The organism is Ruegeria sp. AM4 (assembly GCF_056540665.1).
Genome location: NZ_JBQFXD010000010.1, coordinates 115,344 through 169,253 on the forward strand (window position 1 = coordinate 115,344; position 53,910 = coordinate 169,253).

45 protein-coding genes (1 of these 45 cut by a window edge) are annotated in these 53,910 nt (G+C 56.8%); 26 read left to right on the forward strand and 19 right to left on the reverse strand.

All coding sequences use genetic code 11. The features are described 5' to 3' along the window. Positions 1-644: the 3' portion of a CHASE2 domain-containing protein gene (locus tag ACR0JA_RS17390; RefSeq protein WP_480577704.1), read on the forward strand. It extends 1,237 nt beyond the left edge of the window; 644 of the gene's 1,881 nt are visible here — the last part of the coding sequence; the start codon falls outside the window, past its left edge; the stop codon is at positions 642-644. A gap of 280 nt (positions 645-924) precedes the next feature. Here the strand turns inward: ACR0JA_RS17390 and ACR0JA_RS17395 are convergent, their stop codons facing one another. The 11 genes from ACR0JA_RS17395 to ACR0JA_RS17445 all read right to left on the reverse strand — a co-directional run bounded on the left by ACR0JA_RS17395 (position 925) and on the right by ACR0JA_RS17445 (position 14,531). Then, positions 925-1,932 (reverse strand): ABC transporter ATP-binding protein, encoded by a 1,008-nt coding sequence (locus tag ACR0JA_RS17395; RefSeq protein WP_480577707.1) that lies wholly within the window; start codon positions 1,930-1,932, stop codon positions 925-927. After that, complete coding sequence (locus tag ACR0JA_RS17400) at positions 1,929-2,924, reverse strand: ABC transporter ATP-binding protein (protein ID WP_480577710.1); 996 nt, start codon at positions 2,922-2,924, stop codon at positions 1,929-1,931. Before ACR0JA_RS17400 ends, ACR0JA_RS17395 begins: the two co-directional genes overlap by 4 nt. Beyond that, positions 2,921-4,063 (reverse strand): ABC transporter permease, encoded by a 1,143-nt coding sequence (locus ACR0JA_RS17405; RefSeq protein ID WP_480577713.1) that lies wholly within the window; start codon positions 4,061-4,063, stop codon positions 2,921-2,923. Before ACR0JA_RS17405 ends, ACR0JA_RS17400 begins: the two co-directional genes overlap by 4 nt. Positions 4,064-4,068: 5 nt before the next feature. Further along, on the reverse strand, positions 4,069-5,073 hold the full coding sequence (locus ACR0JA_RS17410) for an ABC transporter permease (RefSeq protein WP_480577716.1): 1,005 nt from the start codon (positions 5,071-5,073) through the stop codon (positions 4,069-4,071). 72 nt (positions 5,074-5,145) lie between these two features. Beyond that, the gene (locus ACR0JA_RS17415; protein ID WP_480577719.1) at positions 5,146-7,185 is read right to left on the reverse strand and encodes an ABC transporter substrate-binding protein; all 2,040 of its coding nucleotides are present in this window, start codon (positions 7,183-7,185) and stop codon (positions 5,146-5,148) included. 54 nt (positions 7,186-7,239) lie between these two features. Beyond that, complete coding sequence (locus ACR0JA_RS17420; RefSeq protein WP_480577722.1) at positions 7,240-8,067, reverse strand: DeoR/GlpR family DNA-binding transcription regulator; 828 nt, start codon at positions 8,065-8,067, stop codon at positions 7,240-7,242. A 176-nt stretch (positions 8,068-8,243) separates the two neighbouring features. Beyond that, complete coding sequence (locus tag ACR0JA_RS17425) at positions 8,244-9,083, reverse strand: EamA family transporter (protein WP_480577724.1); 840 nt, start codon at positions 9,081-9,083, stop codon at positions 8,244-8,246. Positions 9,084-9,085: 2 nt separating this feature from the next. Then, complete coding sequence (locus ACR0JA_RS17430) at positions 9,086-10,231, reverse strand: iron-containing alcohol dehydrogenase (protein ID WP_480577727.1); 1,146 nt, start codon at positions 10,229-10,231, stop codon at positions 9,086-9,088. Positions 10,232-10,571: 340 nt separating this feature from the next. Then, entirely contained in the window at positions 10,572-11,933 is a 1,362-nt protein-coding gene (locus ACR0JA_RS17435; protein WP_480577730.1) for a glutamine synthetase family protein, read from the reverse strand. A 95-nt stretch (positions 11,934-12,028) separates the two neighbouring features. Beyond that, entirely contained in the window at positions 12,029-13,729 is a 1,701-nt protein-coding gene (locus ACR0JA_RS17440; RefSeq protein ID WP_480577733.1) for a Na/Pi cotransporter family protein, read from the reverse strand. A 4-nt stretch (positions 13,730-13,733) separates the two neighbouring features. Continuing rightward, positions 13,734-14,531 (reverse strand): inositol monophosphatase family protein, encoded by a 798-nt coding sequence (locus tag ACR0JA_RS17445; protein WP_480577736.1) that lies wholly within the window; start codon positions 14,529-14,531, stop codon positions 13,734-13,736. A 304-nt stretch (positions 14,532-14,835) separates the two neighbouring features. On the opposite strand from ACR0JA_RS17445, the gene ACR0JA_RS17450 reads away from it, so the two are divergent. Continuing rightward, positions 14,836-16,374, forward strand: coding sequence for a sulfatase-like hydrolase/transferase (locus ACR0JA_RS17450; protein ID WP_480577739.1), 1,539 nt, complete (start codon positions 14,836-14,838; stop codon positions 16,372-16,374). Between the two features lie 169 nt (positions 16,375-16,543). Here the strand turns inward: ACR0JA_RS17450 and ACR0JA_RS17455 are convergent, their stop codons facing one another. Beyond that, complete coding sequence (locus ACR0JA_RS17455) at positions 16,544-17,419, reverse strand: LysR family transcriptional regulator (protein WP_480577742.1); 876 nt, start codon at positions 17,417-17,419, stop codon at positions 16,544-16,546. Positions 17,420-17,541: 122 nt separating this feature from the next. Between ACR0JA_RS17455 and cuyA the strand changes: the two genes are divergently transcribed. Both cuyA and cuyB read left to right on the forward strand, forming a co-directional pair. Continuing rightward, complete coding sequence (gene cuyA, locus ACR0JA_RS17460; RefSeq protein ID WP_480577745.1) at positions 17,542-18,555, forward strand: D-cysteate sulfo-lyase; 1,014 nt, start codon at positions 17,542-17,544, stop codon at positions 18,553-18,555. 3 nt (positions 18,556-18,558) lie between these two features. Then, complete coding sequence (cuyB, locus tag ACR0JA_RS17465; protein WP_480577748.1) at positions 18,559-19,254, forward strand: cysteate racemase; 696 nt, start codon at positions 18,559-18,561, stop codon at positions 19,252-19,254. 51 nt (positions 19,255-19,305) lie between these two features. On the opposite strand, the gene ACR0JA_RS17470 is transcribed toward cuyB, so the two are convergent. Beyond that, a complete protein-coding gene (locus tag ACR0JA_RS17470; RefSeq protein ID WP_480577751.1) occupies positions 19,306-20,190 on the reverse strand; it encodes a LysR family transcriptional regulator in 885 nt (294 codons plus the stop codon). 269 nt (positions 20,191-20,459) lie between these two features. Between ACR0JA_RS17470 and ACR0JA_RS17475 the strand changes: the two genes are divergently transcribed. From ACR0JA_RS17475 to ACR0JA_RS17490, 4 genes are all read left to right on the forward strand, one after another. Next, on the forward strand, positions 20,460-21,425 hold the full coding sequence (locus ACR0JA_RS17475) for an ABC transporter substrate-binding protein (RefSeq protein WP_480577754.1): 966 nt from the start codon (positions 20,460-20,462) through the stop codon (positions 21,423-21,425). Positions 21,426-21,491: 66 nt separating this feature from the next. Continuing rightward, positions 21,492-22,547, forward strand: a complete 1,056-nt coding sequence (locus tag ACR0JA_RS17480; protein ID WP_480577756.1) for a quaternary amine ABC transporter ATP-binding protein — start codon at positions 21,492-21,494, stop codon at positions 22,545-22,547. Further along, positions 22,544-24,085: an ABC transporter permease gene (locus ACR0JA_RS17485; protein ID WP_480577759.1), complete on the forward strand. Its 1,542-nt coding sequence runs from the start codon at positions 22,544-22,546 to the stop codon at positions 24,083-24,085. Before ACR0JA_RS17480 ends, ACR0JA_RS17485 begins: the two co-directional genes overlap by 4 nt. Beyond that, entirely contained in the window at positions 24,082-24,804 is a 723-nt protein-coding gene (locus ACR0JA_RS17490) for an alpha/beta fold hydrolase (protein ID WP_480577762.1), read from the forward strand. Before ACR0JA_RS17485 ends, ACR0JA_RS17490 begins: the two co-directional genes overlap by 4 nt. A gap of 57 nt (positions 24,805-24,861) precedes the next feature. On the opposite strand, the gene ACR0JA_RS17495 is transcribed toward ACR0JA_RS17490, so the two are convergent. Further along, positions 24,862-26,826 (reverse strand): CocE/NonD family hydrolase, encoded by a 1,965-nt coding sequence (locus tag ACR0JA_RS17495; protein ID WP_480577765.1) that lies wholly within the window; start codon positions 26,824-26,826, stop codon positions 24,862-24,864. Positions 26,827-26,990: 164 nt separating this feature from the next. On the opposite strand from ACR0JA_RS17495, the gene ACR0JA_RS17500 reads away from it, so the two are divergent. The 11 genes from ACR0JA_RS17500 (at position 26,991) to ACR0JA_RS17550 (ending at position 40,455) form a co-directional block, all read left to right on the forward strand. Beyond that, positions 26,991-27,653: a helix-turn-helix domain-containing protein gene (locus tag ACR0JA_RS17500; protein WP_480577768.1), complete on the forward strand. Its 663-nt coding sequence runs from the start codon at positions 26,991-26,993 to the stop codon at positions 27,651-27,653. Beyond that, positions 27,650-29,689, forward strand: a complete 2,040-nt coding sequence (locus ACR0JA_RS17505) for an oxidoreductase (protein ID WP_480577771.1) — start codon at positions 27,650-27,652, stop codon at positions 29,687-29,689. The genes ACR0JA_RS17500 and ACR0JA_RS17505 overlap by 4 nt, the downstream gene beginning before the upstream one ends. A 128-nt stretch (positions 29,690-29,817) precedes the next feature. Beyond that, the gene (locus ACR0JA_RS17510) at positions 29,818-30,510 is read left to right on the forward strand and encodes a helix-turn-helix domain-containing protein (protein ID WP_480577774.1); all 693 of its coding nucleotides are present in this window, start codon (positions 29,818-29,820) and stop codon (positions 30,508-30,510) included. A gap of 91 nt (positions 30,511-30,601) precedes the next feature. After that, positions 30,602-32,161 (forward strand): ABC transporter substrate-binding protein, encoded by a 1,560-nt coding sequence (locus ACR0JA_RS17515; protein WP_480577776.1) that lies wholly within the window; start codon positions 30,602-30,604, stop codon positions 32,159-32,161. 54 nt (positions 32,162-32,215) lie between these two features. Beyond that, the gene (locus tag ACR0JA_RS17520) at positions 32,216-33,160 is read left to right on the forward strand and encodes an ABC transporter permease (RefSeq protein WP_480577779.1); all 945 of its coding nucleotides are present in this window, start codon (positions 32,216-32,218) and stop codon (positions 33,158-33,160) included. Further along, positions 33,141-34,019 (forward strand): ABC transporter permease, encoded by an 879-nt coding sequence (locus ACR0JA_RS17525; protein WP_480577782.1) that lies wholly within the window; start codon positions 33,141-33,143, stop codon positions 34,017-34,019. The genes ACR0JA_RS17520 and ACR0JA_RS17525 overlap by 20 nt, the downstream gene beginning before the upstream one ends. Further along, complete coding sequence (locus ACR0JA_RS17530; protein WP_480577785.1) at positions 34,019-35,005, forward strand: ABC transporter ATP-binding protein; 987 nt, start codon at positions 34,019-34,021, stop codon at positions 35,003-35,005. The genes ACR0JA_RS17525 and ACR0JA_RS17530 overlap by 1 nt, the downstream gene beginning before the upstream one ends. After that, entirely contained in the window at positions 35,002-36,003 is a 1,002-nt protein-coding gene (locus tag ACR0JA_RS17535) for an ABC transporter ATP-binding protein (RefSeq protein ID WP_480577788.1), read from the forward strand. Before ACR0JA_RS17530 ends, ACR0JA_RS17535 begins: the two co-directional genes overlap by 4 nt. Beyond that, complete coding sequence (locus tag ACR0JA_RS17540; RefSeq protein ID WP_480577791.1) at positions 36,000-38,018, forward strand: CocE/NonD family hydrolase; 2,019 nt, start codon at positions 36,000-36,002, stop codon at positions 38,016-38,018. The genes ACR0JA_RS17535 and ACR0JA_RS17540 overlap by 4 nt, the downstream gene beginning before the upstream one ends. 69 nt (positions 38,019-38,087) lie before the next feature. Continuing rightward, on the forward strand, positions 38,088-38,942 hold the full coding sequence (locus tag ACR0JA_RS17545) for an alpha/beta fold hydrolase (RefSeq protein WP_480577794.1): 855 nt from the start codon (positions 38,088-38,090) through the stop codon (positions 38,940-38,942). A 16-nt stretch (positions 38,943-38,958) separates the two neighbouring features. Next, positions 38,959-40,455, forward strand: coding sequence for a M81 family metallopeptidase (locus ACR0JA_RS17550; protein WP_480577797.1), 1,497 nt, complete (start codon positions 38,959-38,961; stop codon positions 40,453-40,455). 18 nt (positions 40,456-40,473) lie between these two features. Here ACR0JA_RS17550 and ACR0JA_RS17555 read toward each other — a convergent pair whose 3' ends face one another. Next, on the reverse strand, positions 40,474-41,232 hold the full coding sequence (locus ACR0JA_RS17555) for a helix-turn-helix domain-containing protein (RefSeq protein WP_480577800.1): 759 nt from the start codon (positions 41,230-41,232) through the stop codon (positions 40,474-40,476). Positions 41,233-41,336: 104 nt separating this feature from the next. On the opposite strand from ACR0JA_RS17555, the gene ACR0JA_RS17560 reads away from it, so the two are divergent. The 7 genes from ACR0JA_RS17560 (at position 41,337) to ACR0JA_RS17590 (ending at position 49,304) form a co-directional block, all read left to right on the forward strand. Continuing rightward, a complete protein-coding gene (locus ACR0JA_RS17560) occupies positions 41,337-41,765 on the forward strand; it encodes a hypothetical protein (RefSeq protein ID WP_480577803.1) in 429 nt (142 codons plus the stop codon). A 223-nt stretch (positions 41,766-41,988) separates the two neighbouring features. Then, a complete protein-coding gene (locus ACR0JA_RS17565) occupies positions 41,989-43,149 on the forward strand; it encodes a LacI family DNA-binding transcriptional regulator (protein WP_480577806.1) in 1,161 nt (386 codons plus the stop codon). After that, positions 43,146-44,501: an ABC transporter substrate-binding protein gene (locus ACR0JA_RS17570; RefSeq protein WP_480577809.1), complete on the forward strand. Its 1,356-nt coding sequence runs from the start codon at positions 43,146-43,148 to the stop codon at positions 44,499-44,501. Before ACR0JA_RS17565 ends, ACR0JA_RS17570 begins: the two co-directional genes overlap by 4 nt. Before the next feature lie 57 nt (positions 44,502-44,558). Next, on the forward strand, positions 44,559-45,794 hold the full coding sequence (locus ACR0JA_RS17575; RefSeq protein WP_480577812.1) for a carbohydrate ABC transporter permease: 1,236 nt from the start codon (positions 44,559-44,561) through the stop codon (positions 45,792-45,794). Next, positions 45,794-47,002 carry a carbohydrate ABC transporter permease gene (locus ACR0JA_RS17580; RefSeq protein WP_480577815.1) on the forward strand — a complete coding sequence of 403 codons (1,209 nt, stop codon included), beginning with the start codon at positions 45,794-45,796 and terminating at the stop codon, positions 47,000-47,002. Before ACR0JA_RS17575 ends, ACR0JA_RS17580 begins: the two co-directional genes overlap by 1 nt. A gap of 5 nt (positions 47,003-47,007) precedes the next feature. Beyond that, entirely contained in the window at positions 47,008-48,255 is a 1,248-nt protein-coding gene (locus tag ACR0JA_RS17585) for an MGH1-like glycoside hydrolase domain-containing protein (protein WP_480577818.1), read from the forward strand. Continuing rightward, the gene (locus tag ACR0JA_RS17590) at positions 48,255-49,304 is read left to right on the forward strand and encodes an ABC transporter ATP-binding protein (protein ID WP_480577820.1); all 1,050 of its coding nucleotides are present in this window, start codon (positions 48,255-48,257) and stop codon (positions 49,302-49,304) included. Before ACR0JA_RS17585 ends, ACR0JA_RS17590 begins: the two co-directional genes overlap by 1 nt. Before the next feature lie 150 nt (positions 49,305-49,454). Here ACR0JA_RS17590 and ACR0JA_RS17595 read toward each other — a convergent pair whose 3' ends face one another. From ACR0JA_RS17595 to ACR0JA_RS17610, 4 genes are read right to left on the reverse strand one after another with little or no spacing between them, the layout of a single operon-like run. Further along, entirely contained in the window at positions 49,455-50,831 is a 1,377-nt protein-coding gene (locus ACR0JA_RS17595; RefSeq protein ID WP_480577823.1) for an SGNH/GDSL hydrolase family protein, read from the reverse strand. 49 nt (positions 50,832-50,880) lie between these two features. Then, the gene (locus ACR0JA_RS17600; protein ID WP_480577826.1) at positions 50,881-52,725 is read right to left on the reverse strand and encodes a carbamoyltransferase family protein; all 1,845 of its coding nucleotides are present in this window, start codon (positions 52,723-52,725) and stop codon (positions 50,881-50,883) included. 1 nt (position 52,726) lies between these two features. Then, positions 52,727-52,876 (reverse strand): DUF5989 family protein, encoded by a 150-nt coding sequence (locus tag ACR0JA_RS17605; protein WP_480577829.1) that lies wholly within the window; start codon positions 52,874-52,876, stop codon positions 52,727-52,729. A gap of 33 nt (positions 52,877-52,909) precedes the next feature. Next, on the reverse strand, positions 52,910-53,323 hold the full coding sequence (locus tag ACR0JA_RS17610; protein WP_480577831.1) for an SxtJ family membrane protein: 414 nt from the start codon (positions 53,321-53,323) through the stop codon (positions 52,910-52,912). Positions 53,324-53,910: the final 587 nt, after the last annotated feature.

Sequence of the window (53,910 nt, forward strand, 5' to 3'; positions counted from 1 at the left end):
GGAAGCAAAGAAAAAGCCTTTTGACCGGTGGCAAACCAAAATCCCACCGGTTGTTTGTTACAGCGCTTCTTGCTGACATCGAAGGTTCAACGCGGATTGGGAATTCAATGGACGCCGAAAGCTTTATGTCGTGGGTGTCGCGCATTCTGGACAGACTGGGTGAGATTGCCCGAAAGCATGGAGGTTTCCTCGAGAAATATACCGGTGACGGCATTCTTGTGATCTTCGGAGCGCCCATACCAAGTGATAGTCAAGAGCAGAGACAAGAAGATGCCATTGCTGCCCTGCGGTGCGCTCAGGACATGCGGGCTGCTGCGCTGGATCTGAATCGCGGGACCGATGGCGTGCAAGATTACCGATTGCGCATTGCTCTGAATAGCGGCGAAGCCTTGGGTGGAACTTTGGGGGTAAGCGGTTCGATGCGCTACAACGTCATCGGAGATACCATAAATGTCACTGCAAGGCTTGAACGTTGGATAAAATCGCTGGATGCGGAGGCTGACGGAATGCGCCCTGTTTGCATGTCAATGCAGACTGCATCGACCATAGATCCTCAGAAAGAGTGGCCCATCTTTTCCAGTTTTGTTCACGACGACGGTGTCACCAAGATTGAGGTTGTCAAAGCACACCAAGATCCAAGCTGATCGATTTGGCGCCGGATCGAAACGTTGCCGAATTGGCAATTAACGCCAATAAAGCTCAGACGGGCAGGTGGCGCAAAAAGGCGTGGAAACCTCACGTCTCCCTAGCTACGAAGAGAGGGGTTATGCACTGCATTGGGCGTGCGTAAGCCGCGTTGAGGTCGTGACATTTTCAAGATTGCGCGGGGGCCGCGCTGCCGTGCTGTACGAACCTGGCTTGGCGATAGCAGCAGTGCTACTGGCCTAGCTGAGACTGCCTCGAATTCGTCCGGCAGCTTGCCCGTTACCCAGACAATGCTTCTGGTTGCAATTCGCGCCATCGGTGGCAGGTCACGGCGTGATCGGCCTCGCAGGTTTCCATAGGCGGCTCTTCGCGTTTGCAAAGATCGATGGCAGAAGGGCAGCGTGTATGAAACGGGCAACCGCTGGGACGGTTCGTCGGTGACGGGATTTCGCCTTCAAGTTTCTGGGCTCTGCCGCGATCATCCGGGTCCAAGGACGGGATGGCTGAGAACAGCGCCTTGGTATAGGGGTGACGCGGTGACTTAAACAACTGGCGTGTTGGCGCGCTTTCGACGATCTGTCCCAAGTACATCACCGCCACATGGTCACAGGTATGCGCCACAACAGACAGGTCGTGGCTGATGAACAAATAGGTCAAACCCATTTCGTCCTGAAGTGACTTCAACAAGTTCAGAATATCGGCCTGAATTGACACATCCAGCGCGGCCACGCTCTCATCAGCCACTACGAACCGTGGTTTCGACACCAGCGCTCGGGCGATCGAGATACGCTGTCTTTGCCCCCCCGAAAAAGCGTGCGGAAAGCGACGCAAATGTTCCAGGTTCAAGCGGCACAACTCGGCGATTTCGCGAACGCGTTCATCGACCTCTTCGCGCGAGTTGCACAGCCCCATGACCTCAAGCGGTTCGGCGATGATGTCGCGCACCGTCATGCGCGGTGACAGGGCGGCATAAGGATCCTGAAAAATCAGTTGCGCGCGGCGGCGGTATTCCTTCAGCTCGGCACCGGCAAGATTGCCTAGATCGTAGCTGACTTCGCCGTCATCATAATGGGCGGTGCCATTGCTGATCGGCGCTGCATTCAAAAGGGCGCGTCCGAACGTTGTTTTGCCCGAACCGCTTTCGCCGACAACCCCAAAGAATGACCCTCGGGGGATCGATAGCGAAACTTCGTTAACGGCCATGAGGACCCGCTTGTTGAAGATCTTCCCGCCGACAGGGAACCCAACCGACAGGTTCTTGGTTTCGATCAGATTGTCACTATTCATGCCGGTTGTCCCTCATGGCAGAGATGGCAGGCCGTGCGGTGGTTTTCGCCGGTATCGGCCCAGCCTGGGACAACCGTGCGACAAACGTCGCCGATTATCTTTCCGCAGCGGGTATGAAAAACGCAGCCCTCGGGCCGTTCCAGCGGCGAGGGGATATCGCCCGGCACCGGCATCAGAGGCCTGTCCAGATCGTCAAGCTGGGGCAAAGCATCAATCAACCCTTGGGTATACGGGTGATAGGGGTTTCGGATCACCTCGCGCACCGGGCCTTGTTCGATCATTTTCCCCAGATACATCACCGCCACCTTGTCCGCCGTTTGGGCAACCACGCCAAGATCGTGGGTGATAAAGATGATCCCCATCCCAAATTCGCTCACCAGATCCTTCATCAGATCGATGACCTGCGCCTGGATGGTCACATCAAGTGCGGTGGTGGGTTCATCAGCGATCAACAGCTTTGGTTTGGTCGACAGGGCCATGGCGATCATTGCCCGCTGCCGCATGCCGCCCGACATCTCGAACGCGTATTGGCCGAACCGGGTGGACGCATCGGAAATTCCGACGCGATCCAGCATTTCGACCGACAGTTCGCGCGCCTGTTTCTTCGACATGTCCGTATGGATCAAAAGCTGTTCGACCATCTGGCTACCGATCGTCATCGCAGGCGCGAAACTTGCCATCGGTTCCTGAAAAATCATCGAAATGGCGCCGCCGCGCACGATCTCCATGTCGCGGGGGCGTTTCAGGCTTAAGACATCCACCGGACCGCTGTCGAGATGCAGTGTTATCTTACTGTCGGGCGCGTAGACCGCATTGCCGGGATTAAGCTTCATCAGGGATTTCGCCGTTACGGACTTGCCTGATCCGCTTTCGCCCACAAGACCCATGACTTCCCCCGGTGCCAGCGAAAACGACACGTTATCGACTGCGGTTATCAAGCCCTCATCGGTCTTGAATTGCAGCGTCAGGTTTTCGACGTCGATCAGACTCATTTCCGGGTCTCCGAATAGGGATCGGCGGCATCGCGCAACCCGTCTCCGACGAAGACAAAGGCCATGACCAACGCGATAAAGAAGAGGACCGGAATGAAGTACCAGTGATAGTTCAGCAGAACATCCGCCTTGGTCACATTCTGCAACATGACGCCCAGAGAATTCACCGGATCCTTGAGCCCCAGCCCGATAAAGCTGAGCGCGGTCTCTGACAGTACGACGTAGGGAAACGAAATGACCAGATCGACGATGATATAGCTGGTAAAGCTGGGAAGAAGATGCCGTCTGATGATGTGGCCTGCGGGCGCGCCGCAGAGCTGCGCAGCCAGCACGTATTCCTGATTGCGCTCGGTCAACAAATGGGTGCGCACCCTTCGTGCCAACGTTGGCCACCCAACCAGCCCCAGGATCAGCGTAATGACGAAAAATCGCGTCTCGGCGGACCATTCAGGCGGGATAAACGCGGCAATGGCCATAAAGAGGGGGATAGACGGCACCGTCCTGACCGCGTCTGTGATCATCTGGATCACGCTATCGATAGCCCCGCCGTAATAGCCCGCGATCCCGCCGATCATGAGGGCCAGAACAAACGAAATCACAACGCCCAGTGTCCCAACCTGAAGCGATGTCCAGACGGCGTGCAATGTACGCGAAAATATATCCTTGCCCGCGCTGTCGGTTCCAAACAGATGAACATATCCCTGATCCATGCCGAACAGATGGACATTGCTCGGAATGAAGCCGAACAGCTTGTAACTGTCACCGCGCACGAAGAACTCAACGTAGCGGCGCTCGTCCTCGTTTATCTTCTCGACCCAGCGGAAATTGGTCGCCAGAGACCTTTCGCGCGTCACGGTGTGCAGGAACGGCCGGATTGAGCAGCCGTTCTTGTCGCAGAATTTCGGAATTTGAGGGGCACCGTTCAGGTAATCCTTGTCCCGACCTGCCACCGTGGGGTCATAGGGTGACAGGAATGGCGCGAATAGGCCGGACAGGATCAGGACAACCAAGACCGTGGCTGCAATCATCGCGGCGCGTTGTTTTTTGAATCTGGCCCAGATCAGCTGTCTTTGAGAGGCCGTGAAATAAGCTTCTTTGGCCTTCTGATCGTCGACTTTGGTGGAGGCTTTTGCAGACATGGACCTTACCTCAGAATGCTCTTGCGTACACGTGGATCAATCACGGCCAGCAGGATGTCCGTGGCAAAATTCAGTGTGACGATTGCGGCTGTCAGCAGGAAGATGATGGCCCCCGCCAATTGCTGGTCGTTCGATCGCGCCAGAGCTTCAAGCAGCAGCGATCCCGCTTCGGTTAGGGTCAGGATCAGGGCGACGATGGGCAACTCATTGAAGATGCGATTCAGGTCAAATCCCAGTGAATTGACAATCGGACCCAGTGCATGACGCGCAGGATAGCGCCACAACAGGCGGCGGCCATAGATGCCGCGCGCAGCTGCGGCGGTGACGTATAGCTTGCCGATTTCGTCCGACATCAGGGCGCGTACGGTCTGCAGCGCAAAGGCGGTCGCGGACCAACCCAGAATGAATATGGGCAGCCAGGCATGTTTCAGCAAATCCACGAATTTGGCCCAGGACCACGGCGCCTCGCGGTATTCAGGGCTGAAAAGACCGGTCAGTGTTTCACCGAAATAGATTGTGGAAAACAGCATCACCATCAGCGCCAGCAGAAAGTTGGGCATCGCCAGGCCCAGATAGCTGATCAGGCGCAGCGAATTGTTGAGGAATGCGTTGTGCGATGCTGCCGAAACAATACCCACCGGGATTGCGATCATGTAGGCCAGCGTCAACGAACCGAGGCAAATCCACAGCGAGATCCAGAACTTGTCACCCAGCAGCTGTGCGATGTTCACACGCAGGATACAGCTTTCGCCAAAGTCGCCCCGAAACGCGCCGCTCAACCAACTGGCCCAACGGGTCAGGAACGGGCGATCAAGCCCCAAGCGCGCGCGCTCTGCCTCGATGTCAGCCAGAGTGATGGCCGAGCCTTGAGTGTTCTTGTAGGCAAGATAGCGTTCGGCACAATCGCCCGGCACAAGTTCCATCAGCGTGAAAACGATGAGGGATACCAATACGAGTGTTACCACGGCCATTACCGCACGGGTGGCGGCAAAGCGAGCGAATTGGAGCATTTCTATGTTCCCGGCTAGCACTTGGAACGGGACGCTGACGCCCCGTTCCATCGTCAAAGATCGAGGGTCAGATTACTCCGATAACCACCACTGTGCGGGGCGGTAGGGATAGGTCCGATAGAACTCATAGGACTGCGTCTTGAACTCGGTAAAGTTCTGCAGATTGTTCGAATGGTAGATCGGTGCCGGGGAATTGACCGTTCCGATGAACAGCAGTTCCGAGGTTATGATTTCGACCATCTTCTGCGCGGCAGCGACCGAGGCGTCCGATCCGGGTGCACTGGATTGATAGGTGTCCAGGGCGGCTTTCAGATCGGCAACCCAAGCGGGCGGCTCGACACCGTTTTCACCGTTCGAACTGATATATTCTGCCCACAGCATCCCGGTGCGGACATCAAAGTACCCGTCAAAGGGCGGCACCCAAATCTCGCCATCACCAAGCACCGAACCGGCAGGCTGGCTTTTGAGCCACATCCCCATGTCCAGAGTATTTGCCGATTGTGCGGCGCGGAATTCATCCGAGGTGACTTCCTTGATGGCGGTGTTGATGCCTACGTCCTTCCAGTTCTGGGCAATCAGTTCCACCAGTTGTGCCGATGCGGATTGAGTCGAGAACTGCCAGTCCAACACAAGCGGGTCACCGTTTGGCAGGTCGCGGAAACCGTCCCCGTTCTGATCCGTCAGCCCGGCCTCATCCAGCAGGGCATTCGCCCGGTCCTGATCAAAGGTGATCTCGTGGTTCGACCACTTCTCGTCGATGAAATCCGGGCGCGGTGAAAAGCCGATATACTGCGTCGGTTCCCCCAGTCCGAATGCGGTAACCTCGTTCAGCTGATCGCGGTCCATCGCAACCGACATGGCGGTTCTGAACCGGATGTCGTTGAAGATGGCTCTTTTTGCCTCATCCTCGGCGGTCACGTTGAAGGTCAGCACGGGATATCCAATCGCGGGCTTCACCTCTAAGGTGTAGTTTCCGCTTTCCTGTCCTTCCAGCAAAACCGGGGCAGACGTAATGTTCACGCCCTGAGATTTGTAGTCCACCTCGCCGTTCAGCAGCTTGAGGTTGCGCACCTCTTCATCCGGGACGTAGGTTTCATCCATTTCCGAGATATAAGGCAGCTGATTGCCCTGCGTATCGACCTGGAAGAAATAGGGGTTGGCCACATAGTGACGACCTTCGGTGCTTTCCTTCACCAGGATATGGCTTTCCAGAGTCGGCATGGTGTCCCTGGGCAATCCCGCCAGCTTGTCGCCCGCAGTCAACATTGGCGACGGAGTGTCCATCCAGTCCGAGTTGCCATAGTAGGCCTTGATCAGCTCATAGCCATTTTCATAGCCCAGTGCCTGCGCGTTTGCGTCGGCATTCTCATCCAGCGCCGGGTGGTATTTTTCAAAGAAGTGCTTTGGCTGGTATGGCTGTACATAGGTGAACGAGAATGTTTCGGTCAGCCCGGGCTTGGGTGCAGCCAGCGTAAAGCGAACCGTGGTATCATCCACAGCCTCGACCTTCATCGGCTCACCGCCTGCCAGTGCGTAATCCTTGGCTTCGGCGATGACATTGGTATCCATCATCAGATTGTCGTACCAGAACACGACATCTGCTGCGGTAAAGGGCGCGCCATCCGACCATTTGTGACCAGCACGCAGATGGACGGTCAGTTGAGTGAAGTCATCGTTCCACTCCCACGATTTGGCGACGTTGGGCACCAAAGTCTGAAGATCGTCGGAATAGCGGAACAGGTTGACATGGCGTACGGACAAAAAGTCCGAAGTGCCGCTTTCTGTGGCGTTGGACAGCGCATCCAGAACACCGCCGTATTGACCGATCGAGTCATATGGCACGATGACCAGCGGCTCGGACGGAAGACGGTCCGCCAGCCCTGGCAGGTCGCCGTTGCCACGGATCATACCGTTCAGGTCACCAATGGCCGGGTTCTCGGCGAAACTCAGCGTGCAGCCGGCCGCCGATTGAAATTCGGACAGGTCAAATTGCTGCGGGAACGCTCCATCGGATACTCCCTGCATATCTGCAACTGTCGCCGCTGGACAATTCGCCCATGCAGCGCCCCCAAGAGTGGCCAGCGCCACGCCTGACATCAGAAGCTTTTTCATGTTTCCTCCCTAAGGATAAGGCCAGTTTCGTTTTTTGTGTGTTTGTGAAACCGATTAGCTGACTGCGGCAACGTCGGTTTTCTTGTTCTTTTTGCCACCTCGGCGAGAGGCGACGTGAATTTTAACCCCTGCATCCTTCAATGCAGCGGCAAAGGGTTTGGGTGGCACCTTGTCGGTCACCAGATCGGTAACCTGATCGAACCGGCAAGCGACATTGGCGGCACGCTCTGCAAATTTTGTGTGATCCGCTGCGACGATCATGCGCCGGGTGTTGCCATGCAACGCGCGCGTCAGTTCAGCCTCCAGCGGATTTGAAGCCAAAACACCGCCCTTAAGCGAGACCGCATCCGCGCCGCAGATGACGGCGTCATAGCTGTATTGGCAGGCAAGTTGTTCGGCAGCGCGACCGAAACTGCCACGTTCGGATCGAATGACCTCGCCGCCAGCCAATATTGCGCGTGTTCCATTGTGATCGGCCAGTGAAGCGACAACCGACAGCGAGTTGCTGACCACAGTCAAGTTCTTTCGGTCGCGCAATTGTTCGGCAACATGTGTCATTGTCGACCCTACGGTGACGAACAGCACCATGCCGTCTTCGACAATATGTCGGACCTGTTTGGCGATAAGCGTCTTTTCCTCGGCATTGTGCTCCAACGCCCCGGAAAACATCGGTGTGTCTTGCGCGCGCGACAGGAACGTGCCGCCATGCACCCGTTCGACCATGTTCTTTTTTGCCAGTCCCTTGACCAGCCTGCGAACGGTTTCTTCGGACACGTCCATGACCTGCGCGATCTGGGTATTGCGCGCCGAGCCCCCGAGCCTTGCCAATACATCAAGAAGTTCACGGCCCCGATGAGGGATGTGATCGCTATCGTGATCCATTTCCGAACTCCACCACAGTCTCGCTTAAAACTCCACAAAAAATGTTTAACTTTTGTGACAATTTTTGTTTTTCTGCCTTTTCCGGTCAATTTTACATGCCGGGCACGCTCTTGCGCACAATGCGGCGCCGCGACTTGGGTCTGGTCACACACCCGACAATCCGGTCCTGCAGGTTTTCAGGACGACAGCGCAATCATGGTAACACCTGCTGCCATCAATACGGCCGCCAAAATCCGCCGCACCGGGTTGCCCTCGGACAAAAACAGGTACCCGATCAGGGCTGCGAATATCACTGAAGTTTCTCGCAGCGCCGAGACAACGCCGAGCGGCGCAAAGTTCTTGGCGTAAAGTACCAGCCCGTATGCGGTCATCGACACCACGCCCCCCATCAGACCTATGGCCCAGGTCCGAAGCGGCAGCGTCAGGATGCGGGATCCTCTGCGCAGGGCAACAAAGCCGACAAGGAATATGTGCAGCACCGAATGCCATGCCCAATAGCTCAGGATGTTCCCCGATACCCTCACGCCCAGACCATCCACAAGCGAGTAGACGGAAATACAGCAACCTGTCCCAACGGCGAATACAAGCGATGCCCGACCAACCCCTTGTCTCAGAACCGACCAGCTTGAGACCTGAATGCCGGTGGCAATCACGGCAATCCCAAGCCAAGCCTGCATCGGAAGATGCTCGCCCGCGAAAATCACCGCCCAAAGCGCAACCAGTGCTGGAACGATGCCGCGGGCAATAGGGTAAACCACGCTGAGATCACCGTGCCGATAGGCCTGGTTCAGCATGTAGAAATACCCAAAATGCACCACGGTACTGCCGGCCAGATAAGGAAGGCTTGCCAAATCCGGCAATGGCAGCACCGCCACCATCAACGCACCCGGAATGACGTGACCCAAGGCGACCAGCCCCAGCGTGACAGTTCGGTCCGTTGCCGTTTTGACAACCGTGTTCCACATCGCATGCAGCAAAGCGGCTGCAAGGATTATCAGAACGATGCCGAAGCTCACTGTTAGAGCGCCTTGGAAAACAACTCGGTGAGGTTTTGTTCCGTCAGCTCAATTGGGTTACCACCGCAAGACGGGTCAATCAGCGCACCTTGTACCAGATCCGGGATTGATGCTTCGGTGACGCCCAGATCAGACAGACCCCGGGGGATGCCCAGGCTGTCGTTGAAGTCCTGCACGAATGCGCAGAAACCGTCAAAACCGCCTTCGATCCCCAAAAATGCGGCCGCCGACTGGAACCGGTCGACAATGGCTGCTGCGTTGAAGTCCAGTACTGCAGGCATGCAGACCGCGTTGGTGGTGCCGTGATGCGTGTTGAATACCGCGCCGACAGGGTGACTCATCGCATGGATCGCACCCAAACCCTTCTGGAACGCGGTTGCGCCCATGGCGGCGGCACTCATCATCTGGGCGCGGGCCTCGATATCGCTGCCATCTGCGTAGGCGCGCGGCAGATACTCCTTGACCAGACGCATGCCCTCTAGCGCGATGCCCTGGCTCATCGGGTGATAATGCGGGCTGGAAAAAGCCTCAACGCAATGGGCAAAGGCATCCAGTCCGGTACCCGCGGTGATGGCTTTCGGCATGCCCACGGTCAATTCTGGGTCACAGATCACCACTGTCGGCAGGACTTTGGGGTGAAAGATGATCTTTTTGGCATGGGTTTCCGAGTTCGTGATGATACTGGCACGCCCAACTTCCGAGCCTGTCCCAGCCGTGGTTGGCACAGCGATAGTCGGCGCGATGGCGTCGGCATTTGCACGCGTCCACCAATCGCCCACATCCTCAAAATCCCAAACCGGACGAGTCTGGCCAGCGATGAAGGCGACCATCTTGCCCAGATCCAGCCCCGAACCACCGCCAAACGCAATGACACCGTCGTGACCGCCTGCATTGTAGGCAGCGACCCCTTTGGTCAGGTTTTTCTCGTTCGGGTTCGGGTCCACCTCGGCAAACAGGCCACGGCCCAACCCGGCGGCGTCTAGAATATCCAGTGTCGCCGCCGTAATCGGCAAATCGGCGAGTCCCTTATCGGTTACCAGCAGGGGGTTTTTCATCCCGGCAACCGCACAGGCCTCGGGCAGTTCCCTGATGCGCCCGGCACCGAATTTGATCGCGGTCGGATACGACCAGTTTCCAACAAGTGACATGTCAACTTCCCTTTGTTCTTTGGGCCTGCCCCGGCGAGGGGGTCTGTCCGGGGCAGGCGTTTCGTCCTTGGCCCGCACCCTTCGCGAGGGGATAGGATTGGGGACGTGTCTGGTTTCTACGTTCAATTCTTTTGCCACGACCGGGCTGGTGCAGACTGCGATCCCAGCGGGCGGCGTATTTCAAAAATACGGGCGGGTCCCTAACGCAACTCCCGTTGTTTCGCGGCCTCTGGGGAGAGGTTCAGCGTTCGCCACGTTCTCAACATCAACAAAATTCCCCGCTTCATCTGGCCACGAAAACCCCTGAGCGCGCGCGGGGCTTGCCACTTGCCCTGGCGGCCTAAGCACGCTCGAACCCACGGGCAATCTCCCAATCGGTTACCACACGCTCGAATTCTTCAATTTCGACTTCGGCAGCGCGGGCATAGTGATCGACAACGGCGTCGCCCATTGCCGCGCGCAACATCGCCGACCCATGCAGCGCATCCCGCGCCGCGTGCAGATTGCCGGGGATCATCCCCGTGTTACCCTGATAAACATCGCCTTGGGTCGGAGGCTGCAACTCCAAGCCTTCCTCGATACCCGCAATGCCCCCAGCCAGCATTCCTGCCATCGCCAGATAGGGGTTCATGTCCGAGCCCGGAATCCGGCACTCGACACGAACGGCTTTGGAGCCATCGCCGCACAGGCGGAAACCTGCGGTGCGGTTGTCTACCGACCAGATGATCCGCGTCGGCGCAAAGGTCCCCTTCATGAACCGCTTGTAGCTGTTGATGTAGGGGGCCATGAAGTAAGTGTAGTCGGCGGCGTATTTCAACAGCCCCGCCATATAGCTTTTCATCAGCTCCGACATGCCCAGCTCATCGTCCGCGTCATAAAACGCAGGCTTCCCGTCGGCCCAAAGCGACTGATGCACATGGCTGGAACTGCCAACCTTGTCGTGGTGCCATTTCGGCAGGAATGTCGCTGCATGGCCATGCTGCCAAGCGATCTCTTTCACCGCATTCTTGGCGATCGAGTGATATTCGGCCGTGTCCATCGCGGGTGCGTATTGGATGTTCAACTCTTCCTGCCCGGTCTCGGCCTCGCCCTTCGAGTTCTCGACCGGAATCCCCGCGTTCCACAGGTGATTGCGGATCGGCCGCATCACATGCTCTTCTTTGGTGGTTTGGAGAATGTGGTAATCTTCGTTGTAGCCCGAGATTGGCTGCAGATCGCGGAACCCGTCCTTGCGGATCGCATCAAAGCTCTTCTCGAACAAAAAGAACTCCAGCTCGGTTGCGCACATCGCGTCATAGCCCATCGCCATAAGGCGGTTCACCTGTGCTTTTAGAATGGACCGGGGTGCATGCGGGACCTCTTGATGGGTGTGGTGGTCCAGCACATCGCACATCACCATCGCCGTGCCCTCCAACCACGGCACGAGGCGCAAAGTGTCCAGATCCGGCTTCATCACATAGTCGCCATACCCCCGCTCCCAGCTGGATGCGGCGTAGCCGTCTGGTGTCGCCATCTCAAGGTCGGTGGCCAGAAGATAGTTGCAGCAATGGGTTTCTTCCCAGGCGCCCGCCACAAAATGGCCTGCGTGGAAGCGTTTGCCCATCAGACGGCCCTGCATATCGACCATACAGACCAGCACGGTGTCCACTTCACCAGCGCTCACCTTAGCTTTCAGGTCGTCGAAGTTGAGAGTCCCGCTCACGATGCTTCCTCCTTGATCGCGATGTCGTTGAGCGTCTGTCGCAGCGACGCCAGTATTTTCTTTTCCCTTGGGGAAGTCAGTCTATCCCGGTGTCGTCATCCTTTGACCTCGGTATCTGCGTCTTTTTCCATTTGCGGCATTTCTTCAATCAGGCGCGTTTCCAGCAATTGCCCGTTGCGATACAGGATCGGGTAGGCCACCGCCGCGATGTGGCTGTTGAACTCGCGGAACGCGCGCAGTGTTTCCAGGTGGATATCGCTGGTCTCAAAGCTTTCCGTACTGCCATGTTGCAACCGTCTGAGGTGGCGTTTGCGGCTGTCGCGCTCGGCCCGTTTGATCTCGGTCTTCTCAAGGCTCAGCAACCGAGCGCTTTCCAGATCGTCCGAGATCAGGACGTTGGAAGCTAGTTTCAGGTTGGCCAGTATGCCCTCGTGCATTTGAACCAGTTCGGACCATCCTTCTTTCGAGAACGAGGCACCTTTCTTGCGCATGTCACCGGCCAGGACGGTCAGGCGCTTGGCAACAACGTCGCCGGCGGTTTCAAGACGGATCGCGTATTCCATCAGATCCCGGGCCACTTTGGCGTTTTGTTTTCCGAATTCCTCGGCCGGTATGGCGGCCACGTATTGGCGGATGCCTGACAGGCATTCGTTCACATCATCGTCCATGTCCCGGACGGCGCGTATCTGCTCTTTGTCGCCGCTGCGATACAGTTCGAGCGTCGGCCGGAACATTGCACCGATCAGATCGCTCATCCGCAGCAGCTCGCGCTTTAGGCTTGAAAGCGCCTGGTTGGGGCTGCCGATATCGCGCATGTCCAGCGTACTTTCCGGGCGCCCGAGCGGCATCTTGGCCTGCTCGGTCCTGGGTTCGGGCAATAGCCGTTCGAACGGGGCGCTCAGGCGTCCGCAGAAGGGCAGCGCCAACACCAGCAACGAGGCGTTGAATGCCAGATGTGCAAGGACCAGCATCTGCCCGCCCTGAAGATCCCCCAAAATACCCGCGCGCAGCGCCGCCGTGGCGGCGAAAAGCGTGATCACCGCCCAACTGCCGCGCAGCGCGAGATTGGCGAATGGAATACGTCTGGCAGGCAGCGCCATTCCGCGAGTCAACCAGACCGGAATGAAGGCCGAGCCGAAGTTGGCCCCCAATACCAGCGACAAACCAGCCGCAAACGGAAGTGCGCCGATCTGAACCAGCGTAACGCACATCAGAATCGCCGCGACCGATGAATGCATGACAAAGGCCAGCGCACCTCCGACCAGAAACGCGGTGATGTAGTCGCGGGCCAGATAATCGGCGATGGCAGGAAGGAAGGCGCTGTCGCGGATCGGATCCATCGCCTCGCGCAGGAACCGCAGCGAGATCAGAATGAACGCCACCCCCAGCAGGATGCGCCCAAGTTGCCTGGGCTTTTTGGCGTCAGTCTTTACGAACAGGTATCCGCCGACTGCCAGCAAAAGCGGCACCAGCCAGTCCAGCTTGAACGACAGGATCTGAACAATCAGCGCCGATCCCAGATCGCCGCCCAGAACCATGGCAAGACCAGCTGGAAAACTCAGCAAACCACCCGCAGCAAACCCCGAGGTCAGCAATGCAACCGCTGCCGAGCTTTGCAGCACGATCGCCATCGCAACACCTGCCATCGACGCCTGTACATGGCTGCGCTGGCCTGTCATCACCCGCTGGAAAGACGCCCCGTAGCTGCGTTCAATGCCCGTGCGCACCATGCGCACCGCATAAAGCAGCAACATTGTCGCTCCGGCCAGGCTTATGAGGAAACTGACGATCGCCATGATCCTACCCGTTTACCATATCCAGCATCTCGGCGTGCAATTCGGCCGTCGCGGCAGAGATTACCCGACCGTCCGACTTTAGGTCGAGCGGCTTGCCATCCCAGTCGGTCATCACTCCGCCTGCGGCTTCGACAACGGGAAGAACCGGAAGAAAATCATAGGGTTGCAGGTCATAGTCAATCACCGCATCCACATGCCCCGCCGCTAGCAGAGCGTGTGGGTAGCAATCATAAGCGAAACGTCTGGTCTGTCCGGATTGCATGAGCTTTGCGAACAAATCTGGATTATCGCGGTAAATCTTGTCCCCTTCGTTCACGAACAGAATGGACTGATCCAGCCTTGTCTGGTTTGACGCAGTGATCGCTTCGCCATTCAGCGTCGCGCCCTGACCAGATACGCCGATGAAGACTTCGTTTATCGCCGGCATACCGATTACTCCGATATCCGGTTTTCCATCGAGCAGGTGCCCAAGCAGAAAGCCAAAAAGCGGATGACCCGAAAGAAAAGACCGGGTGCCATCGATCGGATCGATGATCCAGACTTCGCGGTTGTTCAGCCCTTCAAAGCCGTGCTCTTCTCCAAAGATGCCGTGATCGGGGAAATGACGCCCAAGATAGGCGCGAACCTGCGCTTCAACACCCTTGTCAGCCTGCGTAACTGGGCTTTCATCCAGTTTGAACTCGACCCCCAGCCTGCCACGAAAATAAGCGCGGGCCGCGGTGTTGGCCAAATCAGCGATCTTCATCGCATGAGACACCAGATCCGCCGTCTCGGCTGTTTGTGAGTTCTTAGGAGTCTGCATCCGGTTCCGTCCTGTCTAAATCTGGATTGCGCGCCCCAATTGGCCAGCGCGCCATCCCCGAAAATCCGGACTTTCGATTACTTGCGGCATCAGAATCCCACATCTCGGCTCCAATACACGCAATAATCCCACAAAATCTCTCCAACACAACTGGCAAAATCTGTTTTTATTTGTTTACTTCATTTTTGTGTGGATTTTTGAGGGATCATACCGTTCCCTCACGACGCAGATTGCGGTGGCACGATTTTGACAAGAGTCTGATTGGGCTGCCAACCAAAACCTTGGGGTACAGGAACGGGACTCGATGAGCGACAAGCAGAACGTTCTATTTGTGATAATCGATCAAATGCGTGCAGATTGTCTGTTCGGAGGTTTGGCCGAACATGTTGATCTGCCCAATCTGCGGGCGCTGATGGACGAAAGCGTAACGTTCTCCAGACACTTCTCGGTCACCAACCCCTGTGGACCGTCGCGCGCGTCAATATTGACTGGCCAATATTCCATGAACCACCGTTCGGTGCGCAATGGGACGCCACTGCGCCACGACATTCCAACGATCGCCAGCGAGATGCGCAAGGCAGGATATCTGCCGATGCTGTTCGGATATACCGATACCTCGCAAGACCCCCGTACATTTGACGCCAATGACCCGGCACTCAGATCCTACGAATTTCACATGCCCGGGTTTCAGGAAATGCTCGAAATGCGCATGGAGATGTCATTTCCCTGGCGTTCGCACCTGAAAAACCGTGGCTACAAGTTCGACACCTATTCCGAGGTCTACAAACCGGTCTCGGCGGATGGCACAACGCCAGCGCTGAACGACCCGGCGCTTTACAAGGCCGAGGACAGCGATACGGCGTTCCTGACAGATCGCTTTCTGGAATCAATGCCCGCCTACGCGGACGGGGAGCAAGGCTGGTTTGCGCATCTGACTTACCTGCGCCCGCATCCACCGCTGGTAGCGCCCGCGCCCTACAACCGGATGTATGACCCGGACACATTGCCGATGCCGACGCGGCTGGACGCACCCGAAGCCGAAGACGCCATACATGGCTTTCTTGCAGCCACCCGCGCCAACAGCACGGTTTCCGGATTTGTCGAAGGTTTCAACGAACTCGAGCCGACAGATGAAACGGTGGGCATCCTGCGCTCGATCTATCTGGGGCTCGCCACCGAAGTTGACCACCATATCGGACGTGTCGTGCAGTTTTTGAAAGACAGTGGGCAGTACGACAACACTCTGCTGGTTGTGACCGCAGACCACGGAGAGATGCTGGGTGATCGTCACAGTTGGGGCAAGATGTCGGTCTATGACGCAGCCTATTACACGCCCCTGATCATACGAATGCCCGAAGGTGGCAGAGGGGTGCGCGTTTCCGAGCCTACGGAATCCATCGACGTAACACCCACGATCTTGGAATGGGTCGGGCAACCTGTACCGGATGCGATGAACGGGCGGTCTCTGCTGCCGTTTCTTCGAGGCGAGGGGCCTTCGAACTGGCGCAAGTACTCGTTCTCCGAGCTCGATTTTGCGGATCCGCTGGAGCCAACACGCTGGCAGCGCGACTTGGGAACCGAATTGGCCGACTCTTGTCTTAGCATATTGCGGGATGATCGTTTCACACTGGTCATGTTCGCAGCGGATCTGCCGCCGCTGTTGTTCGACGGGTCCGGCCAAGGCGAATTGAAGAATGTCGCGGATCGCGCAGAGTATGCGGAAACGCTGGCACGCATGACCCGGGAAATGCTGCGCCATCGAATGAGGCACATGGACAAGACGCTATCCAATTGGATGATCACATCCGAGGGCCCGCGCCATCCAAGTGCTTCAAAGGCTTAAACACCGTCAGCTGTTGGGCGTTGCCCAAACAGGGCCGATAGCACTGTGCTCGATTGTGGGCCGAACGAACACCCTACGGTGCTTCATCTAAGAAAGTAGATCCGACCGGCCTCAAGCAGCGGGTCTATTCGTTTACCAGCCAGCTCGGTCGCGAAGAAAAGCCCGGGGTTCACTGACCAAAGCGTTGCCAGACTTGGTCGCAATACGCGGACTGGGCCGACGCCAAGCGCACCACCTCGATCGTCAGCGCTTGTGAGGGCAACACGTCGTCAACACGCACAAGCTGACCCCCTGCCAAAGGCTCAGAGACCAAAATATTTGGCAGCCAGGCCACGCCGATACTTTCCCTGGCGTATTGCAGCATGGCCAGCGTCAGCGCCGTCTCGGCGCGGATCACGGGCGCGGTACCTTTTGGCAATTGGGGCGCGATTTTTCGGGCGAAGACCTGACCAAGAAAAACCTCAGGCGGGTAGCCGATTATTGGCGGCGTCGTACCAGCCACGTCGTCGCGCATCTCTGGTGCGCAGACCGGCACCAGAATATCCGTTCCCAGCGTCTTGGCTTCAAAGGCGTTTCCAAGGTCGCGCGTGTCATCCCCTGGAATGGCGTACATGATCGCAAAATCGACGTCCTTTGAAATCAGATTCAGCAGGCATTCGTCCTGATTGCCTGACCGTACATGAACCGAGATATCGTCCTCTTCCGTCAGATTGCGAACGATCATTGGCGAAATCGTTGCGGTAAGCGCATGTTGGCACACAAACGATAAGGACATTCCGGCCTTGTCGTTCGCTATCTTAAGCGTGTGCCGCAACTTGTGCAGCCGCGTGCTGAGCTCGCGCAGTTCGGGTTCCAATTCCTGAATGCCCGGCATTAGGGACACCGGTTTGCGGCGGCGGTCGAACAGGGTTGCGCCAACGCTTTGCTCAATGAGCCGAACCCGACGCGTGAAGGCAGATTGTGTCAATAACCGCTTTTCTGCGGCCCGCGTCAAAGACCCGCTGTCCAGCACCGCCAAAATGTCGTCAATCCACTCAAGTCGCATGCATTCTAGATACTGCGAGGGCGCACAATATGCAATTCATGCAATATACCCGCAAGATTTCGAATTAGATGTGCAGAGGGTCAGGCGATAAAATGACAGAAATTGATATTAGGAGTCGCCAAATGCATCTCGCCCGCTTTCCTCGTCTTCACCTCGCCCATCTTCCGACACCGCTTGAGCCTATGAAACGGCTGTCCAAGGAACTGGGCGCCGAAATCTGGATCAAGCGCGACGATTGCACCGGCATGTCCACCGGGGGAAACAAGACCCGCAAGCTGGAATTCCTGATGGCCGAGGCCGAAGCGCAGGGCGCGGATATGGTAATGACGCAAGGGGCCACCCAAACCAACCATGGCCGCCAGACCGCCGCCTTTGCCGCCAAACTGGGGCTTGATTGCCATATCCTTCTGGAAGATCGCACCGGCTATCAGGACGGGAATTACAACACCAACGGCAACGTTCTGCTGGACCATCTGCACGGTGCAACGACCGAGAAGTTTCCCGGTGGTCACGATATGCCGGGAGAAATGGAAAAGGCTGCCGAGAAGAAACGTGCAGAGGGCCGCAATGTCTATGTCATTCCCGGCGGCGGCTCGAACCCAACAGGCGCGCTTGGCTATGTAAATGCTGCCTTTGAGCTGCTGGGGCAGGCCAATGACAGCGGGTTGCGGATAGATCGGCTGGTGCATGCGACCGGCTCTTCGGGAACGCAGGCTGGGTTGGTAACCGGCATGTGCGCGATGAATGCGCAGGTGCCGGTACTGGGAATCGGGACGCGGGCGCCGCAGCCAAAGCAGGAGCAGATGGTTTACGACCTTGCCTGCAAGACCGCCGAAAAGCTGGGTTGTGCAGGCGTCGTAAGGCGCGAAGACGTGGTGGCCAATACTGACTATGTGGGCGAAGGCTATGGCCTGCCGACAGAAAGTGGCATCGAGGCGATCCAGATGTTTGCCGAGTTGGAAGGTATTCTGCTGGACCCTTGTTACTCGGCCAAAGGCGCTGCGGGTCTGATCGATCTGGCACGCAAGGGTGAATTCAAAGACCAGCGCGTCGTTTTCCTGCATACTGGCGGTGCGGCAGCTTTGGGAGGCTATGACTTTGCGTTCGACCACAAAAACCGCTGGGTGAATATCTAGGCAATGACGCAGCGACCGATCGGCATCCTTGGTGGCATGGGCCCCGAAGCCACCATCCTCCTCCAGTGTAAGCTGCTGGAGGCGGTGCCGGTGAGCGATGATCGAGACCACATCCCGCTGCTGATCGACATGAACCCGCAAGTGCCATCGCGGATTTCTCATCTGGTTGACGGTGTAGGTGAAGATCCGGGGCCAACGCTTGCGGTGATGGCGCGCCGCCTTCAGGATGCCGGGGCTTTGGCTTTGGCGATGCCGTGCAACACCGCGCATCATTATTCCGGGGCGATCACCGATGCAGCGACCATCCCGCTTTTGAACATGGTTGAGCTGGCGGCAGATCACGCCGCAAATGCGATTGGGGCAGGGCGGTGTATCGGCATGCTCGCCTCGCCTGCGGTGCGCCACACGCGTCTTTTCGAAACGGCCTTGCAAGCGCGCGGGTTATCGACCGTCTGGCCGACAAATGACGACGCAATGCTGATGGCGATCCGTAGGATCAAGATTGACGGCCCGTGCAAAGAGGCTCGAGCGACTCTGCAAGCGGCGTCCGAAACGTTGATCAACTCAGGGGCGGATCTGCTATTTGTCGCTTGCTCCGAGTTCTCTCTCATTGCCGACAGCATCTCCAAAGAGAGCAACTCAGTTGACACCATCGATCTTCTGGTCGAAGCGATTATCGATTTTTCACGGAACGGCTAACCTATCGGGGCAGCGCACAGGACCATGCGACGCTTGAATGGTCGTATTGGTTCACAAACGTTCCCAAATCTGCTGTGCAGTCTGATCGAAGTTTGCAGGATTGGAAAACGCCGAAATGGTCATGGTCGCACACCACGCATCATCACCGATTGGCACCAGCAATCCTTGATCGAGTTCCGACGAAATCGCGGTTTCTGGCATCCAGGCGAATCCGCTGCCGGTCATCAGTCGGCGCTTGATGGTTTCGACCAGACTGTCGACATAAATCGTCTCGGTATTCTGGGGTTTCCGATCGACGGTGTTTTCGACGACCATGCCCAAAAACGAAGACCGATCGTAGGCCAAATAAGGGATAGGCGGGCCGTCCTGCCTGCCCAGATCCCACCCCAGTCGACGGACCGGTTCGACCGCCGCCACCGGCACCAAACGATCCTTCAGCAAATCCTTACGCTCGAACGCGGCTTCATCGATCATGGGCGAGACCGAGTGGTGATAGTAGCACAGCAGGAAATCCACCGCGCCTTCAACAAGAAGATCACAGCAGGTGCTCAAAGAATCGGAAAGAACGCGCGTGCGCAAATCAGGGATTTGTTTCTGCAATTCTTCTACGCGAGATGCCAAAAAATTCACCGCTATGGTGTGTAGCACAGAAAATCGGATGAACCGACTGTCGCCACGGTCAGCGTCCCGCAAGGATTGACGAGACTCCGACAGCTGTGAAATTGCCGTCAGCGCAACGGGCAAGAACTGTTTTCCGGCCTCGGTTAGTTGCACAGGATAGGTGGCGCGATTGACCAAAGGCAACCCCACCCAGCTTTCTAATGCTTTGATTCTGCGGCTGAATGCGGATTGCGTGATATTGCGTTCATCAGACGCGCGGGTGAAGTTCAAGGTTCGGGCAAGGCATTCGAAGTCGCGTAACCAATTCAGATCCATTGGATGTTTCCACCTGCCGGTAAGTGCATTCTCTGAACATACGTCAATCTATGCAAAATCAGAATAGTTTAATGAAATGTTCGAATTGGCTCTGAGAATTGCTCTTGATCTAGACTTCCAAGCAGGGTCAGGCGGTTGGTCTTCCTTTCAGACTTCCGTCCAGAGTTGCGGCCGATGACATGCTGGCACGACCCTATTGCGCGATAGGAAAGTCCAACCACGGAAAAAACGACGCCGAAACACGGCGCAATTCAACAGAGGAGAAGACCATGAGAACCAAGCTGAAAACATTTGGCCTTGCGGCTGCGGTCGGCATATATGCCCTGCCCGCATTCGCGGCTGAAGAGGTCAAGATCGGTGTGCCATCCTGGACCGGTGCCCAGGCCATCGCCCATGTGTTGGGCGCGGTTGTTGAAATGCGCATCGGGGGCAAGGTGGAGTTCGTGCCCGGCAACAATGCCACGATCTTTCAGGCGATGGACCAGGGTAAGGGTGATATCGACGTGCATCCCGACGTGTGGCTGCCCAACCAGGAAAGCTTTACCAAGAAATACGTCGATGAGGCTGGCACGGTGACCTTGTCGTCGAACCCTTATGAGGGCAATCAGGGTTTCTGCGTCAGTAAAGATTTTGGTGAGGCCAACAACATTACCGACATTGCTGACTTGGGACGCCCAGACGTAGCCGCGCTCATGGACAGCGACGGCAATGGCAAAGGCGAGATGTGGATTGGTGCACCGGGCTGGGCCTCGGCGAATGTGAACGAGGTGAAGACGCGTGACTACGGATTGCTCGATTTCATCGAGCCGATCCGCGCCGAAGAAAGTGTCAAGACAGCGCGGATCAAGGACAGCATCGCCAAGGGCGAGGGTTATGCGTTCTATTGCTATAAGCCACACGCAGTCTGGTACATGTTCGACGTCCAGATGCTGACCGAACCGACATTCGACCCGGCAAAATACGTGATGATACAGCCCTCGGACGATCCGGATTGGTACAGCAAATCCAATGTGGCCACCAAGGATGCGCTCAAGAACGTGCAGATCGCCTGGTCCAATACACTGGGTGATCGCTCTCCGGTGATTGCTGAGTTCTTCGCGAATTTCGCTCTGACTGCGGACGATGTCAGCGGGTTTGCCTACGAAATCAGCGGCAAAGGTCGCGATCCGGCAGAGGTCGCTCGGGAATGGGTCGAAGCGAACCCTGATCGCGTCGACGCCTGGCTGGGTCTTTAATCTCACGCCCGAAACAGGGTGGCGGCACTACCTGGCGCCACCCAATAAAAGACCTTTGGGGGACCCATGAGCGACGATACCGTTATCGAAATTTCGAATGTTTGGAAGATCTTCGGCGCCAAACCTGAGGTGGCGCTTGAAGCCATTCGCGAACGAGGGCTGAACAAGGCGCAGGTGCTTGCGGAATATAACTGTGTTGTCGGTGTTGCGGATGTCAGCCTTTCGGTCAATCGCGGTGAGATCTTCTGCATCATGGGCCTGTCCGGCAGTGGGAAATCCACTCTGGTCCGGCATTTCAACCGCCTCCTGGAACCCACGGCGGGCAAGATCGAAATCGAAGGCACAGATGTGATGGCTCTGGGACCGAAAGAGCTTCAGCAGTTTCGCAACAATAAGATCGGAATGGTGTTTCAGAACTTCGCGCTGATGCCGCACAGATCGGTTCTGGACAATGTGGCGATGCCATTGGAAATCCGACAGGTCAGCAAGAACGAGCGTATGCGTCAGGCCGCCGCCATTCTTGATATTGTCGAGCTAGGTGCATGGGGGTCGAAATTTGCGCACGAGCTGTCCGGCGGGATGCAGCAGCGTGTGGGATTGGCGCGGGCGCTGGCGGCAAACCCGGACGTGCTTTTGATGGACGAGCCGTTCTCGGCTCTGGATCCTTTGATCCGGCGCCAATTGCAGGATGAATTCATCCGGCTCAGCAAGATCCTCAAAAAGACCACGATATTCATCACCCACGATTTGGATGAGGCCGTTCGCATCGGTAATCGGATCGCCATCATGCGCGATGGCAAGGTCGTCCAGATCGGAACCGCCGAAGACATCGTCATGAACCCCGCCGACGACTATGTCGCCGATTTTGTCGCCGGTATTTCAAGGCTGAAAGTGGTGCGCGCCCATGCGGTTATGCGCCCGATACCCGAGCATGTTGCCGCCCATGGGCCATTGTCAGCTGACGCGCCACGCGTGAATGAAGGCGAAAACCTGAGCACGCTGATCAATCTGGCGATCGACAACAGCAACGCCATTCTTGTCGAAGATGGCGGCGTCGACGTCGGCGTCATTACTCGCGCGGACCTTCTGCGCACCGTGATTGAAGGGACCGAAGTGTCATGAGCACCTCAGACGTGAACCCCCTGGAAGATACCGAAAGCGAAGCGGCGCTGGCCTATGCCGAAGAGCGGCGCGAGAACATTCGCACCTTTGTCCGAACCAACCCGGACTATTACATTCGAAATTTTGACAAGATCGGTGCCTCGTCACGCTTTACGCCGACCTTCAACTTTATGGCGGGGCTGTTTGGTCCGGTCTGGTTCGGTGCGCGCGGATTGTGGTCATGGGCGCTGCCGTTTCTGATCATCGAAACAATTGCTTATGTGCAGATCGCGCGCGGAATGTTTGGTGACCTTGCCGCCGATGCCATGGCGCGTATCGCGTCTATTGAGGGCACGCTGGAACTGCGCCGCCAACAGCTTGCGGCTGCTATCGAGAACAACACAGACAAGGTTGATGTCTATCAGCGCACGGTGGATTCGCTGGAGGCAAATATCGACGGGATCCGCGCCGAGGCCGAAGCGCTTGCTGCCGAAGGACCATATATCGTCCTGACAGGTCTTGTCCTTCTTGTCATCGTCAAGGCCGTACAGTCTCAGGTCGCCAACTGGGCACTTGAGGCGCGGTTTTCTGATTGGCTTTCGGATCGGTCGATCCGTTCGGCGATGCCGGTTTCCCAGATCGTGTTCAGCGCGATTTTCATGCTGCTGATCGTTTCGGCGGCGATGATGCATTACAGCTTTCCGGGCCGGTTCTCGCTTCTCAGTCATTTTCCCACTGACCCGAACATCCGCCTGACCAGTATCACTTGGGTCGAGGAATTTATCGCATGGTGCGTGCGTAACAGCGTGGCTTTCTTTGATGGTCTGACCTTTGGAATCCGTGCCCTGCTTGATGCGCTTGAGGTCATTCTGGTGCAGACGCCCTGGGTCGTGATTGCCAGCCTGATCATTCTGCTGACCTGGCTGACTGCGGGCATAAGTACGGCAATCTATTCGGGGGCGTTTCTGGCCTATATGGGCCTTCTGGGGTTCTGGGAAGGTGCAATGACTACGCTGGCTTTGCTGGGGACAGCGGCCTGCCTTTCGATTGTCATTGGTATCCCGCTTGGCATGTTTGCAGCGCGACGTCCCAGGTTTTACGCCTTTATCCAGCCGATCATGGATTTCATGCAAACCATGCCCGCTTTTGTCTTTATGGTCCCGGTGATCGCGTTTTTCGGCGTCGGCAAGCCAGCCGCTGTTGTTGTGACGATGATCTTCGGCGGAACACCCGTGGTGCGTCTGACCGTACTTGGTTTGCGCGGGGTGCCCGAAAGCGTGCGCGAAGCGGCGATCAGTTTTGGGGCCAACAAGTGGTACCTGCTCACCAAGGTTGATCTGCCACTGGCAAGCCCATCCATTCGCGCCGGGATCAATCAGACAATCATGCTGTCGCTGGCGATGGTTGTTGTGGCTTCGCTGATCGGCGCAAAGGGGCTGGGCGAAGACGTGCTTGAGGCGTTGCAATATGCAAACGTGGGGCAGGGTATCCTTGCCGGGTTCTCGATCCTGTTTTGCGCCATGATCCTTGACCGAATTGTGCAGGGCGGGCGCAAATGACACCGATTGTTTTTGTCCATGGGTTTATGGGCGGCAGTCGACAATGGGATGCACAGGTCGAAGCCCTGACAGATCATAATGTCGTTGCACTCGATTTGCCGGGATTTGGCGACAACGCCCAGCTCGAGGTCATCAGCAGTATCGCTGGCTTTGCCGACTGGGCGTTGGGCGAGTTGAAATCGCGCGGCATCCGCAGATGTCACCTGGTCGGCCATTCGATGGGCGGAATGGTTGTGCAAGAGATGATTGCCCGCGCACCAGAGCTTGTTGACCGGTTGGTTCTATATGGTACCGGGACAGTTGGCGTCCTGCCGGGGCGGTTTGAAACGATCGGCACGTCGAAACAGCGTGCTTGCGCAGACGGCGCAAAATCGACAGCGCGTCGCATCTCGGCGACTTGGTTTCTGGCGAGGGAAAAGGCCGAGGCATACGAGGAATGCGCCACAATTGCCGAACAGTGCGGCCTGCGCGCCATCCTCGCAGGGCTTGATGCGATGCAATGCTGGATCGGAGCTGACCACCTGTCAAAGATCGACGCCAAAACACTGGTCGTATGGGGAGATAAGGATCGCACCTATCCCTGGGGCCAAACCGAAAAGCTGTGGCAGTCAATTTCCGATGCCAATCTGGCTGTAATCCCGCAATGCGCGCACGCGACCCATCTGGAAAAGCCCGCTCTCTTTAACTCGATTCTGTCAGATTTCATTTCAGCCAGATGAGCTGTGCGTATAGAAGCGTTTGGTTTTGGACATCGGTTTAGACAGGACTGAAAGCTGTCAGTAAATACGCCACCGCCGGTTCGCGAAGGGAAGGTTATTCCAAGCCGCGTTCAATTCGGCATCGACCGTGATACGCCCCCCGGAACAATGCGCCGTCAACGCGATTGTGACATCGGCGGTTCCGTCAGATCTCTCAAATATCATTTTTTGTTCTATTTCAGTCTCTTGCGCTGCGGTGTTCGAGTCATGCAAGGTATGCACAATTCGGGTTTCGTAGCTAAAGGCTGTATCTGTCTGGGGGTAGACTGTTTTCGACGGCGGTTGATACCAGCCTATTTCGACCACATCTTCGCGGGTTTCTCGCCAACGCCGCAAATCACCGGACGCATGGGTCGAGTGGGTTTTCCGCGGGGGCAAATCTTGCGCAGGCGGAAAGGGCTGTTCCAGTGCGAGGGGCTTATGGTCCAAGACCGGGATAAACAGCGTTCCTGTATCCAGTCGGATGCCCTCTGCTTGCGCCTGCGAGAAAATCAGAGGCCAGTAAGACGATGACAAGGCGAGGCGGAGCCGATGCCCTTTGCGCACACGATAGGCTGTCGAGTGGAGTTTGACATCTGCGGCGAAACCGCCTGACCCGACTGTCGCCAGCGCGTGGTCCAAGTTTTCGTCAAGCAACAGGTTTCGGACGCCATAGCTTATGCGTGCTGCGGCACCGTTTCTATTTACATCGACAAGACGGGCTACAATCTGACCGGGTTGGTCGCCGGTATCTCCGCTCAGCCGAAGCGTTACCGCGCCGTAAATGACCAAATCTTCGTTCAATGGTGCCGTTTCGAAGGTCAAAGACCGGAAATCATCCGAGTACTGATCCAGCGGCAGGCCACCCACGCGGCCGAAATACCCGGTGTCTCCGGCAGTTTGTCCCACAGTCGGGTCCGCTGGTACGCTCCAAGGCGCGCATTCCTTGTGTGTTCTCAGTACGGACAGGGGTAGCGTCTGCACCAGCGTTTCCTCGGATGCCGGGCCGCCCTGCGTCCATGTCCCGGACCTTGTCGCCAAAGTGTTGCCCGGAGGATCGAACTCGCGCATCCAGACGCGCAGGCGCGGCCAATCAGGCGTTTCAGTAATTTCCGATTTGAGCCAATGGTCCCACCACTCCAGCGCCAATTGCTGAAATCCGATTGCGGGGCCGGGGCTTGCGTGATCGGGGTAGTGATGGCCCCATGGCCCGACCACCCCCCAGACCAGATCTGGTCGCCTATCGACCAGAGACATCACGGAATTCGAATAGCGATCGCTCCAACCGCCTATGGCTAGGATTGGTACAGAAAGGGCATCTGCCTTGTGAATGACAGATCCGTGCCGCCAGTACGCGCCTCGGCCGTCTTCGCGCAGCCAGTTTTCAAGCGGGAATGTGAGGTTCTCAATTCTCTCTTTCCAAAGGGCTTGCCAATCCGGTCCAACATGCGGCGAGGGAGGTGAGGCAAGGATTGACGGAAGCGTCGCGCCCCATTCGAAAGTGTCCGACAGGACGCATCCACCCATATAGTGAATGTCGTCCTCAAACCGGTCATGAGTGGCGCACACAGCGATGGTCGCCTTCATTGGCTCCGGCGCATCGACACTTGCTTGAAGCGAGGCGGTGCCGCCCCATGACGTGCCGAACATCCCGACACGGCCATTGCACCAGATTTGCGCGGCCAGCCATTCGATGACATGTCGCGCATCATCAAGCTCGGCCGGGGCATACATATCCGGCATGTGCCCCTCGCTGTCGCCGGAACCGCGCATATCGACGCGGATACAAGCGTAGCCATGGGCCGCAAAGTAGGGATGGTTCCGTTCGTCCCGCGCGCGCACCATGTCGGTTTTTCGATAGGGTATGTATTCCAGTATGGCCGGAACCGGCGTTTGCGTCACGGGGCGCCATAGCCGGGCGGCCAACCGCAAACCATCCGGCATTTCGATCCACAGATGATCAGTTTCTGACACCTCAAAGGGAGCGTCGGTTTGATCGGTCATAGTGATCCGCTGCTTGCATTTTCATGTGTCCCAACTTCTGCAAATCTCTCGCGAACTTGCAAGATGTCTTATGATTTCTAATGAAAATAGAATTTGACATAAAAATTCTAGTCTGTTTTCAATTTGATTAGAAAACATCTGCTACCCGAGCATGAGAGATTCGCATGCCAACTGACAACGTCGTCGCCTTACCCTCTGCAATATCCTCGCTTGGCAGCGAGGTTCGGCAATTGCGCAAAGCGCGTCAGTTGACGCTCAAACAACTCAGCGAAGATGCGGGGATCTCACTGAGCCACGTATCAGCGATCGAGCGGGGGGTATCGAAGCCTTCGGTTGATGTCTTGCAAGCCATCGCGAGTGCGCTGAGCGTAACGCCCGATTGGTTCTTCGCGCGTCGCGCCGGGACAGGACCGATGGAGCAATCCTTTGTCGTGCGCGCCCAGAACCGCCGTGCGCTCAACACCCTGTATGGTCAGGACGCGGCAGAATTGGGCTATACCGACCAACTTCTTTCCAGCTCGATCGGGGGGCAATTCTATATGGGCATGGCGGTTTATGCGCCCCATTCGGAACGCCCTGAAGACCACCTGCAAAAGCACGAAGGCGAAGAACACGGGCTGGTCTTGGAGGGCGAGCTGGAAATGCAAATCGGTGACGAGTTCATCACTCTGCGCGCCGGTGACAGCTATAGCTTCGATGCGCGTATTCCGCATCACGCGCGCAATAGGACAGATCGGGCATGTCGATTGATCTGGGCCGTATCACCCGTGGTCATTCCAAAGGATGTTGCGGAGCCAGAATTCGCAGACCGGGAAACGTCGTCATGAGCCGCGATGCTCTGTTGCAGCCCTATCAACTGAAGCACCTGACACTGAAGAACAGGATCATGACCACCAGTCATGAACCTGCCTATCCCGAAGACGGAATGCCAAAGGAACGCTATCGCGCCTATCACGAAATGCGCGCCAAAGCGGGGGTGGCGATGACCATGACGGCAGGTTCCGCCACTGTCAGCCGCGACAGTCCACCGGTTTTCAATAACATCCTTGCTTACAAAGATGAGGTCGTGCGCTGGATGGGAGAGCTGACGGATGCCTGTCACGCCCACGGGTGCGCGGTGATGATCCAGTTGACCCATCTGGGGCGACGCACAGGCTGGAACAAAGGCGACTGGCTGCCGTCAGTTTCGCCATCGCATTACCGGGAACCCGCGCACAGGGCCTTCCCCAAGAAGATCGAAGATTTTGATATCGAGCGGATCGTCAACGATTACGCGGATGCCGCAGAAAGGATGCAGGCTGCAGGGCTCGATGGCATCGAATTGCAGGCTTATGGTCACCTGCTCGATCAGTTCTGGTCGCCGCTGACCAATGCGATGGACGCGCCATTTGGCGGTGACCTCGATAATCGCCTTCGTTTTGGTTTCATGGTGCTGGATGCAATCCGTGACCGCGTGGGCCCCGACTTTATCGTCGGGGTTCGCTATACCGCTGACGAAGTCGAGCGGGGTGGGATAACCGAAGAAGAAGGGCTTGAGATCGCGCGCAGGTTGCGAGACGGCGGTCAGGTGGATTTCCTCAATGTCATTCGCGGGCGCATTCATACCGACCCGGCGATGACCGATGTGATCCCGGTGCAAGGCATGAAAAGCGCACCGCACCTGGATTTCGCCGGACGAGTACGCGCCGAAATCGGTATGCCGACATTCCATGCCTCGCGCATTCCCGATGTTGCTACGGCTCGACATGCGGTGTCGTCCGGTCTGCTGGATATGGTCGGAATGACCCGCGCACATATGGCCGACCCGCTGATCGTGTCCAAGATACAGGCCGGGCGGGAAGATGACATCCGCCCTTGTGTTGGCGCGACCTACTGTCTGGATCGGATTTACCAGGCGGGAGAAGCGCTGTGCATCCATAACCCGGCCACCGGGCGTGAACTGTCCATGCCGCATGTCATACCCGCTGCGGACACGCGCCGTCGCGCAGTCATCGTGGGTGCCGGTCCCGGCGGGTTGGAGGCCGCGCGGGTTGCTGCAGAGCGCGGGCACGATGTCACCGTTCTTGAGGCCGCCTCAGAACCCGGTGGACAAGTGCGTCTAACAGCGCAGTCAAAGCGCCGCGCCGAGATGATCGGGATCATCGATTGGCGCATGGCACAATGCGCAGCGCGTGACGTGCAGTTTCACTTCAACACCTTCGCGGATGCTGGGGACGTAGCGGCATTGTCGCCGGACATGGTGGTGATCGCTACGGGGGGCTTGCCCGAGACGACAATCCTCGATTCGGGCAATGAACTGGCCGTTTCTGCCTGGGATATCCTGTCCGGCGACGTGCAGCCGGGTGAAAACGTGCTGATCTACGACGATGCCGGCGATCACCCTGCGCTCATGGCCGCCGAAGTCATCGCCGCCACTGGCGCGCGCGTTGAAATCATGACCCGAGATCGCAGCTTCGCACCCGAGGTGATGGCAATGAACCTGGTGCCCTACATGCGTTCTCTGCAAAAGACAGTGGCCCAGTTCACCGTAACCAGAACCCTGCAAGCAATCGAGAAATCCGGCAATCAACTACAGGTTCAAATCGGCACCGACTACTCGGATCTGGTTGAAAAACAGATTTATGATCAGGTGGTTGTCAATCAAGGGACAGTGCCGCTGGACGATCTTTACTTTGATCTCAAGCCTTTGTCGCGCAACCAGGGCGCGGTGGATCACAACGCACTTGTTACAGGCTCGGGAACCCTGTTTCCGCAGGCAAATCCCGAGGGTGTGTTCAACCTTTATCGCATCGGAGACGCCGTGTCCTCGCGCAACATTCATGCCGCTGTCTATGACGCGCTTCGGTTCGGCATTCGTTGGTAACAGGCATAAAAAACTGAGTTTGGATAAGGAAAGATTTCGTCAATACGGGAAAAACTAACGAAATTTCTTGCGAAAAAGAAAAACTGTCGTAGCATTCCCAAAATACCCAGCGACCGAAGGGAGGATTCGTGAGCCAGGGCGCATCGAAAAAGCAAACCCGCACTGCCAGCGAAGAGGGCCTTGCAACCTTCGGTGCCGAAGTGCGTGAGCTCCGCAAAGCACGTCAGATGACTCTGGCTGAACTTGCGACCAGCAGCGGTGTTTCGATAAGTCATCTCAGCGCCATCGAGCGCGGAACGGTCAGCGCCTCGCTCAACAAAGTTTCGCGCATCGCCGGTGCCCTTGGGGTGCCCGGGGAATGGTTCTTCAACCACCGCCCGGGCTCGGGCCCGCTGGAACGTGCCTATGTTGTGCGCGAGTCCAACCGTCGAAACCTGAATTTGTTGTACGACGAGTCGATCGAACAATCGGGATACACCGATCACTTGCTGTCCAGTTCCATCGGCAGCGGGTTCTGTTTGGGCATCTCGGACTATCGCCCTTATTCCGAACAGGTCGTCGACCAGTACTTTTCGCGAGACGGCGAGATGCACGGGGTCATCGTCGAGGGTGAGCTCGAATTGGTGCTTGAGGACGAAACGATCACTCTGCGCACTGGTGACAGCTTTAGCTTTCCCGGCGAAATCCTGCACCTTCTTCGCAACGTGACCGACCAAACCACCCGCATGATTTGGGTCAATTCACCCGTGATCATTCCAAAGTTCTCAGCCCTCGGCGCTGCCGAGGCACTGCCACAGTCAAAAAAGAAAAAGAACGGATAACGCCTGCTGGCACCTGAAGTCGCGGGTACATGCCCGCAAGCAACCCAACCGGACAGACGCCCGGACATGAAGACAAACAGGGAGTAAGCAAATGAGTTCAATTTTCAAAGGCGATGTTTCTCGGCGGTCCGTGCTGGCGGGTGCGGGTGCATTGGGCGCAGCAAGCCTTGCGTTTCCGCACATGGCGGTTAGCGCCGATGGCTCGGTCCTGACCGTCCGGTCTTACAGTGACCTGCAAATTCTGGACCCGGCCTTTTGGTTGTCTCTGCCAGAATCTGACATCATGCGATCGATCTTTGCCCCTCTGGTCTCAAACCAGCAGGGTGACGAGTGGAACTGGCGCCCAGTTGCTGTTGAAAGTATCGAACAGCTGGACGATCTGACCATCGCCTTCAAACTGCGTGACAAGATCGGGTTCACGGATGGTTTTGGTCAGATGACGGCTGACGACGTGAAATTCTCGATCGAGCGCATAGCCGATCCGGCAAATGAGAGCCCCTATGCTGGCGACTGGAGCGCGTTGAAAGAGGTTGAGGTCAAGGACACCCTCTCGGGCCTGATCCACCTGAAGGACAAGTTCGTTCCTCTGTGGACAACCACGCTGCCTACGCCCTCATCCTGTATCATTTCGCGCAAGGCGGTCGAGGAACTCGGCGGCAAGATCGGGTCTGAACCTGTGGCGCAATCCGGTCAATACCTTCTGACCGAATGGGTGCCTAAGCAGAAAACCGTTCTGAAGCGCAATCCGGATTGGGCTTACGAGCCGGGCGGATATGAAGAAATCCACATTCTCCCTATCGAGGACCCCTCGACCGCCGAACTGGGTTTTGAGGCTGGTGATCTGGACTACACCTGGACCTCAGTCTCTTCACTGCCGCGGCTCAAGGAAAATCCACCAGCGGGTGCCGTTGTCGAAGAGAAACCTTCGCTGGCCTATGTCTGGCTGGGCATGAACCAGGATAACGAAGCGCTGAAAGACGTTCGCATCCGCCGTGCGATCCAGCACGCGATCGACCGGCAGACGGTCGTTGATGCGGCTTATTTCGGCGCGGCAGCAGTTGGAAACGGTATCATCGCACCGGGCCTGCCGGGCAGCCGGGACAGCGTGACCTACGACTATGATCCCGATAAGGCACGCGAACTGCTGGCCGAAGCGGGCGCAGAAGGGATGACCGTTACCCTGGACATCCTGAACCAGTCCGAACGTCTGACGGCCGCTCAGGTCATTCAGGCCAATCTGGCCGAGGTCGGCATCACCTGCGAGATCAAGCAGAATGACAGTGGTACGTTCTGGACGCTGGGGTCAAAGGATGGCGACTATTTCATGAACCTTCAGCTGGTGCTCAGCCGGTTCTCGATGAACCCAGACCCAAGCTGGGCAACAGTCTGGTTTACGCCGGAACAGGTTGGCGTTTGGAACTGGGAACGGTTCAACAACGAGGAGTACAAGGCACTGCACGACGAAGGTCTTGTTGAAAGCGATCCGGCCAAACGCGATGAGATCTACAAGAAGATGCAAGGTCTCATGGATGAAAGCGGATGCTATGTGTTCCTGACGCATGAAGTGGTCGGTCTGATCCACAAGGATACGGTTACTCCGGGGCTCAAGCCGAACGGCGAGCCCTTGTTGCCGCTGTTCAAACCCGCCTGATCCACGCAATCGGGCGGCGTATGCTCGCCGTCCGCACGCCGATAGGGGGCGCGTATGCTGAGCTATTTTTTCAAACGGCTTGGGCTGGCTGCGGCGATTGTGTCGGTCGCCATGTTCCTGCTGTTTTGTATGATCTATCTGATCCCCGGCGACCCGGCTTCGGTCGCGCTGGGACCTCGGGCAACCGAGGAAATGCGCGCCGCCCTGCGCAAAAAGATGGGGCTGAACCAGCCGGTTCTGGTTCAGTTCTGGAATTTCTATATCGGGGCCTGGACCGGCGATCTGGGGGACGAGGTTCTCTCGGGCCGTCCCGTCACAACGGTTGTGTTCGAACAACTGCCCTATACGCTGGCCCTGATCGTTGGCGGCATTACCTGGTCGGTTGCTTTGGGCATTCCGCTTGGCTGCTGGGCTGCGGTCAGCCGGGGCAGCTGGGCTGACCGGATCGTTGGCATTCTGTCCGTGGCCGTGATCGCTGTGCCATCCTTCGTGATCGCGATCTATGCATTGCTGATCTTTGCCGTCGAGCTGCGCTGGCTGCCCGCTATCGGTGCCGGCGAACCCGGCGATCTTGGCGATCAACTGACCCACCTGATTCTGCCTTCGCTGGCGGTTGGTCTGGGCTGGGTCGGCTACATTGCCCGTATGGTCCGCGCCTCGATGCTCGAAGTGCTTGAGGCCAGCCATATCCGTACCGCACGCGCCTTTGGCCTGCCGGATCGAACGATCACCTATCGCTATGCCCTGTCGATCGCGATCCTGCCGACGGTCACCTTGCTGGGCGTTGGTATCGGTCAGATGTTGTCCTCGGCTGTCTTTGCCGAGATTGTCTTTGCCCGCCCCGGCGTTGGCAAGCTGGTCTATGACGCCATCCTGACCCGCAACTTCCCCATCGTGACGGGCACCGTGCTGATCACAACCGTCCTCTTCGTTCTGCTCAACCTGTTGGCAGACCTCATCATCGGAGCTTTGGATCCCCGTGTCAGAAGCAGTTTCTAACCCCGCCCCCGGGCGCATGGCCGAGCTTTGGCGTCCGATCCGCAAAATCCTGCGCGAACCTTTGGGTGCGCTGGGGTTGTTCCTTGTTGTGTTCGTGATCTTTGGTGCGGTGTTTGCTGATCTGTTGACCAGCTGGGACCCGACCAAAATCAATCCGCGAGACCGGTTTCAGGGCCCGAGCGGCGACCACTTGATGGGCACTGACCAACTGGGACGCGATCTGTTTGCGCGCGTGCTTTACGGTGGGCGCATCGCGCTGTTCGTCGCACTCGTCTCGACCGCTGTGTCGCTGGTCATTGGCATCATTCTGGGTTTGATCGCTGGTTACGGTCCGCGTTGGCTGGACAACCTGATGATCCTGCTGTTCGACGCGATGAAGAGTTTCCCTACCGTAATGCTGGCCCTTGCGCTGGTCACGCTGATGGGGCCGTCGCTGACCGCCGTCATGGTTGTTGTCGTTCTGGTCACCGTGCCCGGATACGCGCGGATCATTCGTACACAGACCATCGCGCTGAAGAGCTCGGAATACGTCACGGCGGCGCAAAGCATGGGCGCGTCTTCTGCGCGTATCTTGCGGGTTCATATCCTACCGAACGTAATCGGGCCGTTGGTCATCCTAGCGTCGATGGACATTCCGGTCGTGATCGGCATCGAAGCGGGGATGAGCTTTCTGGGCCTCGGTGTTCGTCCGCCCACCCCAAGCTGGGGGTCTATCCTGAATGACGGGTTCACCAATATCCGCGATACCGCCTGGATCGCGATTGCAGGCGGCGTGCCGATCATCATCACAACACTGGGCTTTACATTCCTGGGCGAGACGCTGCGGGACGTATTCGATCCCCGGCTGAAAGGACGCTGATGACCACGCTGCGCATAGACAATCTGAACGTCAGCTTCTCGACCGAGGCTGGACCGCTGCACGCGCTGAAGAATGTCAGCTTCGACGTGCCCGAAAACCGCATCGTCGGCATCGTGGGCGAATCCGGTTGCGGCAAGTCCACGCTGATCAACGCGATTCTGGGTTTGCTGGCTGACAATGGCAGCATCGACAGTGGCTCGATCCTGTTTGAGGGGCAGGATGAACTGACCGCGTTGCCTCCATCGCGCATGCGCGATCTGCGCGGCCCGCGTATCGCCACGGTTTTTCAGGACCCGATGGGCGCACTGAACCCGGTGATCTCGGTTGGCAAGCAAATGCTGAACATCCAGTATCGCTCGCCCTTGTCGAAGGACGAAAAGTTGAAGCGCGCGGTCGAGATGCTGGAGTTGGTTCGCATTCCTGATGCACGCGCGGCGCTGGCACGCTATCCGCACCAGTTCTCGGGCGGGATGAAGCAGAGGATTGCCATTGCCATGGCACTGATGATGGAACCCGCTTTGCTGATCGCCGATGAGCCGACAACGGCGCTGGACGCGACGCTTGAGGTGACAACGATCGAACTGCTCAAAGACCTGCAGCAAAAGATCGGCTGTTCGGTCATGTTCATCTCGCACCATCTTGGTGTCATTGCCGAGCTGTGCGACGACGTGGTGGTCATGTATGCCGGTGAAGTGGTCGAACGTGGCACTGTCCGGCAGATTTTCCAGGACCCGCGGCACCCATATACGGCGCGGCTGTTGGAGTGTGACCCGGCGCGACAAAGCGAACGCACCCGGCATCTGCCGACAATTCCGGGCGAAATTCCCGATCTTAGGGCGCGGCCAGCCGGTTGCATCTTTGCCAATCGCTGCGACCGCGTCAGCGACGCCTGCGCTGCCCCTCCGCCTGACAAGGACATCGGAGACGGTCATATCGCCCGCTGCGTCGTCGCTGAAACCCCCGCAGAAACCGGAGTATCGGCATGAGCAGCGATCCAATTCTCAAGGTCGAAGATGTGCAGGTTGCGTTCCCGGTCGGCGGGTTGGGGCGTCGAGGCGCCATCCTCGGCGTTGCCGGAGTGAGCTTTGAGGTCAACCGGGGCGAGACCTTTGCACTGGTCGGAGAAAGCGGGTCGGGCAAAACAACGCTCGCGCGGGCTGTGAATGGGCTGCAAGAGATCAGCGCTGGGACTATCACCTTTGAAGACCAGCGGATTGATGAACTTGACCGCAAGGCAATGAAACCGGTCAGGCGGCGCATGTCGATGATGTTTCAGGATCCGGTTGGATCGCTCTCTCCCAGAATGACTGTTGGCGATCTGGTGACCGAACCATTCCGTATTCACGGTATCGAAGGTCGCAATCTGCGGGAAGAGGCCGAACGCCTGCTGACACTGGTGGGTTTACCAACCAGCTTCGCCTCGCGCTTTCCGCATCAGTTGTCCGGGGGCCAAGCGCGCCGGGTCGGCGTCGCGCGCGCGATCGCTCTGGATCCTGCGTTGATCATCGCGGACGAACCTACCGCTGGTTTGGATGTGTCCGTTCAGGGCGAAGTTCTGAACCTGCTGAACGATCTGCGCGAACGGCTGGGGCTGGCGATGGTGATCATCACCCACAACTTGCATGTGGTTCATCATGTCGCGGACAGAACCGCCGTCATGTATCTGGGCCGCTTCGTCGAAGCCGGAGATACCGAAGAGGTTTTCAGTGCGCCGCAGCATCCCTATACCGCCGCGCTTTTGTCGGCCAATCCTGAACCGGATCCCGACAAAACCCATGACCGGATCACTTTGCCCGCAGAGGTGCCCTCGTTGTTGGCGCGTCCAAGCGGATGCGAATTCCACACGCGTTGCCCCTGGGCGCAAGCCCGGTGCAGCAGTGATGCACCGGAACGGCGGTTGACGGACGGGCGCGCGGTCGCGTGTCACTATCCGCTAGAGCCCGGAGCCCGCCCACCTGCACAAGCCGAAAGGGCCGCGTCATGAGCAGAATTGAGGTCATCGAAACCGTCTGGATACCCATGCCCGACCGAACGCGGCTTGCTGGTCGCCTGTGGTTGCCGGAAGAGGCCAAAACCTCTCCCATGCCCTGCATTCTCGAATATATTCCATATCGGCGCCGGGACCGGACGAGGATGCGCGATGAAAGCATGCATCCACATTTTGCGGCTGCCGGATACGCGTCGATACGCGTCGACATCCGGGGCTATGGCGACAGCGAAGGTGTTGCCGAGGATGAATACTCGCATCAGGAAATCCAGGATGGCCACGACATCATACAGTGGATCGCGGATCAGGATTGGTGCGACGGAAATGTCGGGATGTTTGGAAAAAGCTGGGGGGCATATAACGCGTTTCAGGTGGCTGCTACGCAACCTCCTGCGCTCAAGGCGATTGCGCCCGTAATGGGAACAGACGACCGCTGGCGCGAGGATATTCATTTTTATGGCGGTTGTCTGGCCAACGACAATTTCTGGTGGGGCTCGATCATGCAGCTCTACAATGCAATGCCGCCCGATCCCGAAATCGTCGGCGCGGATCGCTGGATCGACATGTGGCGCGAGCGGTTGGAGGGGGCCAGTTTTTGGCCCGCCATGTGGCTGGAGCACCAAACCCATGACGAAATGTGGCGACGCGGCTCGATCTGCGAGAACTACGCTGATGTAGAGGTGCCGGTATATTTCTTCGGCGGATGGATGGACCTGTTTCGCGACACCCCGTTTCGGATTGCGGAACATCTCAGCGGTCCGGTGAAAGTGCTGATGGGACCCTGGGCGCATCTTTACCCCCACGAAGGTGTGCCGGGCCCCAAAGCCGATTTCGTCGGAGAGGTCCTGCGGTTTTGGGACCACTGGCTGAAAGGTGTAGACACTGGCTTGATGGAGGAACCGCCATTGCGGTTTTTCATGCAAGACAGTGCCGCACCCAACGGAACCCATCTTCACCGCGAGGGGCGGTGGGTCGAAGAGGCGTGCTGGCCGTCGCAGAATGTGGCGGAGCACTCGCTTTGGCTGAATGACAGGACTCTGGAGGCTGAACCCGGCAATGGTCCGGCGTTGTCCATCTGTTCGCCACAGACTTTTGGATCTGCGGCGGGTGACATGTGTTCATTCGCCATTCCCGGCGACATGGCAGAAGACTGCCGGATCGACGCAGGAGGAGCGTTGCAATTCAAGGGAGAACCACTTGAGGCGGCTGTTGAGATTTTGGGCCAACCCTCTGTGAATCTGATGGTTTCTGCAGATCGTGAGCAGGGATTTGTTGCTGCGTTGTTGGTCGACGAAGCACCTGACGGTGCGCAAGCGCTGATCTCACGAGGGTTCTGCAATCTGAACCACCGGACCAGCGACACCCAACCGACCGCGATTGTGCCCGGCGAAGAAATGAGCGTAACCGTACCGCTATACGGCAGCGGATACCGCGTTGCGCCCGGCCATCGTATCGTGTTGCAGATCGCCTCTGCCTACTGGCCCGTGCTGTGGCCATCGCCAGAGCCTGTGACGCTGACCATTCGCCCCGGATCATCGCGGCTGGATCTGCCTGTCCGCAACAAGACCGATCAATCTGCAGAACCCCGCGCGCTGCCCGAACCATCAGAACCTCAGGTGGCCCCAAGAAAAACGAAAGTTCGATCAGGTTCGATGGAACGATCGGTCCATACAGATCTGACTAACGGTGAAATGACGCACAGGTTTTTCCTTGATGGCGGTGTTTTCGGACCTGTGGGCGATTTCCGTCTCGATGACACCGGAACAGTGCTGAGCGATGTTTCGGATCGGCTCTATACGATCCATCCGGGTGATCCGCTTTCGGCTATTGCCACGATGGAACAGACCGCCGGGTTTGATCGCGACGACTGGTCAGCCAAAATCTGGACCTATTCGGAACAGAGGGCAACGCCAACCGAGTTTCACCTCACGTCGCGTTTGAAAGCGTGGTCAGGGAGCGAACTGATTTTTGAGGAAGAGAAAACGCATGTCATCCCGCGCAACGGGATGTAGCAGCGAAGAACCAAAAAAGCGCCAAGCCTGAGCATCAGGTTTCAAACTTGTCATCAAGAAAGAGGAAAGATGTCTGTCTTCTTACAGTTCGGACCCAGGGCCGAGACACATCAAATTACGACAGGCGGTGTGACCATGCGAGTTGTCGCCGAGGGTGAAGGGCCAGCCGTCGTATTTGTACCCGGAGGTGATCAAACCGCCGAGGCCTATTCGGAGCAGTTTGCCCGCCTGTCCGACACTTATCGTTGCATCACCTATGATCCCCGGGGGGCAGGTGAGACCCAATCCCCGCCGCCGCCCTGGACGATGAGCGATTATTCTGCCGATTGTGCCGCGGTGATCGATGCTTTTGCCGGTGGGCAAGCGGCCGTGTGTGGCCTGTCGCTTGGGGGGTTAGTGACGCAGCAAACCGCAATCGACTTTCCAGACAAGGTTCGGCTTGCCATTCCGATGGGGACTGCGGCTTATATCGACGGCTTTACGCGCGACTGGATGCAGGCCGAGATTGATCTGCGTAAAGAGGGTGTGACCCTTCCTGATTACTTTCTGGCCCCGCACTACGCGGTCTACGCTTATCCGGCAAAGGCCTTGCACGAACCCAAGCTGTGGGAGCAACTCAAAGCATCATACACCGAACGCTTCGCTGACCGCGACCCGCAGGCCACGGTCGATCAATGGGAAGCCTGTCTTGAGTTCGATTGCCGCGAAGACCTGAAAACCTGCCCGGTTCCAATACATGTTGTTGCATTCTCGGAGGATGTTCAGACAGCCCCCGCCATGTGCAAAGTGGTTTCCGATCTGGCACTGAATGGCACCTTTCACGAGGTCCCAGGGCTTGGGCATGTTTCGATGACGCGCCACAAGCCCGAGGTTGTCGCAGCAAAGCTGCGTGAAATTCTTAAATCCGAATTGGTACAATCTTGAAAATCGACAGCACACCATGAGAATTGCAATTGCCGGATTTCAGCATGAAACCAATACCTTCGTCGCCACGCCAACAACCCTAGGCGATTTCATACAAGCCGACAGCTGGCCTGCGATGCTGACCGGTCACGAGGTGTTGGAAACGACGCGGGGCATGAACCTTCCTGCGGCGGGGTTTGCGTCGGCCGCCGCAGAGCATGAGCTGGCTCCCATTCTGTGGTGCGCCGCCGAACCCAATGGCAAGGTGACCGACGACGCCTTCGAAACGATCTCCGGGCGGATTGTCAGAGGTCTGGAGAACCAGACCTCATTGGATGCGGTTTATCTGGATCTGCACGGTGCGATGGTCACGGAATCCTTTGATGATGGCGAAGGCGAGTTGTTAACCCGCGTGAGGGATGTGATCGGGCCCGATATTCCTCTTGTCGCCAGCCTTGACATGCATGCCAACGTTACGAGGGAGATGGTCGAACAATCAGACGCGCTGACCATTTTTCGGACCTATCCGCATCTGGATATGGCGGAAACGGGTATGCGCGCCTATCACATGCTCGACGCCATTCGTCGTTTCGGGCGCCCCGAAAAAGCGTGGCGGCAAGGCGGGTACCTGATCCCGCTTCACGCGCAGTCTACAAACTCAGGCCCGGCGCGAACCCTGTATGCCGGCCTGGAAAAATTCGACGGGCCGGAAACGCGGTTGGTTGAACTGGCGCTGGGTTTTACCGCAGCCGACATTGCCGACACCGGGCCATCAATTGTTGCCTATGGACCTGATCAGGCCAGTGCAGACGCCGCTGCTGACACTGTCGCGAATTGGCTGGCTGCAGCCGAAGCGGAATTCGACTTTCCTTTGCTTACGCCGCCCGAGGCGGTAAGGCGCGCCCAGCAAGCCCATAGCGGCAGGCCGGTTGTGATTGCTGACGTCCAGGACAATCCCGGGGCGGGCGGATCTTCTGACACAACGGGTCTGTTGCAAGAGTTGTTACGGCAGGATGTTCCGCCCACTTTTTTGGGGCTGATGCATGATCCTGACTTGGCGACCACGGCTCATGAAGCGGGATTGGGCGCAGTATTCGACGCCTCCATCGGCGGGCGCGGCCCAAACGAAACCCCGTTGCACGCCAAAGTCAGAATACAACATCTAAGCGATGGTCAAATTACCTATACAGGTGAGATGTACGGCGGTGGCGTCGCTACGCTGGGTCCGTCCGCCGCATTGCAGATCGTTGGCACGAATGTGCAGGTCGTGGTCACCAGCATCCGGAATCAGTGCCTGGACCTGGCCCAGTTTCGGCAATTTGGCCTGGATCCGGAAAGCGCCAGGATACTGTGTGTCAAAAGCACGACTCATTTCCGCGCGGATTTTGAACCGATTGCGCAAGAGATTCTGCTGTGCGCAGCCCCTGGGCAATTCCCCTGCCATCTAGAGAACATACCCTATTCAAAGCTTAGGCCGAACGTGCGGACGGCTTTGCCCGAAAGCCCCGTCGCCATGGCCTTGAAATACCGCTGAGACGAACGATCGCCAGTCTCAACTCAGATTGGAAAGTGCTTTGAGAAAGGCTGCGCTGTCTTCGTCAGACGGGAAGAAGAGTTCAATCTTCAGGTCGTCAAGCGTCACGTCCGTGGCCGTGCTGAACTGAGCGATCGTTCCAAACATCGAAACACGATGATCGCCAAAGCGATAGATTGCGGGAACGGTCGGTCCCACGGCCAAATCAATGCACGGCTTGGCATGCGGTGCGAGCGCGCGGACCGCTGTCTCCAACTCTGGTATCCCGCCAGCGTTGGCACTTTCCGCACGCAGTCTGAGCATCAAATGATGAGCCACCTCGGGCCAATTCTCGACAAGTTCTTCCATGCGCGGACTCGTCAGAAGTGACAGCAGGCTTTGCCCGGGTTCCAGTCCGAGCGGTGCAAAGAGCGCTTGGGCAGGTCGGTTGAGCCTGACGAGCCTCCAAACCCGGTCCAGTACCATGCCGGGATAGGGCTCATGCTGTTTGAGGGTCCATTCAACTGCGCTTTGGATTGGCGCCATTGCGGCGTCATCGAGGGGCGTCCTGGCAAATCGAGCGGCAAAGCCTTCTGCGCGCATCATCTGATTTCTGGTGTCGACGGGAACCCCCAACACTTCGGACAGGTGCAGTATCATGTCCGGGCTCGGTCTGGATCGACCCGTTTCCAAAAAGGAAATGTGTCGCGCACTTACATCGGCCTCGATCGCCAGATCAAGCTGGCTCATCCTGCGGCGTTTCCGCCATTCTTTCAATAAACCGGGATAAGGCGTCATAAGGTCAGCATAGCGACCGCACGGACAGAAATCACTTACCTCTGACGTAATTGCTTTGCGTCGGACATTGGCTGCATGAAGGGCTTGCAATGATGGAGGATACCATGACCCGACAACAATCCGCGATGCGCCTGTCCGGTGGCATTCTGTTCGCCATTGGAATTCTGTTTGCACTTACCGTGCTGCCGGTAATGCGCTTTCCTGCGCATCTTTTTCTGAGTGTTGCGCACTGGCCGTTCCATGCGGTCCCATCTGACCTGCCTGTTCCGTCGCCCTTGCTGCTTGTGATCATTGGCGGCTTGACTGCCGGATTGGGGGCGATGCAATGGGCGTTGGGAACCTACGTCGCGCCACTTTCCGCAACCGCGGCGGCAAAAGTCGCGAAACTCGCCACCTGGGTCTGGTTTTGTACCGACAGCGCGGGATCCTTAGCTGCAGGCGCGCCAGTCAATGTTTTGTTGAACTTGACGTTTCTGGTGTTGGTCCTTTTGACCAGCCGTCCTCAGCCAGCTGGTAAACTTGCGGAAACGTGAGGTCAGAGTGCAAACTACAGCATTAGATTTGGGCGTGCTGCTTCCAAGCATTGTTGGCCATGTATTCACTGGGTAGGTGCCGCACCCGTAGCTGAGCCCTGCATGGATTTCACGTCGAATAGGCGGTTCTTCCAAAGTGCTAAATCGCAGGGATCAACGTGTCCGCGCGAACTATTTGACTTTTTTGTTGCCGAAACCGGTTTCGGAACGGACAAATTAGAGAATGATAGCGAATCCCAAATTGCAGCAGAGCGAAACAAGGCGCTTGAACCCGTCCTCATCAGGGCGGGTAAAACTGGATGAACTGGCTGGTCACCTCGGCCTGTCGAAGAGCACGGTTTCACGCGCATTGAACGGATATTCGGATATCTCTGAAGCCACGAGAAAGCGGGTGGAGGTAACCGCGCGCAAAATGGGTTACCGCCCTCTCAGCCATGCGCAGGCCATCCGAACCGGGAAAGTGCGCGCCATTGCAATGGTCATCAACAGTGAAGAGCCGGACCGGCACAATCCGTTCCTTCAGGATTTCCTTGCCGGCGCCTGCGAGGCCGCAAGCGCTTTTGATTGGACGATGACGATCTCAACCTCAAAATCCGAGAGCGACATGCTCAACGTTTTGGGTCGTCTTGTCGAAGAGCGCAAAGCTGATGGCTTCATCTTGCCCCGAACAGAAGTTGATGACGCGCGTGTCAAGTACCTGAGGGATCTGCAAGTTCCGTTCATTCTCTACGGTCGAACCGAATATGGGCAAGCGGATCCCATGGATGGCATGTCCTGGTTCGATATTTCCGGTGAAACCGCAATTCGAAATGCGGTCGGTCGATTGGCAGGTTTCGGCCATAGACGCATCGGTTATGTCGGCAGCGATCCAAAGTTCAACTACAGCCACCTGCGTCGCGATGGGTATCTCGAAGGTCTCAAAGCTGCTGGTTTGCCTGACGATCCTGACTTGATCCGCGAAGGGGCGCGGACGCGCGAGGAAGGCGCGGTTGAGGCAAGTGCGTTGTTGCATCTAGAGCAACCGCCCACCGCGATCGTATTTGCAACCGATCTGGCGGCTTTGGGTTGCTACAAAGTTTGCGCTGATCTTGGCCTTGAGATCGGAAAGGACCTGTCGGTTCTTGGCTATGATGGCATCCCCGAATGCCAATACGTCAATCCCGGGCTGACGACGTTCAGCGTGGACTCGCAGCGCGCGGGCGAGCGCCTTGCCACACTGCTCATACGGCAAACGCGTGGTGAAGAACCCGAAAGCCTGCGCGAGCTTAGCGAAGCCGTTCTTATCGAACGAGAATCCGATGGACCACCAAGGCTGACTCCGATGGAGTTGGCGCAAAAAATCCAACTTTTTACTGATCATAACCGGGGAGGAGACCGACTATGAGACTCACACCTAAAGCATCGCGCCTGATGCTGGGGTCATCACTGGCGCTTATCGTGACAGCACTGTCTGTTCAGGCCGATACCATCCGTTTCTGGACAACCGAGGAACAGCCTGAGCGACTTGCAAAACAACAGGAAATGGCCGACCAGTTCAAAGCCGAAACCGGTACAACGGTCGAGGTTATCCCGGTCACCGAAACGGATTTGGGCACCCGCGCCACAGCTGCATTTGCTGCCGGTGATCTGCCGGATGTTGTTTACCATCCGTTGCAATACGCCCTGCCTTGGGCCGAAGCAGGTATTCTCGATACTGAAGCAGCGACGGAAGTGATTGAAGAACTCGGGTCCGACACGTTTGCACCTGGGGCGCTGGGTATGGCCGCCTTTAACGGAGAAACGGCCTCGGTTCCGGTCGATGGTTGGACGCAGATGGTCGTCTATCGCAAGGACCTGTTCGACGACGCTGGCCTGGACGCCCCGAATTCTTTTGCGAATGTTCTGGCTGCGTTGGAGAAGCTGCACAACCCGCCTGAGATGTATGGGTTTGTGGCCGCCACAAAGGTCGACGAGAACTTTATGAGCCAGGTTCTGGAGCACGTGTTCCTTGCCAATGGCGTGACCCCCGTTGGTGCGGATGGTTTCAAGCCGCTGGATGAAGCCAAGACCATCGAAGTGCTGGATTTTTACAAAGCGATCTCGAAAGCTTCCCCTCCGGGCGAACTGTACTGGAAGCAGTCGCGTGAGCTTTACTTCGATGGCAAAGCCGCGATGATCATCTGGTCGCCTTTCATTCTGGACGAACTGGCCGGTCTGCGTGACAGCGCGCCGCCCACCATCAATGATGATCCGACATCGCGTGACCTGGCCTCGAAAACCGGAATTGTCACCAACTTCTCGGGCCCGTCCAACCCCGACGGCGCTGCCTGGGGCGACGTGCGTTATTTCGGGATCACCAATGATGCTGACACTGACGCGGCAATGGAGTTTGTCAAATTTGCCATGGACGATGGGTACACCCAGACTTTGGCCATCGCGCCGGAAGGTAAGTTCCCGGTTCGCCGTGGTAACGCTGATAACCCGGCCGCCTTTTCCGAGGCGTGGGCTGAACTGCCCGTCGGCGTTGATCGCAAAGCCCCGTTGGGCGAGCTTTATGACCAGACGATGATCGACGAAATCGTTGGTGGTCTGGACGTGGCTCAACGGTGGGGCGTTGCCGAAGGCCAGCTTGCTTTGGCGTCGAAAATGATCAACAGCCAGGCCATCAACCGCGTGGTGCGTCAGTATATCGACGATGAAATCGATGCCGCCGCAGCGGTTGCGGCGATGAACGAGGAACTCGCTAAGGTTCAGTAACCTGGCGACATTTGCAGCGGCCTTTGCGCCGCTGCACCCAACCCTTCGAGGTATCCCATGACTTCGGCCACCCCCCCGACCGGAACCGGGGCTCTTGCCAAGCGCGAAGCGCGACTGGCCTGGGCGCTGCTGGCTCCGACCGTGATCAGCGTGTCTCTTGTTGTGATCCTGCCGCTGCTGGCGATCATCTGGATCAGCTTCAAGCCCTTTACTCTTTCGGATCTGCGCCCGCCTGCGCCGGTTGTTCGCGAAAGCCTGCGCGGGTCAGGCGATGATCTGCGCATCGAATACCGCCTGCGCAACTCCAGTCAGGAGATTGCCGTTGAGGGCGTCACCCTCACCGATGTCTTGCCCGAGGGTGTCACCTCGGTGGGTGAGATCGCCTCTCCTTGTGTCCTGGACGGGCAAGACCTGTTCTGTGACTTCGGTACCTTGGACGGCGGACAACGCGAGCGCATTCGCATCGCCGTCACGCTCGATGGTGATCCTGATGCATTTGAAGATCTGGTCGAAGGTTCGGAACCCGAGGTTACCGGAAGCGGCCCCAACGTACTTACAAATTTCGAGTTCAGCCTCGAGAACTTTGCCCGTGTGTTTGACGGGTCAGAGTTCTGGGGCGTGCTTTGGGTCACGTTGTTCTACACCGTATTTGGAACCATCGGTGCGCTTGTCATGGGGTTGTTCGCAGCCCTGCTGTTGAACAAAAGTTTCCGCGGGCAGGGCTTCATTCGGGGTCTCTATCTATTCCCCTATGTTGCCCCTGTGATCGCCGTTGCCTTTACATGGGTCACTCTGTTCGACCCGTTCTCGGGCTCGGCCAATGCGCTGTTGGTCCAGATGGGGCTGACCAACGACCCGATCAACTTTTTCGGTGAACGACCGCTGGCACTGATCATGGTGACCGTGTTCGAGATCTGGCGCTATTTCCCGCTGTCCTTCCTGTTCATCCTGGCCCGAATGCAGTCCATCGACTCCAGTATGTATGAGGCGGCAGACATGGACGGGGCCTCTCCATTCCAGAAGTTCTGGCTGCTCAGTATCCCGCAATTGCTAGGCATTCTATCGGTGCTGTTCCTGCTGCGCTTCATTTGGACGTTCAACAAGTTCGACGACATCTTTCTGTTGACCGGAGGCAATGCCGGCACCCGAACCTTGACCGTGAACGTCTATGAACAGGCCTTTGCGATCTCGAATATCGGCGCAGGTGCGGCCGTGGCCGTGGTCATCCTGATGTGCCTGATCACTTTCAGCTTTGTCTTCTTCCGCTTCATCAGCCGCGAGGAGGGTCTGTAATGCGCAATGGTTACATAACAGGGCCCGTATTGGGCGCTTTGTGGCTGGTCGTGATCGCCACGACAGTTGCAATCACCATGTCGTTTTCCACAGGGGCCGCATTCCGTCCTCAGGTTCTGTTGAGCCTGATCTGGGGGGCTGTCGCAGGTCTGGTCTACGTTCGCTTTCCAGCGCAGCGCGCACCCGCTCGTCTGGGTATCTCGGCCCTGTTGGGCCTGTCCTGCCTGACCGGGTTTGGACCGGTTTTAATCGGGTCGGACACGTCGTTGCAGGCGGTGTTGATCACCGTGCTTGGCATCGCGATTGTGATGCACCTGTCTTTGGCCGCAATCCTGAAAGAAACCCCGTTCGGAGAACTCACCCGCCACGAATTCGAGGACGCGGTGATCCGTTTCTGCACCGGCTTCGGCTATATCTTCTTCACCGCGATCGTGATCATACCCTTCTACGTCATGGTGATGACCAGCCTGAAATCCCAACAGGCGTTGCTGCAGAATCCCCTGGATTTCTCGGTCGACCTGTCCCAGGGCATGGCACTGTTCCGCAGCTACACGGAATTGTTCAGGGACTTCAATTTCGGGACCTATCTTTGGACGTCACTCTATGTCTCGGTGCTGACCGTTTTCATCACACTGCTGTTCAGCGTCCCCGGCGCCTATGCGGTGGCGCGGTTCCGGTTCCAAGGACAAAAAGCATTCTCGCGCTCGATCCTGTTGATCTACATGGTGCCGATGATCGTTCTGGCGCTGCCGATCTATATCGCCTTCTCGCTGACTGGGTTGCGTAACTCGATCCTGGGCATCGTGATGATCTATCCGGTCACAACGATCCCGGTCGCGCTTTATATGCTGCAAGGCTATTTCCGTGGCCTGCCGACCGAGGTGGAAGAAGCCGGCCTGATGGATGGCCTGTCGCGGCTGGCGGTGATCTGGAAGATCACCCTGCCACTCAGCCTGCCTGCGCTGGCTTCGGTGTCGCTCTATGTCTTCATGATTGCCTGGAACGAGTTCCTGCTCGCTTTCATGCTTCTGGATGACCCGTCGAAATTTACGCTTACCCGAGGTGTCACGATGCTGAACTCCTCGGAAATTCCCCGACAGCACCTGATGGCCGGTGCGGTAATTGCCACTGTGCCGATCATGGCGCTGTTCCTGGGGCTTGAACGTTTCATGACCAAGGGCCTGACTGCGGGGTCCGTCAAAGGATGACCGAGATGAACCAACATACAAACCCTGACCGCGAGGCGCGCAATATCCTGATCGCCAATGATCGCGGCGGCTATACGATCCCAACTGAAGGGCTTTATCCATACCAGTGGAACTGGGACAGCGCGATCGCCGCGCTGGGCTTTGCCGAGTTCGACATCGAGCGCGCCTGGGCAGAAATCGAAACGCTGTTCACCGGCCAATGGGAGGACGGCATGGTGCCGCATATCCTGTTCCACCAACAGGATGACGGCTATTTCCCCGGACCAGATGTCTGGGGATGCAACGGCCCGATCCCATCCTCTGGCATCATTCAGCCTCCTGTCGCCGCAACGATGGCGCGCCGCATTTGGGAAAAAGATCCCGCAGCTGGTGACGCCCACCTGCGCGAGCTGTTCCCCAAACTGCTTGCATGGCATCGGTGGATCATGAAATGGCGGCTCGACGATTATGGCGCGGTCTGCACCACCCACCCATGGGAGGCCGGCCGGGACAACGCGCCGGATTGGGACAACTCGATGGCGCGCATGGATGCGTCAGGTGTCGGCGAATATCAGCGACGCGATACAAGCCACGTGAACAGCGACGACCGTCCCACCAAGTTCGACTATGACCGGTATATCAAGCTGGTGCAGATTGGCCGTCAGTCGCACTGGGATCAGACGACACTATTGTCCCAAAACCCGTTTCGGGTTGCCGATCCAACGATGACATTTATCACTCTGCGCGCTGCGCGGGATTTGCTGGCCTTAAGTGACCAACTTGGGCTGGCCGCTGATGGACTGAACGCAGACATCGCCCGACTGGAAGCAGGTGCTCGTTCGCTTTGGAATGAGGACTTGGCGAGCTTTGACTCACGCGACGCGCACACCCAAGAATGGGCCGGAAGCATCTCGAATGCCTCATATCTGTGTTGGTACGCGGGTATCGAGTCCGCTGAGATGCTTGAACGTTTGACGTCGATATTGTCGGCTGTTTCTTACCCCATTCCCAGTTACGACCCGTCGCTGCCGAAATTTGATGCCCGAAGGTATTGGCGCGGGCCGACCTGGGCCTTCATGAACATGATGATCGGGTTTGGGCTGGCAGAGATGGGGCATCCCGAACAAGCGGAAGAGCTGCGCCAAAAAACCGCTGATCTGATCGCTTCCTATGGGTTCGCCGAATATTTCGACCCAATTTCAGGCAGCCCCGCAGGCGGCAATGCATTCACCTGGACAGCCGCGGTCTGGCTGCACTGGGCAGGGAGGAACTAATGGGTAGCATCGAACTGAAATCGGTCGAAAAATGGTTTGGCACGGCCCAGGTCATCAAGGGCATCGACCTCAAAATCGAAGAAGGCGAATTCGTTGTCTTCGTTGGGCCATCGGGCTGTGGGAAATCGACCCTGTTGCGCATGATTGGTGGGCTTGAGGACATCTCGCGCGGGTCGCTGCTGATCAATGACGACGATGTGACGGACCATCCGCCATCGAAACGTGGGCTTACGATGGTATTCCAGTCATATGCGCTGTATCCGCACCTGACGGTCGCCGAGAATATGGGGTTTTCGCTGAAGGTGGCTGGCGTACCAAAAGCAGAGATTATTGAACAGGTCAGCCGTGCAGCCGACGTTCTGAAGCTGGGACCATTTCTGGAGCGCCGGCCAAAGGACCTGTCCGGTGGTCAGCGCCAGCGTGTTGCCATTGGCCGTTCTATTGTGCGCGACCCCACTGCCTTTCTGTTCGACGAGCCATTGTCGAACCTTGATGCAGCTCTTCGGGTCGAGATGCGTTACGAAATCGCCAGGCTCCATCAGAACCTCAAGCGCACCATGATCTATGTGACGCATGATCAGGTCGAAGCCATGACGCTCGCTGATCGAATCGTGGTTCTCGAGTTCGGGAAAATCGCGCAAGTCGGCACACCCCGCGAACTCTATGAACGCCCGGCAAATCTGTTCGTGGCCCAGTTCATCGGCAGCCCCAAGATGAACATATTGCCGTGCACGACGCAGGGTGAAAACTACACTCTGGAACACGGCAGAGGTGGTAGCTTTGGCGGGTCTGGTACAGCCGTCAACCTTGGTGTCAGACCCGAACATATTGAAGTGGTCGCTGCTGGCGAAGGCCAAAGCGACGGGCTTGTCGAGGTGATTGAATACCTCGGGGCCGACACTTTCCTGATCGTCGATTGCGGCGCGGAAGAAAAGGTAACGGTCCGCCTGAGCGGAGATACCGACTTAAAGCCGGGGGCTCAGATCGGTCTACACTTCCCGACGGACAAGCTGCACTTCTTTGACGAAAACGGGCAGGCACTTCGCTAGAATTTGCCCAAGCGCTCTGTGGCCGTGGTTTGCTGAGCGTTCAACATCCATTACCCGCCTCATCGACAATCATTGAGGCGGGCAGGGCGCGCGCTGCAGCTGCTCGAGGATTGTTCCCGAACGCGGTGATAAGCCTCAGCTTTCGAATTTTTACGGCGTGATTGTTAGTTCTTTTGCGATCTCTTGCGCGGCTAACGCTTGTCCCATCTCATTCCAGTGATCGTCTCCCCCACCAAGATATAGGCTGGACGGGTCACCCGTTTGGAAAACTTCGAACAAGTTCGTGTACGGAATATTGTGCCCATCAAGAATGGTCGCGGCAGTTTCTGTGAGACGTTTAGGGTCGTATTCTGGGAATTTTGTTCGATCCATAAACCCAGATTCGTGATCTCCATCCAACAGGTCCATCGGGTGCGGGATAACCATTGCGTGGTAGGGGATAGAGCGACTGTCAAGTTGTTCGGAAATTTTCGACACGATCTGATCCATCAACTCGACTTTGTACCTTGCCGAAGGTTCGTTGGGAGAGACCGCAATGTCGACCGAGTAGGGGTCGACTGCAAATGTTCCGACCGTGTTGTCATTCTCGACAACGTATTCATTGTACTCGCGCAGATGCTGCTCGAGGGCGCCGTCGATCCATCCTGCGCGGTCAAACTCGTATACATCTTCGCCTCGTCCACTCAACGCCTTCAGCGTTTCGCGAAAAACGCGGACCAGCACCAATTCGTTCTCGGAAAGTTCGATCTGCCTCTGTTGGTACGCGCCCATCTCGTACTCGTTCTCAATCAGTTCACCGGATGGTCCGAGCCGGTACAACCTATTTCGAAGCAGGTCGCCAAAGTCGTTCCCGGCGAATATGGAAAACAAAACGAAGTCTGGTTTCAGGGTGTCCAGATCCGTTTCCATACGCCTGAGAATTTGATCAGGGCCATAGCCTGCGACGCCCCCATTTATGACCTCGACCTCTTTTCCAAAACGCGCCGACAACTCTTCCTGCAGTTTTGCAGCGAATGTGTCTTCCTGATTTGTAAACTCGGCTTGAATAAAAGAGTCACCATAAACGATGACTCTGAACCTTTCGCCAGCAGGCAGAAGCTCCGGTCCTCGGTAGCCGTCCGAATTTATGTGGTAGACGATGGTTTCCCCGCCATTGGCCGGTATGTGCGTGAATTCCCGCGTTGCACCAGGTCTGAGAGAGAAGAGCGCTCGCTCATCAAAATCAAAAGCGCTGTAGTAGCGTGCCCTGAGCGTCGCACTTAATACCAGTTCGGCAATAACCAGCGATACCAGGAGTGACACGAATAGCGCCAGTGCCGAGGACGCAATGGGTTTTGGAAGTAGACTGGCGACAATCGCGACCACTCCCAAAGCTGCTACCAGGATTTGTGTTTTTCCAAGCCCGACCTCGCCGCCGATCATTGTATCGTCCGCCAATGCCCATGCTACCAAGCCGACGCCAATACATATCAAGACGGTACGAACGATCCAAAAACGCGATCGGGTTCCAGGCGCAGAGTCCAGCATCAATCTTCCCCTTCAACACGCATCAGCTACTGGTTTCCGACATCAGGTTTCAGTCGAGCTCATACTTGTTTTTATAGTCCTCCGCCAAAGACGGATCCTGATCTTCCTTGCGAAGTATCGTGTTTCCAACAACCAGCACATCGAGGTCCGTACCCATAAAACAACGGAACGCATCTTCGGGGGTGCAGACAATCGGTTCTCCGCGCACATTGAACGAGGTGTTCACCAGGACCGGGCAGCCAGTTAATGCTTTAAACTTCGAAATAAGCTTGTGATACCGTGGGTTGGTATCAGTGTGCACGGTCTGTATCCGAGCTGAATAGTCGACATGCGTTATCGCCGGTATCTCCGAACGTTTGACATTCAGCTTTTCGATGCCGAACAGCGATTGTTCGTCGTCGGTCATGTCGCGGCGATGCTCTGGACGAACAGTGTCGACCATCAGCATATATGGGCTGTCATAGTCGAACTCGAACCAATCAGCGACATCCTCGCGCAAAACCGATGGCGCAAATGGGCGAAAACTCTCTCGAAATTTTACCTTTAGATTCAATGTCTTTTGCATGATATCCGACCGGGGATCGGCAATGATGGACCGGGCGCCAAGCGCACGGGGCCCAAATTCCATCCGACCGTTGAACCAACCAACTGCTTTGCCATCCGCGAGTGCCTGCGCGGTTTGTTCAATAGTGGCTTCCTCATCTTGTGTTTCATACACAGCGCCAACTGCAGTGAGTTGGCGTTCAACTTCGTCCCGTTCGAATTTCGGGCCAAGATAAGCGCCTTGCATCGCGTCGCGTTGATCCTTGTCGCGTATGCGCTGTTGGCCGAGCTCTTTGTGCCAGGCCGCGTAAGCAGCCCCGAGCGAACCACCAGCATCCCCCGCAGCGGGTTGGATCCAGACATCCTGAAACGCACCGTCTCTCAAGATTTTGCCATTGGCCACGCAATTCAAAGCGACACCACCGGCGAGACACAAATTGGGTATCTGGTATTCGTCGGCCAGACTTCGGGTGAGGCGCAGCACGATCTCTTCGGTTACAGCCTGGACCGAGGCCGCTATATCCATGTGAAACTGGTCTAATTGATCGGACTCGGGCTTGCGCACCGGTCGACCAAACAGGTCGTTGAATCGGGCGTTGGTCATTGTTAGCCCGGTTGCATAGTTGAAATACTGCTGATCCAGGCGGTAGGACCCGTCCTCTTTGAGATCCACGATTTTTTCCAGGATCAAATCTTTGAATCGCGGCTCGCCATACGGCGCGAGCCCCATCACCTTGTACTCTCCGCTGTTGACTTTGAAGCCCGTGTAATAGGTGAAGGCCGAGTAGAGCAGACCAAGTGAATGGGGGAAGTGAATTTCCTTGACGATCTCAAGCTCGCTGCCTTTACCAATCGCGACAGTCGTTGTCGCCCATTCACCGACGCCATCAAGCGTCAGGACAACTGCCTCGTCGAATGGGGATGGAAAGTAAGCGCTGGCAGCGTGGCTGTAGTGGTGTTCGGCGAAAAGAAACTTGTCGTTTGCCTTAAAGCCCGGAGACAAACGTTTGAGCTCTTTCGCCATCAGGTCCTTTTGAAACAGCTTCTCCCTGATCCAAACAGGTATTGCCATCTGAAAGGACATAAAGCCCCTGGGCGCGTTCGCGACGTAAGTCTCGAGCAAACGTTCGAATTTCAGGAACGGTTTGTCGTAGAACGCAAAATGGTCAACTTGCTCCAGATCTAGACCGCCTTCCTGAAGGCAATAGCCGATCGCATTCTCAGGAAATCGCGCGTCATGCTTCTTGCGCGTAAAACGCTCTTCCTGAGCTGCTGCGACTATTTCGCCGTCGACCAGCAATGCTGCTGCGCTGTCGTGATAATACGCCGACAGGCCGAGGATCGCTGTCATCTCAGAATACCGTGTAGATGAACGGGGCGACTGCCGAGCCTTGCGTTAGGACGATAAGGCCTCCAAGCAAAACCATCATTACGAGAATTGGCAGAAGCCAGAATTTTTTTCGGAACTTTAGGAACTGCCAAAGTTCAGATACAAATGACATGGTAACCTCTTAAACTTGGTAGATAAACTTCGATTAGAATTGTCGGCGCATTGATGATTGGCTGGCACTTTCCGGGTCAATTTCAATCCAATATGTGACAGCATCTGGGTCAAGTTTCTGGCGCAGTAAGTCTCGGTTTCGAATCCGCATGATCAGGCCGACCGGGGTTACTGTCAGAAAGAACAAAATCCCCATCACAATTGGAGAGACAATCTTGCTCAGCAACATGCCAAACTTGAACCAGAGTTTGTTCAAAGGACGTAAGGCACTTGGCTGCACAACAGTAATCAGGGCCAATACCCCAGTCACGCCGCAGGCCCACCATCGAATACCGTTGCCGTGAAGCAAGGGGTAAAGCGCTACAACAAGGAATACGACAACGAAAACTATTCCAAAGGAACGTTCGCTGCCCATACGTATCTCGGTATTTCCACGAAACTCGGACATATATGACCTCTAGACAACACTACAACTCTTCAAATTACGGCAACACACTCTCGAGGCTTATGATTAGTTTATTGCATACTAATGTGTAGTTTACGAACACAGCCGCTCGCTTTGCAACTGAATTGAGGAAACAGATTGTTTTCTGGATATTTATTTCAAAGGCGACGGGTACATCGTTGTTTAATTTGAAGAAAAGCAAGAAGCGCTGCGAGCGCGCTTAAGGAGAATTCTAGCCGCTATTCCAGATTATTTGGAATCCAACATCAAATCCGGCTTCCGAGCCACGTGATTCCGGTTTCATCGATGTATGCAATTTTCCCGGCAAACAATTTGGATACGGCTTGTGAGACCTCGATCGTGACGAAGCTATCCATCCTCAATTCAGCTGGCGTATTCCGTAAGCGTTGCATCCGACCCCCTAGATAGCACCTCATCAGCCAACACCTAGAAGTCTATGATGCCTCCAAAAGGATACAGGCATCATGAATTCTCAAACTCTAGGTCGTGTTGACAAAAGGGATTCACATCAGGCTTTGAGCATGATTCAAGCTGACATCTGCGATGGAGACCAGCTTGGCACGAGATTT

Coding starts and splice junctions, on each gene's coding strand:
- ACR0JA_RS17395 (WP_480577707.1), bottom strand. CDS start 1,932: ATGAATAGTGACAATCTGATCGAAACCAAGAACCTGTCGGTTGGGTTC.
- ACR0JA_RS17400 (WP_480577710.1), bottom strand. CDS start 2,924: ATGAGTCTGATCGACGTCGAAAACCTGACGCTGCAATTCAAGACCGAT.
- ACR0JA_RS17405 (WP_480577713.1), bottom strand. CDS start 4,063: ATGTCTGCAAAAGCCTCCACCAAAGTCGACGATCAGAAGGCCAAAGAA.
- ACR0JA_RS17410 (WP_480577716.1), bottom strand. CDS start 5,073: ATGCTCCAATTCGCTCGCTTTGCCGCCACCCGTGCGGTAATGGCCGTG.
- ACR0JA_RS17415 (WP_480577719.1), bottom strand. CDS start 7,185: ATGAAAAAGCTTCTGATGTCAGGCGTGGCGCTGGCCACTCTTGGGGGC.
- ACR0JA_RS17420 (WP_480577722.1), bottom strand. CDS start 8,067: ATGGATCACGATAGCGATCACATCCCTCATCGGGGCCGTGAACTTCTT.
- ACR0JA_RS17430 (WP_480577727.1), bottom strand. CDS start 10,231: ATGTCACTTGTTGGAAACTGGTCGTATCCGACCGCGATCAAATTCGGT.
- ACR0JA_RS17440 (WP_480577733.1), bottom strand. CDS start 13,729: ATGGCGATCGTCAGTTTCCTCATAAGCCTGGCCGGAGCGACAATGTTG.
- ACR0JA_RS17445 (WP_480577736.1), bottom strand. CDS start 14,531: ATGCAGACTCCTAAGAACTCACAAACAGCCGAGACGGCGGATCTGGTG.
- ACR0JA_RS17450 (WP_480577739.1), top strand. CDS start 14,836: ATGAGCGACAAGCAGAACGTTCTATTTGTGATAATCGATCAAATGCGT.
- ACR0JA_RS17455 (WP_480577742.1), bottom strand. CDS start 17,419: ATGCGACTTGAGTGGATTGACGACATTTTGGCGGTGCTGGACAGCGGG.
- cuyA (WP_480577745.1), top strand. CDS start 17,542: ATGCATCTCGCCCGCTTTCCTCGTCTTCACCTCGCCCATCTTCCGACA.
- cuyB (WP_480577748.1), top strand. CDS start 18,559: ATGACGCAGCGACCGATCGGCATCCTTGGTGGCATGGGCCCCGAAGCC.
- ACR0JA_RS17470 (WP_480577751.1), bottom strand. CDS start 20,190: ATGGATCTGAATTGGTTACGCGACTTCGAATGCCTTGCCCGAACCTTG.
- ACR0JA_RS17475 (WP_480577754.1), top strand. CDS start 20,460: ATGAGAACCAAGCTGAAAACATTTGGCCTTGCGGCTGCGGTCGGCATA.
- ACR0JA_RS17480 (WP_480577756.1), top strand. CDS start 21,492: ATGAGCGACGATACCGTTATCGAAATTTCGAATGTTTGGAAGATCTTC.
- ACR0JA_RS17485 (WP_480577759.1), top strand. CDS start 22,544: ATGAGCACCTCAGACGTGAACCCCCTGGAAGATACCGAAAGCGAAGCG.
- ACR0JA_RS17490 (WP_480577762.1), top strand. CDS start 24,082: ATGACACCGATTGTTTTTGTCCATGGGTTTATGGGCGGCAGTCGACAA.
- ACR0JA_RS17495 (WP_480577765.1), bottom strand. CDS start 26,826: ATGACCGATCAAACCGACGCTCCCTTTGAGGTGTCAGAAACTGATCAT.
- ACR0JA_RS17500 (WP_480577768.1), top strand. CDS start 26,991: ATGCCAACTGACAACGTCGTCGCCTTACCCTCTGCAATATCCTCGCTT.
- ACR0JA_RS17505 (WP_480577771.1), top strand. CDS start 27,650: ATGAGCCGCGATGCTCTGTTGCAGCCCTATCAACTGAAGCACCTGACA.
- ACR0JA_RS17515 (WP_480577776.1), top strand. CDS start 30,602: ATGAGTTCAATTTTCAAAGGCGATGTTTCTCGGCGGTCCGTGCTGGCG.
- ACR0JA_RS17520 (WP_480577779.1), top strand. CDS start 32,216: ATGCTGAGCTATTTTTTCAAACGGCTTGGGCTGGCTGCGGCGATTGTG.
- ACR0JA_RS17530 (WP_480577785.1), top strand. CDS start 34,019: ATGACCACGCTGCGCATAGACAATCTGAACGTCAGCTTCTCGACCGAG.
- ACR0JA_RS17535 (WP_480577788.1), top strand. CDS start 35,002: ATGAGCAGCGATCCAATTCTCAAGGTCGAAGATGTGCAGGTTGCGTTC.
- ACR0JA_RS17540 (WP_480577791.1), top strand. CDS start 36,000: ATGAGCAGAATTGAGGTCATCGAAACCGTCTGGATACCCATGCCCGAC.
- ACR0JA_RS17545 (WP_480577794.1), top strand. CDS start 38,088: ATGTCTGTCTTCTTACAGTTCGGACCCAGGGCCGAGACACATCAAATT.
- ACR0JA_RS17550 (WP_480577797.1), top strand. CDS start 38,959: ATGAGAATTGCAATTGCCGGATTTCAGCATGAAACCAATACCTTCGTC.
- ACR0JA_RS17555 (WP_480577800.1), bottom strand. CDS start 41,232: ATGACGCCTTATCCCGGTTTATTGAAAGAATGGCGGAAACGCCGCAGG.
- ACR0JA_RS17560 (WP_480577803.1), top strand. CDS start 41,337: ATGACCCGACAACAATCCGCGATGCGCCTGTCCGGTGGCATTCTGTTC.
- ACR0JA_RS17565 (WP_480577806.1), top strand. CDS start 41,989: ATGATAGCGAATCCCAAATTGCAGCAGAGCGAAACAAGGCGCTTGAAC.
- ACR0JA_RS17570 (WP_480577809.1), top strand. CDS start 43,146: ATGAGACTCACACCTAAAGCATCGCGCCTGATGCTGGGGTCATCACTG.
- ACR0JA_RS17575 (WP_480577812.1), top strand. CDS start 44,559: ATGACTTCGGCCACCCCCCCGACCGGAACCGGGGCTCTTGCCAAGCGC.
- ACR0JA_RS17580 (WP_480577815.1), top strand. CDS start 45,794: ATGCGCAATGGTTACATAACAGGGCCCGTATTGGGCGCTTTGTGGCTG.
- ACR0JA_RS17585 (WP_480577818.1), top strand. CDS start 47,008: ATGAACCAACATACAAACCCTGACCGCGAGGCGCGCAATATCCTGATC.
- ACR0JA_RS17590 (WP_480577820.1), top strand. CDS start 48,255: ATGGGTAGCATCGAACTGAAATCGGTCGAAAAATGGTTTGGCACGGCC.
- ACR0JA_RS17595 (WP_480577823.1), bottom strand. CDS start 50,831: ATGCTGGACTCTGCGCCTGGAACCCGATCGCGTTTTTGGATCGTTCGT.
- ACR0JA_RS17600 (WP_480577826.1), bottom strand. CDS start 52,725: ATGACAGCGATCCTCGGCCTGTCGGCGTATTATCACGACAGCGCAGCA.
- ACR0JA_RS17605 (WP_480577829.1), bottom strand. CDS start 52,876: ATGTCATTTGTATCTGAACTTTGGCAGTTCCTAAAGTTCCGAAAAAAA.
- ACR0JA_RS17610 (WP_480577831.1), bottom strand. CDS start 53,323: ATGTCCGAGTTTCGTGGAAATACCGAGATACGTATGGGCAGCGAACGT.